Source organism: Hydrogenophaga sp. L310 (assembly GCF_055703065.1).
Window position 1 is genome coordinate 1 of record NZ_JBVPZA010000022.1, and the last position, 43,358, is coordinate 43,358.

The 43,358-nt window shown below is 66.0% G+C and carries 45 protein-coding genes; 19 read left to right on the top strand and 26 right to left on the bottom strand.

Annotation, left to right across the window (positions count from 1 at the left end):
* Positions 1-268 precede the first annotated feature (268 nt).
* The 5 genes from AC0GNO_RS22160 to AC0GNO_RS22180 all read right to left on the bottom strand — a co-directional run bounded on the left by AC0GNO_RS22160 (position 269) and on the right by AC0GNO_RS22180 (position 4,430).
* Positions 269-958 carry a DUF4136 domain-containing protein gene (locus AC0GNO_RS22160; protein WP_472905536.1) on the bottom strand — a complete coding sequence of 230 codons (690 nt, stop codon included), beginning with the start codon at positions 956-958 and terminating at the stop codon, positions 269-271.
* 57 nt (positions 959-1,015) lie between these two features.
* Positions 1,016-1,936 carry a tRNA 2-thiocytidine(32) synthetase TtcA gene (ttcA, locus tag AC0GNO_RS22165; RefSeq protein ID WP_472886990.1) on the bottom strand — a complete coding sequence of 307 codons (921 nt, stop codon included), beginning with the start codon at positions 1,934-1,936 and terminating at the stop codon, positions 1,016-1,018.
* Between the two features lie 14 nt (positions 1,937-1,950).
* Positions 1,951-3,138, bottom strand: a complete 1,188-nt coding sequence (locus AC0GNO_RS22170) for an AAA family ATPase (protein ID WP_472905537.1) — start codon at positions 3,136-3,138, stop codon at positions 1,951-1,953.
* 92 nt (positions 3,139-3,230) lie between these two features.
* Positions 3,231-3,614 (bottom strand): dihydroneopterin aldolase, encoded by a 384-nt coding sequence (locus tag AC0GNO_RS22175; RefSeq protein WP_472886992.1) that lies wholly within the window; start codon positions 3,612-3,614, stop codon positions 3,231-3,233.
* Between the two features lie 24 nt (positions 3,615-3,638).
* A complete protein-coding gene (locus tag AC0GNO_RS22180; protein WP_472905538.1) occupies positions 3,639-4,430 on the bottom strand; it encodes an SDR family oxidoreductase in 792 nt (263 codons plus the stop codon).
* A 26-nt stretch (positions 4,431-4,456) separates the two neighbouring features.
* On the opposite strand from AC0GNO_RS22180, the gene AC0GNO_RS22185 reads away from it, so the two are divergent.
* From AC0GNO_RS22185 to glk, 4 genes are all read left to right on the top strand, one after another.
* The gene (locus tag AC0GNO_RS22185) at positions 4,457-5,608 is read left to right on the top strand and encodes a class I SAM-dependent methyltransferase (protein ID WP_472905539.1); all 1,152 of its coding nucleotides are present in this window, start codon (positions 4,457-4,459) and stop codon (positions 5,606-5,608) included.
* A 10-nt stretch (positions 5,609-5,618) separates the two neighbouring features.
* The gene (locus tag AC0GNO_RS22190; RefSeq protein WP_472886995.1) at positions 5,619-5,813 is read left to right on the top strand and encodes a DUF2905 domain-containing protein; all 195 of its coding nucleotides are present in this window, start codon (positions 5,619-5,621) and stop codon (positions 5,811-5,813) included.
* An 80-nt stretch (positions 5,814-5,893) separates the two neighbouring features.
* Entirely contained in the window at positions 5,894-6,334 is a 441-nt protein-coding gene (gene trxC / locus AC0GNO_RS22195) for a thioredoxin TrxC (RefSeq protein ID WP_472905540.1), read from the top strand.
* Positions 6,335-6,490: 156 nt separating this feature from the next.
* On the top strand, positions 6,491-7,492 hold the full coding sequence (gene glk, locus AC0GNO_RS22200; RefSeq protein ID WP_472905541.1) for a glucokinase: 1,002 nt from the start codon (positions 6,491-6,493) through the stop codon (positions 7,490-7,492).
* An 82-nt stretch (positions 7,493-7,574) separates the two neighbouring features.
* Here glk and AC0GNO_RS22205 read toward each other — a convergent pair whose 3' ends face one another.
* The 7 genes from AC0GNO_RS22205 to AC0GNO_RS22235 form a co-directional block, all read right to left on the bottom strand.
* Positions 7,575-8,480 (bottom strand): mechanosensitive ion channel family protein, encoded by a 906-nt coding sequence (locus AC0GNO_RS22205; protein WP_472886998.1) that lies wholly within the window; start codon positions 8,478-8,480, stop codon positions 7,575-7,577.
* A 76-nt stretch (positions 8,481-8,556) separates the two neighbouring features.
* Positions 8,557-9,939 (bottom strand): alpha,alpha-trehalose-phosphate synthase (UDP-forming), encoded by a 1,383-nt coding sequence (gene otsA / locus AC0GNO_RS22210; RefSeq protein ID WP_472886999.1) that lies wholly within the window; start codon positions 9,937-9,939, stop codon positions 8,557-8,559.
* Positions 9,940-11,778: a glycoside hydrolase family 15 protein gene (locus AC0GNO_RS22215; RefSeq protein WP_472905542.1), complete on the bottom strand. Its 1,839-nt coding sequence runs from the start codon at positions 11,776-11,778 to the stop codon at positions 9,940-9,942.
* Entirely contained in the window at positions 11,775-12,527 is a 753-nt protein-coding gene (gene otsB / locus AC0GNO_RS22220; RefSeq protein WP_472905543.1) for a trehalose-phosphatase, read from the bottom strand. The genes AC0GNO_RS22215 and otsB overlap by 4 nt, the downstream gene beginning before the upstream one ends.
* A gap of 105 nt (positions 12,528-12,632) precedes the next feature.
* A complete protein-coding gene (locus AC0GNO_RS22225; RefSeq protein WP_472905544.1) occupies positions 12,633-13,922 on the bottom strand; it encodes a multifunctional CCA addition/repair protein in 1,290 nt (429 codons plus the stop codon).
* A gap of 23 nt (positions 13,923-13,945) precedes the next feature.
* Positions 13,946-14,653 (bottom strand): glutathione S-transferase family protein, encoded by a 708-nt coding sequence (locus AC0GNO_RS22230; RefSeq protein ID WP_472905545.1) that lies wholly within the window; start codon positions 14,651-14,653, stop codon positions 13,946-13,948.
* A gap of 118 nt (positions 14,654-14,771) precedes the next feature.
* The gene (locus AC0GNO_RS22235; RefSeq protein ID WP_305361258.1) at positions 14,772-15,098 is read right to left on the bottom strand and encodes a metal-sensitive transcriptional regulator; all 327 of its coding nucleotides are present in this window, start codon (positions 15,096-15,098) and stop codon (positions 14,772-14,774) included.
* 220 nt (positions 15,099-15,318) lie between these two features.
* On the opposite strand from AC0GNO_RS22235, the gene AC0GNO_RS22240 reads away from it, so the two are divergent.
* Positions 15,319-15,897, top strand: coding sequence for a DUF302 domain-containing protein (locus tag AC0GNO_RS22240; RefSeq protein WP_472887005.1), 579 nt, complete (start codon positions 15,319-15,321; stop codon positions 15,895-15,897).
* Positions 15,898-15,986: 89 nt separating this feature from the next.
* Here the strand turns inward: AC0GNO_RS22240 and AC0GNO_RS22245 are convergent, their stop codons facing one another.
* Together AC0GNO_RS22245 and AC0GNO_RS22250 are read right to left on the bottom strand one after the other, a co-directional pair.
* Positions 15,987-16,931, bottom strand: coding sequence for a complex I NDUFA9 subunit family protein (locus tag AC0GNO_RS22245; RefSeq protein ID WP_472905546.1), 945 nt, complete (start codon positions 16,929-16,931; stop codon positions 15,987-15,989).
* Positions 16,932-16,950: 19 nt separating this feature from the next.
* Complete coding sequence (locus tag AC0GNO_RS22250) at positions 16,951-18,924, bottom strand: lytic transglycosylase domain-containing protein (protein ID WP_472905547.1); 1,974 nt, start codon at positions 18,922-18,924, stop codon at positions 16,951-16,953.
* 24 nt (positions 18,925-18,948) lie between these two features.
* On the opposite strand from AC0GNO_RS22250, the gene AC0GNO_RS22255 reads away from it, so the two are divergent.
* Positions 18,949-19,590, top strand: a complete 642-nt coding sequence (locus AC0GNO_RS22255; RefSeq protein ID WP_472887008.1) for a 5-formyltetrahydrofolate cyclo-ligase — start codon at positions 18,949-18,951, stop codon at positions 19,588-19,590.
* A 131-nt stretch (positions 19,591-19,721) separates the two neighbouring features.
* On the opposite strand, the gene AC0GNO_RS22260 is transcribed toward AC0GNO_RS22255, so the two are convergent.
* Together AC0GNO_RS22260 and AC0GNO_RS22265 are read right to left on the bottom strand one after the other, a co-directional pair.
* Positions 19,722-20,639 (bottom strand): DMT family transporter, encoded by a 918-nt coding sequence (locus AC0GNO_RS22260; RefSeq protein WP_472905548.1) that lies wholly within the window; start codon positions 20,637-20,639, stop codon positions 19,722-19,724.
* Between the two features lie 240 nt (positions 20,640-20,879).
* On the bottom strand, positions 20,880-21,923 hold the full coding sequence (locus tag AC0GNO_RS22265; RefSeq protein WP_472887010.1) for a LysR substrate-binding domain-containing protein: 1,044 nt from the start codon (positions 21,921-21,923) through the stop codon (positions 20,880-20,882).
* Between the two features lie 116 nt (positions 21,924-22,039).
* Between AC0GNO_RS22265 and AC0GNO_RS22270 the strand changes: the two genes are divergently transcribed.
* Positions 22,040-22,519, top strand: coding sequence for a DUF2917 domain-containing protein (locus tag AC0GNO_RS22270; RefSeq protein ID WP_472905549.1), 480 nt, complete (start codon positions 22,040-22,042; stop codon positions 22,517-22,519).
* 34 nt (positions 22,520-22,553) lie between these two features.
* Here AC0GNO_RS22270 and AC0GNO_RS22275 read toward each other — a convergent pair whose 3' ends face one another.
* The gene (locus AC0GNO_RS22275) at positions 22,554-22,928 is read right to left on the bottom strand and encodes a TfoX/Sxy family protein (RefSeq protein ID WP_472905550.1); all 375 of its coding nucleotides are present in this window, start codon (positions 22,926-22,928) and stop codon (positions 22,554-22,556) included.
* A gap of 54 nt (positions 22,929-22,982) precedes the next feature.
* Between AC0GNO_RS22275 and AC0GNO_RS22280 the strand changes: the two genes are divergently transcribed.
* Positions 22,983-23,582 carry a TetR/AcrR family transcriptional regulator gene (locus AC0GNO_RS22280; protein ID WP_472905551.1) on the top strand — a complete coding sequence of 200 codons (600 nt, stop codon included), beginning with the start codon at positions 22,983-22,985 and terminating at the stop codon, positions 23,580-23,582.
* Positions 23,583-23,692: 110 nt separating this feature from the next.
* Positions 23,693-24,682: an MBL fold metallo-hydrolase gene (locus tag AC0GNO_RS22285; protein WP_472905552.1), complete on the top strand. Its 990-nt coding sequence runs from the start codon at positions 23,693-23,695 to the stop codon at positions 24,680-24,682.
* Positions 24,683-24,758: 76 nt separating this feature from the next.
* Here the strand turns inward: AC0GNO_RS22285 and AC0GNO_RS22290 are convergent, their stop codons facing one another.
* Positions 24,759-25,166: a PKD domain-containing protein gene (locus AC0GNO_RS22290; protein ID WP_472905553.1), complete on the bottom strand. Its 408-nt coding sequence runs from the start codon at positions 25,164-25,166 to the stop codon at positions 24,759-24,761.
* Between the two features lie 172 nt (positions 25,167-25,338).
* On the opposite strand from AC0GNO_RS22290, the gene AC0GNO_RS22295 reads away from it, so the two are divergent.
* Complete coding sequence (locus tag AC0GNO_RS22295; protein ID WP_472905554.1) at positions 25,339-26,178, top strand: DUF3047 domain-containing protein; 840 nt, start codon at positions 25,339-25,341, stop codon at positions 26,176-26,178.
* A 57-nt stretch (positions 26,179-26,235) separates the two neighbouring features.
* The gene (locus tag AC0GNO_RS22300) at positions 26,236-27,489 is read left to right on the top strand and encodes an anion transporter (RefSeq protein WP_472905555.1); all 1,254 of its coding nucleotides are present in this window, start codon (positions 26,236-26,238) and stop codon (positions 27,487-27,489) included.
* A gap of 84 nt (positions 27,490-27,573) precedes the next feature.
* On the opposite strand, the gene AC0GNO_RS22305 is transcribed toward AC0GNO_RS22300, so the two are convergent.
* From AC0GNO_RS22305 to AC0GNO_RS22330, 6 genes are all read right to left on the bottom strand, one after another.
* Positions 27,574-28,356: an amino acid ABC transporter ATP-binding protein gene (locus AC0GNO_RS22305; RefSeq protein ID WP_472905556.1), complete on the bottom strand. Its 783-nt coding sequence runs from the start codon at positions 28,354-28,356 to the stop codon at positions 27,574-27,576.
* Positions 28,343-28,993 (bottom strand): amino acid ABC transporter permease, encoded by a 651-nt coding sequence (locus AC0GNO_RS22310; RefSeq protein ID WP_472905557.1) that lies wholly within the window; start codon positions 28,991-28,993, stop codon positions 28,343-28,345. Before AC0GNO_RS22310 ends, AC0GNO_RS22305 begins: the two co-directional genes overlap by 14 nt.
* A complete protein-coding gene (locus AC0GNO_RS22315; protein WP_472905558.1) occupies positions 28,986-29,657 on the bottom strand; it encodes an amino acid ABC transporter permease in 672 nt (223 codons plus the stop codon). The genes AC0GNO_RS22310 and AC0GNO_RS22315 overlap by 8 nt, the downstream gene beginning before the upstream one ends.
* A 119-nt stretch (positions 29,658-29,776) precedes the next feature.
* The gene (locus AC0GNO_RS22320; RefSeq protein WP_472905559.1) at positions 29,777-30,571 is read right to left on the bottom strand and encodes a transporter substrate-binding domain-containing protein; all 795 of its coding nucleotides are present in this window, start codon (positions 30,569-30,571) and stop codon (positions 29,777-29,779) included.
* On the bottom strand, positions 30,568-31,320 hold the full coding sequence (locus tag AC0GNO_RS22325; RefSeq protein ID WP_472905560.1) for a GntR family transcriptional regulator: 753 nt from the start codon (positions 31,318-31,320) through the stop codon (positions 30,568-30,570). Before AC0GNO_RS22325 ends, AC0GNO_RS22320 begins: the two co-directional genes overlap by 4 nt.
* 180 nt (positions 31,321-31,500) lie before the next feature.
* Positions 31,501-32,421, bottom strand: coding sequence for a DUF6279 family lipoprotein (locus tag AC0GNO_RS22330; RefSeq protein WP_472905561.1), 921 nt, complete (start codon positions 32,419-32,421; stop codon positions 31,501-31,503).
* Between AC0GNO_RS22330 and glmU the strand changes: the two genes are divergently transcribed.
* Positions 32,420-33,817 carry a bifunctional UDP-N-acetylglucosamine diphosphorylase/glucosamine-1-phosphate N-acetyltransferase GlmU gene (gene glmU / locus AC0GNO_RS22335; RefSeq protein ID WP_472905562.1) on the top strand — a complete coding sequence of 466 codons (1,398 nt, stop codon included), beginning with the start codon at positions 32,420-32,422 and terminating at the stop codon, positions 33,815-33,817. The two genes, AC0GNO_RS22330 and glmU, sit on opposite strands and share 2 nt — an antisense overlap.
* A gap of 14 nt (positions 33,818-33,831) precedes the next feature.
* On the opposite strand, the gene AC0GNO_RS22340 is transcribed toward glmU, so the two are convergent.
* Entirely contained in the window at positions 33,832-34,527 is a 696-nt protein-coding gene (locus AC0GNO_RS22340; protein WP_472905563.1) for a DUF2726 domain-containing protein, read from the bottom strand.
* Positions 34,528-34,613: 86 nt separating this feature from the next.
* Complete coding sequence (locus AC0GNO_RS22345; RefSeq protein WP_472887020.1) at positions 34,614-35,123, bottom strand: Lrp/AsnC family transcriptional regulator; 510 nt, start codon at positions 35,121-35,123, stop codon at positions 34,614-34,616.
* Positions 35,124-35,259: 136 nt separating this feature from the next.
* Here AC0GNO_RS22345 and glmS point away from each other — a divergent pair, with 136 nt between their 5' ends.
* From glmS to tnpB, 7 genes are all read left to right on the top strand, one after another.
* Positions 35,260-37,122 carry a glutamine--fructose-6-phosphate transaminase (isomerizing) gene (gene glmS / locus AC0GNO_RS22350; protein ID WP_472905564.1) on the top strand — a complete coding sequence of 621 codons (1,863 nt, stop codon included), beginning with the start codon at positions 35,260-35,262 and terminating at the stop codon, positions 37,120-37,122.
* A 574-nt stretch (positions 37,123-37,696) separates the two neighbouring features.
* Positions 37,697-38,356 carry a vWA domain-containing protein gene (locus AC0GNO_RS22355; RefSeq protein WP_472905565.1) on the top strand — a complete coding sequence of 220 codons (660 nt, stop codon included), beginning with the start codon at positions 37,697-37,699 and terminating at the stop codon, positions 38,354-38,356.
* Positions 38,357-38,367: 11 nt separating this feature from the next.
* Positions 38,368-39,114, top strand: a complete 747-nt coding sequence (locus AC0GNO_RS22360; protein ID WP_472905570.1) for a PP2C family serine/threonine-protein phosphatase — start codon at positions 38,368-38,370, stop codon at positions 39,112-39,114.
* A gap of 8 nt (positions 39,115-39,122) precedes the next feature.
* Positions 39,123-41,063 (top strand): helix-hairpin-helix domain-containing protein, encoded by a 1,941-nt coding sequence (locus AC0GNO_RS22365; RefSeq protein WP_472905566.1) that lies wholly within the window; start codon positions 39,123-39,125, stop codon positions 41,061-41,063.
* Between the two features lie 241 nt (positions 41,064-41,304).
* Entirely contained in the window at positions 41,305-42,117 is an 813-nt protein-coding gene (locus AC0GNO_RS22370; RefSeq protein WP_472905567.1) for a hypothetical protein, read from the top strand.
* A 329-nt stretch (positions 42,118-42,446) separates the two neighbouring features.
* Positions 42,447-42,854, top strand: coding sequence for an IS66-like element accessory protein TnpA (tnpA, locus tag AC0GNO_RS22375; protein WP_472905568.1), 408 nt, complete (start codon positions 42,447-42,449; stop codon positions 42,852-42,854).
* A gap of 20 nt (positions 42,855-42,874) precedes the next feature.
* A complete protein-coding gene (tnpB, locus tag AC0GNO_RS22380) occupies positions 42,875-43,186 on the top strand; it encodes an IS66 family insertion sequence element accessory protein TnpB (protein WP_472905569.1) in 312 nt (103 codons plus the stop codon).
* The last annotated feature ends 172 nt before the right edge of the window (positions 43,187-43,358 follow it).

Genomic DNA, 43,358 nt, shown 5'->3' on the forward strand with positions numbered 1-43,358 from the left:
TCACTGATGAAGTACGCCAGGTGCCCTTCGGGCAGCCAGTCTTGCAGTGCGTCGGGCAGCAGTCGCTGCTGTTGGGGTTCGTAGGGGAGGTAACTTGCGGCCATGCCCACAATTTACCAAGCCTTCGCGACCTCAGTGCGCTTCTGCCGCGCAAGCTCCTAGCGTGCAACACCTCCACACCAGGGATTCCAGCGCCGGGCCGCGACCCGCGCAGCCGTGGAGCCCCGGATTCACCCCCGCAGGGTGAAGACGCGAGGGTCTTCGCTCTTCAGCGCGGCAGGTCGATGTTCACCTGCCGGGCTCCGGCGGGTGGTGTGGGGAAGCCCTGCAGGGCCGCATCCAGCATGGCGCCCCAGAGTTCGGGGCTGCTGTTCCAGCGGCCGTCGTGGGCGGCGTGGGTTTCATAAACCACCTGGCCACTGTCTGCGTGGCGGACCAGCAGCGAGACCTTGCGCTGGTAGTAGGGCCAGTCCATGGGCATGAACATGTGGGTCCAGATCACCTGGCCGCTGCCGGTGACCACGTAGTCGCGACCCGCGAATCCGAAGCCACCCCAGCGCCGGTCCCAGGGACTCTCCCAGGGCGCATGCGGCAGGCGCAGCGTGGCGGCGCCGACCTGTACCGTCCAGACAGCGGGTGCGCCGCTGTCGGCCAGGGTCCAGCCGACCTTGCCCAGGGACGCCTGTGCGAGCCGTTCCAGCGCATCCTGGTCGGCGGCGGCCTGGCCTTGTTTCTGGGACGGCAGGCGGTCGAAACGGTAGGTCTGGGGAGCCTGCGGTACCGCGGCCAGCGGCTGGCCGCTGCGGGGGGCATCGCTCCAGCGCGGAAAACTTTCCACCGCGTTGTCCACCCGGTAGACGCTGGCGCAGCCGCCCAGCGCCAGCAGGCTCAAGGTGGCCAGCAGGCCGTGCCAGCGTCGGGTGGCGCGCTGCGGGACAGAGCTGGTGTGGGTTGGCATGGGCACGTCTCCTGTGCGGGGGTTGCGTCGCGCCCACATGGGCCCGGTTCCCCGGTTTCAGTGCGCGGCGATCGGTATGACCGCGCGGGCCGGCACTTCGTTCCCGGCTTCGTCGTCGGCCACGGGCGGGGCGGTATCGGGCAAAGGTTCTTCGTCGAACGCCTTGTCGCCGTTTTCATCGGCCTCGCCGGTGACCTTGATGCTCTCGAAGGGGAACAGCTGGCGGTCCATCAGGTGGCTGGGCACCACGTTCTGCAGCGCGGTGAGCATGTTCTCCAGCCGGCCCGGAAACTTCTTGTCCCAGTCGCGCAGCAGGTTGCCGACCTGCTTGCGCTGCAGGTTCTCCTGGCTGCCGCAGAGCGTGCAGGGGATGATGGGGAACTGCTTGACCTCGGCCCAGCGGATCAGGTCTTTTTCGGGCACGTAGGCCAGCGGCCGGATCACCATGAACTCGCCGTTGTCGCTGACCAGCTTGGCCGGCATGCCCTTGAGCTTGCCGCCGAAGAACATGTTGAGGAACAGCGTCTGCAGCATGTCGTCGCGGTGGTGGCCGAGCGCGATCTTGGTCGCGCCCAGCTCTTTGGCCACCCGGTACAGGATGCCGCGGCGCAGCCGGCTGCACAGGCTGCACATGGTCTTGCCTTCGGGGATCACCTTCTTGACGATGGAGTAGGTGTCCTGCGTCTCGATGTGGTGCTTCACGCCGAGCTTGGCCAGGTACTCGGGCAGGATGTGGTCGGGGAAACCGGGCTGCTTCTGGTCGAGGTTGACCGCGATGATCTCGAAGTTGATCGGCGCACGCGCCTGCAGCTTCAGCAGGATGTCGAGCAGACCGTAGCTGTCCTTGCCGCCCGAGACGCAGACCATCACGCGGTCGCCCTCTTCGATCATGTTGAAGTCGACGATGGCGCGGCCGACTTCACGGCACAGCCGCTTTTCCAGCTTGTGGTTCTCGTGGGCGAGTTTTTCAGGATTCATGTTCAAGTCTCGTTTCATTTCCAGTCCGCGCCGGGGATGATGCGTTTCATGAACGCGTCAAACATCGGCACGGTGAAGGCCGTGTCGCCGTGGTTGGGGCTCCAGACCATGCCTTTGCCGATCAGCGCACTGCGCGTGGGGGCCAGCGACGACACCTTTTCGTTCAGGCAGTCGGCGATGTCGCCCGACCGGTGCGGGCCTTCGCCAAGTTCCGCCATGGCCCGCAGGTACTTTTTTTCCTTCGGCGTGCAGCGGTCGAAACGCACCCGGAAAAAGCCCTCATCCAGACCGGCGATGGCCGTGACGCTGGCCTTGCGGACGGCGTCGATGTCGATCGGGCTGGTGTCGGCCGCCAGCCAGGTGTGGCTGCCCCAGGCTTGCAGGAAGTAGGCGTAGCCCTGCGTCACGCGCAGGATCTCGGCCAGCGCTTCGGGCGTGATGGCGACGCCTTCGTCCAGCAGCGGTTTTTCAATGGCCTGCGCCGCGTCTTCCGGCGCCAGGGCGCCGATGAACGGGAAGTCGAACAGGCGCTCGGCGTAGGACTTGGAATTGCCCATGAGCCCGCGCAGCTGGGGCAGGCCGGCGCCGACCAGCACGACCGGCAACCGGCGCTGTTCGGTGCGGTGCATGGCGGTGATGAGGGCGGCGAGCTGCTCTTCGGGCACGTACTGCAGCTCGTCGATGAAGAGGGCCAGTGCCGTGCCCGCCGCCTTGGCGGCCAGCCCGGCCTGCTCCAGCAGCGCCTGCAGGTCGTGTTCGAGGTCGCCGTTGTCGGCCAGGCCGGGTTCGGGCTCATAGTCGATGCCGACCTCAATGTCGTTGTAGGTCACTTTGAGCCGCCTGGCGAAACCGGCCAGCGCCCGCAGGCCGCGGATGGCGAAGTCCTTGGCCGCGTCGAGCTGGCTCAGGCGCAACAAGGCCTGGCGCAGCTGCGGAGCCAGCAGGGCCGGCAGCGAGCGCCCTTCCGGCGCTTCCAGCCGCACGGTGTGGATGCCGGCGGCCTCGGCGTCGTCGCGCATGCGGTCGAGCAGCACGGTTTTTCCCACCCCGCGCAGCCCCACCAGCATCGCGCTCTTGGCGGGGCGCCCGATCCGGGCGCGCTCCAGGGCAATGTGGACGGATTCGATCAGCGTGCCCCGACCGGCCAGCTCCGGCGGCGGTGTGCCCGCGCCGGGGGCGAAGGGATTTCGGATCGGGTTCATGGGTGGATGATACTGAAGTTTGTCAAATTATAAAAAATCAGTAACTTTTCAAACTTCGCTTGATTTGAAGAGGTGGTGTGGTGTCCACCCCTTCACCACTGTCCGCTTTCCATGCGGATCGCCACTTCGCAGTCGTCAAAAATCTCCAGCTTGGCGATCTTCACGCGCACGCCGATCACGCCCGGCAGCAGCATCAGGCGGCGCGTGAGCTTGCCGATCAGGCTCTCCAGCAGGTTCACGTGATCGGCGGTGCACTCGTCGATGATGATCTGGCGCACCTTGCGGTAGTCGAGCACGTGGGAGATGTCGTCGTCGTGCGGCAGCAGCGGCTGGCTGCCCTGGTTGAGTTCGGCGTCCACCTGGATCGGTTGCGGGCTGGTCTTTTCGTGGTCCAGGATGCCGAGGTTGGCGTCGAAACGCAGGCCGGTGAGGGCCAGGATCTGGGTGCCGGCCTGCGGCGCGTGGGGTGTGGTCATGGGTCTGGGCCAGGGTGGCCTGGTTTACATCAGCGAAAAGTCGCGTTCGAAGCGCATCAGATGCTGGCCGCCGTCGACCAGCAGCGTGGTGCCTGTGATGGAGCGGTTGGCCAGCGCAAAGGCCACGGTCGCGGCCACATCCCCGGGCGTGGACGAGCGGCCGAGCGGCGACTGGCGGTGCAGCTCGGCGAACTTCTGGTCGCTCAGCAGGTGGCTGGTGAGCGTGAGCCCGGGCGCCACGCCGACCACGCGCACGCGCGGCGCCAGCGCCAGTGCCAGCATGGTGTTGGCGGCTTCGAGTGCGGCCTTGGACAGGGTGTAGCTGAAAAAATCGGGGTTCTGGTTCCAGAGCTTCTGGTCCAGCAGGTTGACCACGGCGCCGTCGCGGTCGCCGGTCATCAGGTGGGTGTGCAGCGCCTGCGCCAGCAGGATGGCCGAGCCGGTGTTGGCGCGCAGGTGCGTTTCCATCGCCGCGAAGCCGAAGTTTTGAGCGCTGTCATGCTCGAACAGCGAGGCGTTGTTGACCACCGCGTCGACCCGGCCGAAACGCGCCACCACGGCGGGCAGCAGTGCCCGCACACTGGACTCGTCACCGAGATCGGCGCAGAAGGACGCGGCGCTGCCGGTGCGGCCGCTGAGCGCATCGCAGTCGGCGGCGGTCTGCCGCGCTTCGTCCACCGACAGCCGGTGGTGCACCGCCACGTTCCAGCCAGCGCGCGCCAGTGTGAGCGCGATCTCGCGGCCCAGGCGCTTGCCCGCGCCGGTGACCAGCACGGTGCGCGCAGCGGAGGTTTCGGTGGGGGAGGTGCTGGGCATGTCGGACCGTCTCGGATAATGGGCGGGTGAACACCGAATCTGTGAGCGAACCGTCAAGTTTAACGAGGGCCCTGCTGGCGCGCCTGAGCGAGGCCATCCGCGCGGCGGGCGGCTGGCTGCCGTTTGACCGTTTCATGGCCATGGCGCTGTACGAGCCGGGGCTGGGTTATTACGCCAACCAGAATCCCAAATTCGGCCAGATGCCGGCGGGCGTGGCCGGGCAGGGCAGCGACTTCGTGACCGCACCCGAGCTCACCCCCTTGTTTGGGCACACGCTGGCGCGCCAGGTGGCGCAGGCGCTGGCTGCGACCGGCACGGATGAAGTGTGGGAGTTTGGCGCCGGCACCGGCGCGCTCGCGCTGCAGGTGCTGGACGCGCTGACCGCGCTGAGCCAGGCGCCGCGGCGCTACACCATCGTCGATCTCTCGGGCAGCCTGCGCGAACGCCAGCGCGCCACGCTGGCGAAACATGCGGACCGTGTGCGCTGGATCGATCAACTTCCCGAGCAACTGGAAGGCGTGGTGCTGGGCAACGAGGTGCTCGACGCGATGCCGGTGCAACTGCTGCGCCGCGTGGGCGGGCAGGCCGAGGGTGTCTGGCACGAGCGCGGCGTGGCGCTCGACGATGGCGGCGCGCTGGTCTGGGCCGAGCGCCCCACGCCGTTGCGCCCGCCGCTGGACATCGAGGGTCCGCACGACTACCTGACCGAGGTCCACCCGCAGGCCGAGGCCTTCATCCGCACGCTGGCCGACCGGCTGCAGCGCGGCGCGGCGTTTTTCATCGACTACGGTTTTCCCGAAACCGAGTACTACCACCCGCAGCGCCACATGGGCACGCTGATCTGCCACCGCGCGCACCAGAGCGACGACAACCCGCTGGCCGACGTGGGCGAAAAGGACATCACCGCGCACGTCAACTTCACCGGCACTGCGCTGGCCGCGCAGGACGCTGGCATGAGCGTGCTGGGCTACACCAGCCAGGGCCGCTTCCTGATCAACGCCGGCTTGCTGGAGGTGGCGAAAGACGCCGGCGCGCGCGAGAACGCCATGCTGGGCAAGCTCGTGAACGAACACGAGATGGGCGAGCTGTTCAAGGTGCTGGCGCTGGCGCCGGCCACCAGTGCAGAAGGCTGGTCGCCAGTGGGTTTTTCCACGGGTGACCGCACGCACAGGCTTTGATCGGACAACCATGATCCGCTGGATGATCGTCATCTTCCTGGCCCTGCTGCTGATCAGCTGGTTCACGCCGCTGCTGCACAAGCTGGGCTTCGGCAAGCTGCCGGGCGACATCCGCTTCAAGGCGTTTGGGCGCGAGTGGTTCCTGCCGATCACCACCACCATCCTGCTGAGCTTCGTGGCCAGCCTGATCGGCCAGCTCATCTGATCATCCTGATACCCCACAGGGTGTCTTGAAATCGGCCAATGGGCATCCATCTGCGGACCAACCCGTCTGGAGCCTGAAACATGTCCACCGATTCCCTGCACATCGTCTGCCCCCACTGCCACACCACCAACCGCATCGCCCGCGACGATCTGGCGGCCGCGCCCGACTGCGGCAAATGCCACCAGCCCCTGTTCACCGGCCACCCGGTGGCGCTGGACGAAGCGGCGTTCGAGAAACACATCGCGCGCTCGCAGGTGCCGGTGCTGGTGGATTTCTGGGCGCCCTGGTGCGGCCCCTGCCGCGCGATGGCGCCGGCGTTTGAGCAGGCGGCGCAGCAGCTGGAGCCCGGCATGCGCCTGGCCAAGGTGAACACCGAAGAAGCGCAGAGCCTGGCCGCACGCTTCAACATCCGCAGCATCCCCACGCTGGCGCTGTTCGTGAACGGCCGCGAGGTGGCGCGACAGCCCGGCGCCATGGGTGCGGCCGACATCGTGCGCTGGGCGCGTTCGCAGCGCGTCTGACCGCTGGCGCGACGGCCGTGGCGGCCCCGGTGGCAAAGCCGTTCCACCCACTCTGACAGCCGTGCAACTGAGTTACATGCCCGGTATGATCCGCCCCACTTCGCACCGGGGCCGTCATGGGGTACTGTTGCGGACCGACTTTGTGGACCTGATCAGATGCCGAATCCGACCAACGGACTCCTCCGCGCCCGACTGCTCGCCGACGTGGGCGGCACCAACGCCCGTTTCGCCTGGCAGGCCGGGCCGGGTGAGCCCATCACCGACGTGCGCGTGCTGCCCTGCGCGGACCACGCCACCCTGCAGGAAGCGATCCGCGTCTACCTGAACGACCTCGGGCGCGGCACGCCGGACGCGGTGGCGATCGCCATCGCCAACCCGATCACCGGCGACCAGATCCGCATGACCAACCACCACTGGTCGTTTTCGCAGTCGGCGCTGAAGGCCGAGTTCGGCTTCATCACGCTGCGCCTGCTCAACGACTTCACCGCACTGGCGCTGGCGCTGCCCGACCTGCCGGCGGCGGAGCTGCGACCGGTGGGTGGTGGCGTGGCACGGCCGGGCGCGGCGATCGGCCTGGTCGGCGCCGGCACCGGGCTGGGTGTGTCGGGCCTGCTGCCGAACGGATTTGGCGGCTGGGTGCCGCTGGAAGGCGAGGGCGGCCACGTCACGCTGCCGGCCGTGACCGCGCGCGAACGTCTGGTGATGGACGGCCTGGCGCGCCGCTACGGCCGTTGTTCGGCCGAGCGCGTGTGTTGCGGTCAAGGTCTGCTCGACACCTACGGCCTGTTCTGCCAGGCCGACGGCGTGGCGCCGGGCGGTGTGGCGAGTCCGGCCGGCGTGAGCGAGGCGGCCCTGCAGGCCGGTCACCCGCAGGCGCTGGAAGCGCTGCACATCTTCTGCGCCATGCTGGGCTCGGTGGCGGGCAACCTGGCGCTCACGCTGGGTGCGCGCGGCGGGGTCTACATCGGTGGCGGCATCGTGCCGCGGCTGGGCGCCTGGTTCGAGGGCTCGCCGTTCCGCGCGCGTTTCGAGGCCAAGGGCCGGTTCCGCGGCCTGCTGGCCGACATTCCCGTGTGGGTGATCACTTCCCGACAGTCTCCGGCGCTCATGGGCGCTGCGCGCGCGCTGGACGGCTTGAACCTGAAAAACGGCGCTTGACCGATCTTTGGCCTCCTCGGCCGGCGCGGGTCCGAATCACAGGCGTGGCAGCGTGCCCGCGCCCAGCATGGCGCGAGGCTGTTCAGGCCGTTTCGAGCGGGCGCACCTGGAACGCGGGTGCCTTGCCGGCGTGGTCCTGACCGGCGTACACGGTGAGGTGCGGGTAGGGGATCTCGATGCCGGCGGCATCGAAGGCGGCCTTCAGGCGGCGCAGGTATTCGCGTTTCACGTTCCACTGCTCCAGCGGCAGGCAACGAAAGCGGCAGCGGATCACCACCGCCGAGTCGGCCCAGCGCTCGACGCCGGCGATCTCCAGGTCGTCGGTGATGCTGGCGCCGAGGATCGGGTCGGTGCGCATGGCCCGGGCCACCTCAGCCATGACCCGCATCACCTCGTCCACGTTCTCGCGGTAGGCCACGCCGATGTCCATGACCGCGTTGCTGAAGCCGCGCGTCATGTTGATCACGGTGCTGATGTGGCCGTTGGGCACGTAGTGCACGTTGCCGTCGTAGTCGCGCAGCTGCACGTAGCGCAGCGTGATCACCTCCACCATGCCGGCGTGTTCCCCCAGCTTGACCACATCACCCTGCCGGATCTGGTTTTCCAGCAGGATGAAGAAGCCGGTGAAAAAATCCTTGACCAGACTCTGGGCACCAAAACCCACCGCCAGACCGACCACGCCAGCCGCCCCCAGGATGGGCGCCACCGACACCCCCAGCTCGGAGAGCACCAGCATGCCGGCGATCAGGCTCACCACCACCCCGACCAGGTAGCGGAACACACGGCCCAGGGTTTCGGCGCGTTTGGTGGACTCGCGGTCGTCCATGCGGCTGGCGATGCGTATGCGCAGCGTGCGTATGCCGCGCTGCAGGATGGCGACCAGCAGCCAGGCGGCGATGAGGATGAGGGTCACCCGCAGCAGCGTGGTGGCGGCGCTGCCCAGGCTGATCCACCAGCGGGTGGCGAGGTCCAGGATGTTGCCGTTCATGGTTTTTTCTCCAGAAGGGGCGTGAAAAAAAAGCAGGGCGGCGCCCGCCGCCCGGCGGGCACCGCCCTGGGTCGGATCAGGCTGCCGAAACGGCGTTGAGTGCGTTCAGGAAGCGCTGGCGCCACCAGTGCACGTCCTGTTCGCGGACGTTTTGCAGCAGCGCCTGGTGGCGCCGCTGGCGTTCTTCCAGCGGCATCTGCAGCGCGCGCTGCATGGTCTCGGCCGTGCGGGTGGTGTCGTAGGGGTTCACCAGCAGGGCGTCCCGCATCTGCTCCGCCGCCCCGGCGAAGCGTGACAGCACCAGCACGCCCGGGTCTTCGGGGTCCTGCGCGGCGATGAACTCCTTGGCCACCAGGTTCATGCCGTCGCGCAGGGGCGTCACCAGCGCCACGCTGGCCGCGCGGTACAGGCCGGGCAGGCGCTTGCGTGCCACGCTGCGGTGGATGTAACGCACCGGCATCCAGTCGAGTTCGCCGAAGTCACCATTGACCGAACCACACAGGCTCTCCAGCTCCTGGCGCAGAGCGGCGTAGGCATCGACCGACTCGCGGCTGGGTGCCGCGATCTGGATCAGCGTGGCGCTGCCGAGGTTTTCCGGGTAGTTCTGCAGCAACTGGCGAAAGGCCTTGATGCGCTGCGGCAGACCCTTGGAGTAGTCCATGCGCTCCACGCCCAGCAACAGGCGCCGGCGTGAGTATTCGTCGCGCATCTGCTCGTACATGTCGATCGCGTCCTGGCCCCGACCGAGGGCCGTGAACTCGTCCACGTCGATACCGATCGGGAAGGCCTGCACCTGCAGGGTTTTGCCAAAGGCCCGGAACTCGTGTTCGCCCAGGATGTCGGCCGAGGTTTCGGTGCCCACGTAGCGCGAAAAATGGGCCACGTCGGCCTCGCTCTGGAAACCCACCAGGTCGTAGGCGAACAGCGAGCGCATCAGCCACTCGTGCTCCGGAACGGCGGCCAGCATCAGGGGCGGCGGCAGGGGGATGTGCAGGAAGAAGCCCATGCGCTGCTGGCAGCCCATGTTGCGCAGCTCGGCGGCCAGCGGGATCATGTGGTAGTCGTGCACCCAGATCACGTCGTCGGGCCGCAGCATCGCCGCCAGCTTGTGCGCGAACATCTGGTTGACACGCCGGTAGCCGCCGATGAAACCGGCGTCGAAATCGGCCAGGTCGAGCCGGTAGTGGAACACCGGCCAGAGCACCCCGTTGCTGTAGCCCAGGTAGTAGCTGTCGTGGTCTTCGCGGCTCAGGTCCACCGTGGCCAGCTGCACCGGGCCGGCGGTCTGCAGGTGGACGTCGCCCTCGCCGGGCGTTCCACCTTCCACCACCTTGCCACTCCAGCCGAACCAGAGTCCGCCCGAGGCCTGCAGCGCCTGGCCGAGCGCCACGGCCAGTCCGCCCGAGGCGGTCTTGCGCGGGTCGGCGACCCGGTTGGAAACGACGACGAGTCTGCCCATTTAAATCACCGTGTCCCAGGCCGCCGAGAGGCGAACGGCCGCGTTGATGATGCCCACCATCGAATAGGTCTGGGGGTAGTTGCCCCACATCTCGCCCGTGGTGGCGTGGGTGTCTTCGGAGAGCATGCCCAGCGGGTTGCGCGCCTTGAGCATGGTCTCGAAGATGGCGCGGGCTTCTTCCACGCGGCCGATGCGCGCGAGCGCGTCGATGCGCCAGAAGGTACAGATGTTGAACGCGGTTTCGGGCGTGCCGAAGTCGTCGGCCGCTTCGTAGCGCCGCATGTAGGGGCCGTCGCACAGGTGTTTCTCCAGCGCGTCAAGGGTGGCGATGAAGCGCGGGTCCATCGGATCGATGAAACCGACTTCGGCCATCAGCAGCACGCTGGCGTCGAGGTCGCGCCCGCCGAAGCTCTCGGCAAAGGCCTGGCGTTCCTCGCTCCACGATTCGCGCAGGATGCGCGCGCGCATGCCTTCGGCGTGTTTCTGCCAGTAGGCGGCGCGCTCGGCCTGTTGCAGCGTCTGCGCGATCTTGGCCAGCCGGTCGCAGGCGGCCCAGCACATCAGCGCCGACGAGGTGTGCACGCGGGCCCGCGTGCGCAGTTCCCACATGCCGGCGTCGGGCTGGTCGAAGATGCGAACCGCCTTCTCGCCGACCGATTCGAGCCGCTCGAACTCGGCCAGGCCCGCCGGGTTGAGCAGACGCCGGTCGTGAAACGCCTGGGCCGCGCCGAGCACGATGTTGCCGTAGACGTCGTGCTGGAAATGCTCGAACGCCTGGTTGCCCACGCGCACCGGGCCCATGCCGCGGTACCCCGGGAGCCGTTCGCAGATGCGCTCGGTCAGTTCACGCTCCAGCCCGATGCCGAACAGCGGCTGCACATGGCCGCCGTTGGCGCCCACCACCACGTTGGACAACCAGCCCAGGTAGTCTTCCATGGTGCCGACCTCGGCCAGGCTGTTGAGCGCGCGCACCACGAAGAACGCGTCACGCAGCCAGCAGTAGCGGTAGTCCCAGTTGCGCTGCGTGCCCGGTGCTTCGGGGATGCTGGTGGTCATGGCCGCGACGATGGCGCCGGTGTCCTCGAACATCGAGAGCTTGAGCGTGATGGCGGCGCGGATGACCGCGTCCTGCCACTCCAGCGGCAGCGCCAGGCGCTGGCTCCAGCCGCGCCAGTAGGCCAGGGTTTCCTGTTCGAAATGCCGCGCCGTGTCGCCGATGCCGCCCTCCAGGGTCTCGTCGGGGCCGAACAGGAAGTTGAGTTCGCGCGTGAGCAGAAACGGCTGGTGGGCCAGCACGTGGGAGATGGAAGCGTCGGTGTGCAGCCGCAGCGTCTGCTGGTCACCGACGTAGCGGATGTGGTTGCTGCCCGAGGTGATGGTGGGTGTCTGGGCGCCCCAGTCGAAGCGGGGGGTGAGCCGCACACGGATGCGGGGTGCACCCTGGAGCGGACGCACGCGGCGCACCAGCATGGTGGGGCGGAAATAGCGCCCGCGCGAGGGAAAGCGGGGCGCAAAGTCGGTGATGAGCAGGCCTTGCCCCTTCGTGTCCCACAACTCGGTGTGCAGCACGGCGGTGTTGGGGTCGTAGTACTGCCGTGTCTTGTCCAGGTGTTCGATGTCGATGGCAAAAGCGCCCGCACCGTCTTCGCTACCGAGCAGCGCGTGAAACACCGGATCGCCATCAAAACGGGGCAGGCAACTCCAGACCACGCGCCCATGCGGATCGATCAGGGCGCTGAAGGCGCAATTGCCCACCACACCAAGGGACAGGGACGGGGCTGCGGGCGCCGCAAAACCGGTGTGGCCGGTGAGGTCGGTGGCGGCGGTCGGAGGGTTCATCGCAATGTTGTTGTTGTGTCGGGGATGTTCCGGGTGGCGTCCCTCAGCCACTGGTGCAGGGCCTGCGGGTGGGCGATGCGGTGGGTGGCGCAGCTCGGGCCTTCGCCCACCTTGATGCCCCAGCCGCCGAGCCGCTGTACCACGTCAAAGCCGGACTCGTCGGTCACGTCATCGCCGGCAAATACCGGCTGGCGCCCTTTGAAAGGAGGCTCGGCCATGAAGGCGGCAATGGCCAGGCCCTTGCCCACATGGGCGGACTTGACTTCCACCACGGCCTTGCCACGCAGCAGTTGCAGATCCGGGTCGTGCCGGATGGCGGCCGTCATGACCGCGGTGCATTCGGCATCCAGTTCGGGTGCGAGCCGGAAGTGCAGGGCGACGGCGGTCTTCTTGTGTTCCACGAGCAGGCCCGGATGGTGGGCCGCCAGCGCCTGCGCCGCGGCCAGCACGGGACCCAGTTCGGGGCGCCGATCCGATGAGGTGGTGCCCTGCAACGAACGGCGCATCGCGCCGTGTTCGAAAGCCGCCGGCAACACCAGGGGTGAGAGAAACGGGTCGATATCCCCCTGCGCGCGGCCGGTGATCAGCGCCAGCGCGCCGCCCAGCTGGGTGTGCAGCTGTTTCAGCAGGTCCACGAGTTCGCGCGGAACCACCACCTCGTCGGGCCGGGGCGCCAGTTCGGCCAGTGTGCCGTCGAAATCCAGAAACAGGGCGCATGGCCCAACCAGCAGGCTTGGTAATGTGCTCATCAACCGTTGACCGTAACAGACCCGGTGCCGCTTGTCACACGACGGGCATTTGTCCGACCTGCTGGGTGAGGGACTTCGTGCGGGCTTGACGAGCCGGGTTTTTATTCATGACGTGCCGTGCGGCGCGCTTTCGCCCAGGGCTCTCGACACTTCGGCGACGCGCGCGCGGTGGATCAGGGCCCCCACGTCAGGGCCGGTCAATCCCCGGGACTGCGCCTGCGCGGCAATGTCCGCGGTGACCACCGAACGGGCCGCCTGCAGCGCGGGGAGCAGGCGTTCACGCTGCAGGTAGGCGTCGTCTGCGTGGCCGAGCCGGCCCCGCGCATCGCACTCGCAGGCCAGCACGATGTCCAGAAAACGGGCCGGTTTGCGGAAGGCATCGCAGCGTTCGAGCAGGCGGACCAGGGCCGCCGCGCCGAGGCCGGCACTGCGGTGGAGGTTGCCGTGTTCGCGCGCAACCACGTCAGCGAGTTCGCGGCATTCCACGGGCACGCGCCAGCGATCGCACACACCCCGCAGCAGCCGCGCGCTGCGCTCCTCGTGGCCGATGTGGCGCGGCAGCACGTCGGCGGGCGTGGTGCCCTTGCCGAGGTCGTGGCACAGGCAGGCAAAGCGCACCGGCAGCGAAGCACCGAGCAACGCGCTCATGTCGAGCACCATCATCAGGTGCACGCCGGTGTCGATCTCGGGGTGGTGGTCGGCGCGCTGCGGCACGCCCCAGAGCCGGTCCACTTCGGGCAGCAGGCGCACCAGCGCGCCGCAATCGCGCAGCACTTCGAACATGCGGCTGGGCCGCTGTTCCATGAGGCCGCGCGAGAGCTCCTGCCAGACGCGCTCGGCCACCAGGTGGTCCACCTCGCCGTGCTCCACCATCTGGCGCATCAGCGCCCGGGTTTCGGGGGCCACCGAAAAGTCGGGGAAGCGGGCGGCGAAGCGCGCGAGCCGCAGGATGCGCACCGGGTCTTCGGCGAAGGAATGGGTCACGTGGCGCAACACGCGGTCCCGCAGGTCGCGCTGGCCACCATGGGGGTCGATCAACCGGGCGCTCAGCGGGTCATCGGCTTCGCTGGCGGCCACCGCCATGGCGTTGATGGTGAGGTCGCGCCGGGCCAGATCGTCTTCGAGCGTGACGCCCGGGTCGGTGTGGAAGTGAAAGCCGTGGTAGCCGGGTGCGGTCTTGCGCTCGGTGCGGGCGAGCGCGTATTCCTCGCGGGTCTGCGGGTGCAGGAACACGGGAAAGTCGCGTCCGACGGGCAGGAAACCCTGCGCGGCCATGGCTTCGGGCGTGGCCCCGACGACCACCCAGTCGCGGTCGACATGGGCCGAATCAGGGGCGCCAGCGTCGCGCGCCATCCAGGCGTCACGCACGGCACCGCCCACGAGGTAAATGTCCATGGGCGGAGTTTAGATGGGAGCGATCACCGCCCCAGCCGGTAGGGTTCCTCGAAATCCAGGAAATCGTGTTCCGCCAGCGCGCCCTGTATCCAGGCCATCACACCCGGCAGCGCGGTGACCCGGTCCACGTAGGCCTGCAGGTCGGCGGGCAGTGGCAGGCCGTAGGTGCGGATGCGCATGCAGATCGGGGCGAAGGTGGCGTCGGCGATGCTGAAGTGGCCGAACAGCAGGGGCGCGCTGCTGTCGGGCATCTTCCCGGGCTGGGCCGCCAGCAGTTCGCCCCACAGGCCGCACAGCCGCGCCATGTCGGCGCGCACGGCCGCCTGGTCGCGCCAGATCAGGCGGCCGGTGTCGTGCAGCGCCGCTTCGATGTTCATGGGGCAGTGGCTGCGCAGCGCGCCAAAGCCGCTGTGCATCTCGGCGCAGACGCTGCGCGCGCGGGCACGGGCCTTCGGGTCGGCGGGCCAGAGCTGTTTTTCAGGAAACCGCTCGGCCAGGTATTCGGCGATCGCCAGCGTGTCCCACACCGCAAAACCGTCGTCCACCAGCACCGGCACCTTGCCCACCGGGCTGATGCCGCGCAGGGATTTCTTGAAGGCCGAGTTGTTTTCGAACGAGTCGAAGCGGACCATGATTTCTTCGAACGGGATGCCCGCCTGCGTCATCAGCACCCAGGGGCGCATGGACCAGGACGAGTAGTTCTTGTTGCCGATGTACAGCTGCAGTGCCATGAAGATCTCCGTCAATGGGCACCCATGGTAAGGCCGGCCCGCGAGGGGCATTGATGAAAAAAGGCCGTCCGGTTGATTCGGACGGCCCTGGGAATGGCCGGCTGATTCCGGGTGGGAATCAGGCGTATTTTTCGAGAATGCGCGTCGAACGCTCGACCTCGCGGAAGGTGGCGTCTTCGGAATCGGAGACCGCCACCGCCTCCATGACCGAGCAGGCCATCATGCGGTAGAAGGCCTTGTCCATGGCCTTGCGCGCGGCCGACATCTGCTGTGCCACGTCTTCACAGGGGCGGCCTTTTTCCACCATGTCGATGAGACCACGCACCTGGCCCTCGATGCGCTTGAGGCGGTTGATCACGTCGCGCTGGTGCTCCGACCGGTAGGCCGAGGCGGTCTGCGCGGTGGGGGTCTTGCTGGTTGCGGACTTCGGGGTGGTGGCTGCCATGGGGGTTCCTCTGGGTGGGGGCGTTGGTGAGAGTTTGCCAAAAAAACACACGCAAGTACCGATGGTCATCCCTGAGGCTGTGTTTATCTGCCTGAATACCCTACTCCCTAGGGTAGTCACCAATGACGGAACGCGCTCAGACGGCTAACTTTCGTTTCGTGGTGTTTTGATAAATATCAAGCACCCTGCAATGAACCATTCAACACAAGAGGATCCTTACATGCAAGTCTGGAAGCGCATTTCCATCGCCCTGGCCATGGGCATCACCGTGCTCGCCACCACCGGCTGCGGCACCATCTCCACCATGGGAAAGCTTGAAGAAGGTGCGGGATCCGAGGCTTCGCGCATGTGGGACCGCTGGGTGGAAGCCGATGGCGACATTGCGGTGGCCACCACCTGGGAAGCCAAGGTCAAGGCCGGCGTGAGCGCAAAAGACGTCGAGGAAATCCTGAAGATCGTGGCCGTGGAACGCAACATGCGCGATGTGGGTGTCCTGCCCCTGTCCAAGGAGCTGGAAGCCCGCTCCGGCAAGAAAGAAAAGCTGCTGACGGTGTATTCGTACTGCAGCCCGGCCACCGCCCGCAAGATGGTGGACTTCAGCCCGCACATGTCGGCCTACCTGCCTTGCCGCGTCAGCGTGGTTGAACACGATGACGGCAGCCTCTGGCTCTACACCCTGAACATGGACATGATGGTCAAGATGGGCCGCAAGCTGCCCTCGCCGTTGAAGGAAGAAGCCCAGGCCGTGCGCGACACCATCTGGGAAATGATGCAGCGCGCCTCCAAGGGCGAATTCTGACAGGGCTCCAAGTTCTGATCCTGGTCTGAGAGGCCTGTCGATCGACCGCAAGGGTTGCAAGACCCTTGCGGTTTTTTTGTTGTGGCTGCTCAGCCGCGGCGCAGGGCCAGCAGCCGGCTCCGGCTGTTGTGACCGCCCAGGTAGGTGGGCGCCACCGCCGCCACGGCGGCGGGCCGGATGCCCAGGTCCATCAGGCCGGGCCACTGGCCGCTGGCCACGTTGTCGACCGACATGGCGTCCAGGTTGTCGCGGCTCATCAGCGGTTCGCCCGGGGCCAGTTCCATCATCAGCGCCTGCAACCGTCCGACCGCCATGGGCAGCGGCAGGATGGGGCGCTGGCGGCTGCCGAAACGGCCCGCCAGGCGAACCAGATCGGCCAGCGTGAGCACGGCGGGCCCGGCGCATTCATAGGTCTGACCCACGCTGCTGCGGGGCAGGCCGCTGTCCTTTGCGCAGGCCACCACAGCGCTGGCCACGTCTTCCACCCACACGGGCTGGAAGCGCGCCTGGGCGCCCGCCAGCGGCATCACGGGAAACACCGCCTGCAATTGCGCAAACAGGTTGAGGAAGCGGTCGCCGGCACCGAAGATCACGCTCGGGCGCAGGACGCTCAGGTCGAGCTCGGCGGCGCGCAACAAGGCTTCGCCGCGGGCTTTGCTGCGCTGGTACCGCGAAGGGCTTTCCGCGCTCACGCCCAGGGCGCTCACATGCACCACGCGGCGCACGCCGCTGGCAACACAGGCCCGGGCCAGCTTGGCGGGCAGCTCGACGTGGGTGCGCTCAAAGGCGGCTTCGCTGCCGTGCAGGATGGCCACGAGGTTGACCACCACGTCGTGGCCGGGCAGCAGCCGCGTGAGCGCGGCTTCGTCGTGCACATCCGCTTCGATCACGGTCAGACCCGGCAGGTGCTGGATGGCGCTGGCGTTGATCGCGCGCCGCGTGGGCACGGTGATGTGCCAGCCCTCGCGTTGCAGCTTTTCGCAGACGTGGCGACCGACAAAGCCGGTGCCTCCAAGGATGAGGGCGTTTTTCAAAAGGGGGATCTCGGTCGGGTCAGGGCAGGTCGGTGTTGACAGGGGCGGCGGTGGCGCGCGGACCGACGGTCCCCAGGCGCGAGCGCAGCGATTGGGGTTGACCGGTGAGGATCGCGGCGTAGGTCGTGGTGTTGGCGAGGACCTTCTGCACGTAGTCACGCGTTTCGTCGAACGGGATGTTTTCGGTCCAGATGTCGCCATCGAGCACGGGGCCTTCGCGCCAGGCGCGCGAGCGGCCGGGACCGGCGTTGTAGGCCGCGGCGGCCAGGGGCAGCGAGCCTTCAAAATCATCGAGCGCAAACTTCAGGTAGGCCGTTCCGATGGCGATGTTGGTGTCGCGGTCGGTGATGTGGTGCGGGCGGAAATCGGTCAGGCCGATCTTGCGGGCGGTCCAGCGCGCCGTGGCGGGCATCACCTGCATCAGGCCCGAGGCACCGACTCCGGAACGCGCGTCGGTCACGAAGCGGCTTTCCTGCCGGATCAGGCCGTAGACGTAGGCCGGGTCCAGCCCGATGCTGCTGGCCCGCTGCACCACCAAGCTCTGGAAGGGCATGGGAAAACGTTGGGCATGGTCCTCGGCCTGGGGGGTGCGCAGGCTGGTGTTGATGCAGCGGTCCCAGACACCGTTCTGGCAGGCGAGCCGGGCCGCGGCCAGCAGCTCGCGTTCGCCCATGCCGCCCGGTGTGTGCAGGCCCACGCTGTAGTTCCATTCGCGAACGCCTTCGCTGCGCAGGCCCAGGCGCATGGCGGTGAGCGCGCGCTGCAGGCCGGGGTGTTGTGTCGCTGCGGCCATTTCCGCTTCTGTCACAGGCGCGGGAGGTGGAGGCACCACCACGGCACGCCCCAGCGCTTCGAGCGCCAGCTGTTCGTGAAAGCCGCGCACCGAAGCGATGCTGCCCAGGAGTTCGCGTGCCTGCGCCGTGGCGACGATGGCGTCGGGCTCGCGCAGCGCCAGGATCGCCCGGGCCCGCCAGTACACCCAGGCCGGCTGCTGGCGCTGGGCCTCGCTCATGGCCCCGATGGCGTCGCGCACATGGCCCCAGGCGCCCGCGCGCAAGCCGGCGCGCGCCTTCCAGGCCAGGTGCTCGTCGTGCATGTGCTGGTCCTGCCCGTTGACAAAGTGCGCCAGCGCCTCGGGCTGCAGCTTCCTCGCCGCCCGCCGGCCGATCACGCCCCAGGCCCAGCTGCGCTCTTCCTGGGTGAGCTGCGCAACCCAGCGCTTGTTGTGCATCTCCTGCGCCGCAGTGGCAGGGTCGCTGGCCGCCAGCCGGATCGCGGCGAGGGTCACCAGCTCCTTGGTCCGCGGCCGGAAGGCGGTGAACTTGTCCTCCAGGTAGGCGGCCGGGTTCCGGATGATGGATTCCAGAATGGGCACCGACTCCGGATCGAGCAGGGCCACAGCCTGGGTCGCCGCGCGCGGCTTGTTGGCGTCGAGCGCCAGGCGGGCACGCTGCCAGGCCGTTTCGGGCGTGAGGTGACCGCTTGTCAGAAAGGCCTGCGCCGCTGTGGCACATCCGTCTTCGGCGTCGGGTTGAGCCAACCAGCGCTGAGCGGTCTGTCGCGCCGCCTCGTCGGCGGGCCGGCGCCGGGCCGCGGCATCGAGCAGGAGGGCATAACACTGGACCTGCGGGTCGTCGTTCATGCGGTAGCGTGGCAGCTCGGCTTCGAAGTTCGCCCAGTCGCGGGTTTTGCCGAGATGCAGCAGCCAGTCGTTGCGCAGGCGGTCTTCCCAGTAGGTGCCGGCCATCTGCGCCAGGGCGTTGCGGATATCTTGTGGGGCGCTGGTCTCCAGGCGGGCCTTGATGGCCCAGTAGCGGGCCAGCGGTTCGAGCGCATGGCCGCGGACTTCCGGCAGCAGCGTGTCGAGCGCGGTGGTGTTGTTGCGACGGAAGGCGTCGCGCATGGCCAGCAGGGCCGCGTCGGCAGGTGTCTGCGCCCAGGCCGCACCCTGCAGCAGCAGCGCGGCCATAATGGTCACAAGACCCTGTTTCATGCTTCCCAGTTTCATGCGTCGATTATGGACAACAAAGAACTTCCGAGTGCCTCTGAGAACCTTGTCCAGCCTGCGGAGGGCAGCAAAGCCGCGTGGCGAAAACGCCTGATCGACAAACGGCAGAATCTGGCCGATCGCGCCTGGCGCAACGACCTGCTGCAACGGGTCATGCGCGTCTGGTTGATCGAGCGGCCCGACGCCATCATCGGCGCCTACTGGCCGATCAAGGGTGAGTTCGATCCGCTGCCCGCGCTGTTCCGCTGGCAGGAAGCGGGTCTGGAAGAAGACGCGCAGGGCGCCCAGAAACACCGCCGCATCGGCCTGCCGGTGGTGAACAAGGTGGACAAGACGCTCACCTTCTACACCTGGTACCCCGGCTGCCCGATGGAAGAAGACGCCTACGGTATTCCCAAGCCGAAAGACACCGAGATCGTGGTGCCCACGCTGATCTTCGTGCCCTGTGTGGGCTATGGACCGGGTGGTTACAGATTGGGCTATGGCGGTGGCTTCTACGACCGCACGCTGGCTTCACTCGATCCCAAACCCTTCACTGTCGGGCTCGGTTACGACTTTGCCTACGTGCACGACCTGAAACCCGAGATCCACGACGTGCCGCTGGACGCCATCCTGTCCGATACGGGAGTGGCACACCCCCTGCGCGGCTGACGCCGCTTCCCCCTCTGTGGCACGCCTTCGGCGCTTCGAGGGGGACGCACCTTGTGGCCGGGCGAAGCCCGCTCCACGGGTGCCCTGGATGCGGGCACGTGCTCCGGAGAAGTCGCGCTGGCCTTTCGTTGTCAGGGGTGCTCGGCGTTGGCGTGCACTTCGCTGATGCGCTTTTCGCGCCGCACCAGATACAGGCCGCTGCCCACGATGATGGCCGCGCCCAGCCAGGTGTGCGAGGCCGGCAGCGTCTGCCACACCAGCCAGTCCAGTCCCACGCCCCAGGCCAGGGCGGTGTATTCGAACGGCGCCACCGCGGAGGCCTGGCCGTGGCGGAAGGCCTCGTTGATGGCCAGCTGGCCCAGGAAACCGGTGACGGCCAGCGCCAGCAGCAGGCCGGCGTGTTCGAGCGACACCGGCACCCAGTGCGGCGCGGCGAGCAGGCCACCGCCCACCGACATGAACACCATCATGGTGAGGATCATGCTTTCGCTGCTGTCGGTGCGGCTCACCAGCCGGCCCGCCACCGCCGCCACGGCGTAACACAGCGCGGCGGCGAGCACGGCCAGGCCGCCCACGGTCACGAAGCCGGCCTGCAGCGTTTCACCGCTGGGCCGCAGGGCGACCAGCACACCGCCGAAGCCGGCGGCAATCGCCCACCAGTGCGCCTGGGGCACGCGCTCCTTCAGCACCGGCACCGACAGCGCGGTGATCAGCATCGGCGCGATGAAGAACAGCGTGTAGGTGGCCGACAGCGGCAGTTCGCTCACGCCGCGTGTGAACAGCGCCAGCATGGTGATGCCGAGGCAGCCGCGCAGGATGTGCAGCGACCAGCGCAGCCGGCGCAGCGTGTGCCAGCCGCGGCGCCACTGGATCCAGGCCAGCACCAGGGGCAGGGCGGTCGCCCCGCGCAGGCAGGCGATCTGCAGCGGCGGGTAGTGGCCCGAGAGCGTCTTGAGCACCGCGTCCATGAGCGCAAAAAACATCACCGCCAGCAGCATGTTGACGATGCTGCGCAGGTTGCCGGCGGCGTGGAGGGCTTGGGTGCTCATGAAGATGAAGAAAAAGGCACGAAGTCTGCCTGAAAGAGAGGGGTCATCAAGGCACCACACATGGCCCAGCCGAAGGGGCCGCTACCCAGCAAACGCCGAAGATCCGGCTCCGCCGGTCCCCGGGCGTGGTCCCCTGGGGGCCGAGGCTCGGAGCCTGCCTGCGCAGGCCTGGACAGCCCGAGGAAGCATCGGCTCTGACGATGCTGCGGCCTGCAAGGCGCGCGCAGCGGCGCAGGGGGGTCAGTCGATGTGATCCACCGTGTCCGGATCGGGCACGTCGCCGATTGCCTGGCGCGTCTGCTCGGCCTGGGCCAGCAGCCAGTCGCAGAAGGCTTTCACCTCCGGGCGCTGCACGCTGCGCGGCGCCACCACCAGCCAGTAGACCAGGGGCGAGTCCATGCGCATCTGCGGCAGCGGCTCCACCAGGTCGCCACTGGCCAGGCTCTCGGCCACCAGCGGCAGCCGCGCCAGTGCCACACCCTGACCGGTGAGCGCGGCCTGCACGATCTGGTGGGCGTAGTTGAAGTACAGCCAGCGTTGGGGCGTGAACTTGGCCTTGGTCGCGCGCGGTCCGCCAGCCGTTTTGGGCCTGGCCGATGGGGCCGGAGCGGCGGCGTTGGCAAAAGTGTCCAGCCAGCGCTGCCAGGTCAGCCATTCGAGGTGGCGCGTGCGGTGCGCGTCGCCGGCTTCGATCAGCGTGACCTGGGCCAGGTCCTCCAGCCGTTTGATGCGGTGTTCCTTGAGCAGCCAGGGGCTGGCCACGGGCGTGAGTTGTTCGCCAAACAGTCGGACCGCTCCGGCCGGCATGGCTTGGGGCACCGCATAACGCAGCGCCAGGTCCACATCGGCGGTGCTCAGGTCGACCGCCACGTCGGACGCGTCGATGCGGATGTCGATGTCCGGGTGATCGCGCTGGAAGGCCTCGAGCCGCGGGATCAGCCACATGGAAGCGAACGAGGCCCAGGTGGTGATGGCCACGCTCTTGCGCCCGGCGCTCTGGCGGATCTGCCTCACCGCCGCATCAATGCGTTCCAGCGCCATGCCCGCCGCGCGCAGCAGTTGCGAGCCCGCGCTGGTGAGCTCCACCGCCCGCGTGTGGCGCAGGAAGAGCGCGGTGCCGACCTCGTCTTCCAGCGCCTGGATCTGCCGGCTGACCGCACTCTGCGTGAGGGAAAGCTCCTCGGCGGCGGCGCGGAAATTCAGGTGGCGCGCCACGGCGTCAAAGGCGCGCAGGTGGCCGGCCGAGATCGGGCGGGTGCGGGGATGGCTGGCGGGAAGCGACATGGCCGGGTCCTTGGGATTGATGCGATAACCGAATCAATAGCTTATCCCCATTTCATTGGACGGCTGGACGCCGCGGCGGGAAGATGGCACCCGTGTTGATGCCACTGGAGAACCGTATGTCACACCCCGCTGCTTCCCTTTCCGCCCGCTGCGCCGCCATCGGCAGCTGGCGACTGCACCCCGGCCACGCCATGAGCCTGAGCCCGAAGAACACCGCCGTGCTGCGCATCTTCTGCGGCCAGGTCTGGGTGACGCTGGGTGGCCCCTACCAGGGCGCCCTGAACGAGCAGGGCGACAGGTTCCTCGGTCCCGGCGACGTGCTGGCCGTGCCGGCCGGTGCGAGTTTGGTCATGGAGCCGGTCGCGACCCCCGGCGACACCGGGCCGGTGCATTTCGACTGGTCCGACGCCGCGGCGTCGGCGTCCCCCAGCCGCTTCGCCCGCGAGGTGGTGTCGCCCACCCGCGAGCTCGGTGCGGCACTGGGGCAGGCCGGTGTGGCCACGGCGCGCGTGCTGCGGGGCCTGCTCGGCTACAGCGAGTACCTGACGGCCGGACGGGGACGGGTGCTGGGCCCGTACGAAGCCGGGCACTGGTGAGCCGGGGGCGGCCAGTGCCAGCCCAAGCCGGCCGCTAGCGTGCGGAGGACTTTTTGCGCTGCGGTGCCGGCTTGCGAGCCGCCACCGCAGCGCCCAGCGCCAGCCGGGCCCAGGGCGCCATCAGCGCGGGCGATTCCAGCGCGTCCTCGGGTGGCGTGTGGTAGTGCAGGCGCATGGTCTTGCCCTTCGCCTCGTACTGAAAAGGCCGTCCGCCCGCCGCCAGCCACTGGGGTCCGGTCTCGGCGTTGGTCTTGAGGAACAGGGTGTCCCAGGCAATGATCGCCACGTTCATGCCATCCACCGACAGCCCATAACCCCCGAACATGCGCGTGGCCTTGCACGGGCCCAGGCAGGACAGCAGCTCGCAGGCGTGCAGCACGAAGGGATCGGTGATGGGTCTGGTGGCCATGGGTGCATCGTACTCAGTGATGCCAGCCTGGGGCACGGGTGGGACAATGTCCGAATGGCGAGACCGAAATCAGCTTCCCACGACCTCAAGCGCGAAGAAATCCTCGACGTGGCGGCGCAGTGCTTCGCCCAGCAGAGTTTTCCCGCCGCGAGCATGAATCACATCGCCACCGCCTGCGGCACCAGCAAGGCGCGGCTCTACCACTACTACGAGAGCAAGGAAGCGATCCTGTTCGACCTGCTCGACCGCTACACCCAGCGGCTGCTGGCGCTGATCGGCGAAGGGGAGGCCCGCGCGCAGCGCAAGAACCTGAGCGAGCGCGACGCCCTGAGCGAGCTGGTGCGCGCCTTTCTCTCGGAATACGAAAGCTCGGCCACGCGCCACGTGGCACTGGTGTCCGACACCAAGTTCCTCGGCGAGACCCAGCGCGAACTCATCCTCAACCGCCAGCGCGACGTCGTGGCCGCCTTCACGCGCTTTCTCAAACGCGCCTACCCCGAGCGCGTGACGCCCGCGAACCAGACCGCGCTCACCATGATGCTGTTCGGCATGATCAACTGGACCTTCACCTGGCTGCGCCCGGGCGGGGCCATGAGTTACGCCGCTTTTGCCGACGAGGTGGTGGCCGTTCTGGAGAAGGGTTTGGCCGGATGAGTCCCAGTGTTTCACAGGGATATTTGTTTACTTATTCGTAATTGATTTCGTTTAGTTAAAATCTGTCTGTTTGCCGATCTGCGCAGCCGACACCCCACAGGAGACTCCTTATGAGCAAAGCCTTCGCCTCCCAGGCCGACCTGGAAGACAAAAAGATCACCTTTGAACAGCTCAGCCCGCATTGCTGGGCCTACACCGCCGAGGGCGACCCGAACTCGGGCGTCATCATCGGTGACGACTTCATCATGGTCAGCGACGCCACCGCCACCCCCGCCATGGCGCGCGACCTGATCAAGCAGATCCGCACCGTGTCCGACAAGCCGATCAAGTACGTGCTGCTCACGCACTACCACGCGGTGCGCGTGCTGGGCGCCAGCGCCTACTTTGCCGAAGGGGCAACCGAAATCATCGCCAGCCAGGGCACGCTGGAGCTGATCCGCGAGCGCGGCGCGCAGGACATGCAGAGCGAGATGGAGCGCTTCCCGCGCCTGTTCCGCGGTGCCGATTCGGTGCCCGGCCTGACCTGGCCAAGCATGGTGATCGGCGGCGGTGACCCCACCAAGGGCGAGAAGCCGGGCAAGCTGTCGATCAACCTCGGCGGTGTCGTGGTGCAGATCTGGAGCCCGGGCCACGGCCATACCCGCGGCGACACCATCGCCTGGGTGGAAGAAGAAAAAGTGCTGTTCAGCGGCGACCTGGTGGAATACGAAGCCGGCGTCTACACCGGCGACGCCCAGCTCGAAGAGTGGCCCGCCACGCTCGAAGCCCTGCGCGCGCTCCAGGCCGAGTACATCGTGCCCGGCCGCGGCGAAGCCATGAAGGGCAACGCCGACGTGAACAAGGCGCTGGACTACACCAAGCGCTGGGTCACCACCCTGTTCCAGGCCGGCAAGGAAGCCGCCGCCGCCGGCATGGACCTGAAGGCCGCCATGGCCCACACCCGCAAGAGCATGGACCCGGTGTTCGGCCAGGTGTTCATCTACGAACACTGCCTGCCGTTTGATGTGAGCCGCGCCTACGACGAAGCCAGCGGCATCAAGAACCCGCGCATCTGGACCGCCGAGCGCGACATGGACATGTGGAAGGCGCTGCAGGGCTGAGCCGCATACAACGCATGCCAACAAAAAAACCCGCCTTGGCGGGTTTTTTGTTGCGGAGGCCAGTGCAGCGGCGCTGTTACTGGGCTGTGGTCGTGGTGGTTGCCGTCCCGGTGGTGGGTGTGGTGGAGGTCTCCGTTGCCACCGGGCTCGCCGGCTTCACCGTCACCGGCTGTTCCGCCTCGGCCACGCGGCCGGCACTGTCGGTCACGGTCAGGGTGATGGTGTATTCGCCCGGCTCGTCGTAGACGTGATCCACCTGCGCGCCCTGGCCCTTTTCGCCATCGCCGAAGTCCCATGCGTAGGACGCCACGACCGTGTCCTCGGGCACGTTGGAGACGACCGTGCCCGAGCCGTCCACCGTGAAGCTCTCGCCCGCTTCCGGTGTGGTCGGATCGATGTCGATCACCGGAATGGGCAGGCAGCCGGCCAGTGCCACGGCCAGCAAGCCGGCCAGGAACAGCTTGAAGGTGCGATGGTGTTTCATGGGCTGAACTGGGGTTGGGTGAATGCTTTCAGCGATGCCTGGACGCTATTGGGTTCCCGATGCGTTCCGCTTGTCAAGTGGGTGGATCGCCGGGCCTGTGCGCTGTTTGGCGGCGGTGTCTGCCTTGGCTCGCTGCTACCATGCGGCAGCTTCACATTCCCGAGTTCTCACGATGACGCAGGCACCCTGTCCGTTCCAGTCTGTTGGTGCCCGCTCTGCAGCCTGCGCCGTGGCGGTGTGTCTGACCCTGGCGGGGTTCCTGTCGGGCTGTGCATCGAAGGGTCCGCCGCCTGCCTTCGAGGCTGACGTGGTCGATCCGACCGCGCTGTCCGCGCCGCTGTCGGACAGCGCCGCGCTGCAGCGGGCGGCTCAACGGCTGCTGAAAACCCCCTCGACCCAATCCGGTTGGACGGTGTTTCCCATGCCCGGCAAAACCTTCTCTCCGTTTGAGCCGGTGCACCACGCGGGCCGGGAGGCGCTGCGCGTGCAGGCGAGCAGCTCCGTGAGCGTCCTGCGCCAGCGCATGGAGCCGGCCCTGCCCTCGGTGGGTCGCCTGTCGTTCGCCTGGACGGCCGATGCTTTGCCGATCACCGTGGATGCGGAGCATGGGAGGCGGGACGATGCGGCGGTTAGGGTGTTGCTCAGCTTTGATGGCGACCGCAGCCAACTTTCGCCGCGCGTGCACCGCTTGTCGGAGATGAGCCGCCTGCTCACCGGTGAGGACTTGCCTTACGCCACGCTCGTGTACGTGTGGAGCGATGCGTATCCCCCGGGCACGGTGCTGAAGAACTCGCGCACCGACCGCGTGCGCAAGCTGGTGCTCGACTCCGGCCGCCAGCACCTGGGACAGTGGAGGGATCACGAACGCGATGTGCGGGCCGATTTTGTCCACGTGTTTGGCGAGGAACCCGGGCCGTTGCTGTCGGTGGGGCTGATGACCGACACCGACAACACCCGCAGCCGGGCGCAGGCCTGGTATGGCGCGCTGCGGTTGCAGTCGGCCGCCCCCTGAGTGCCTGGCCCTGGTCAGGCGCGCGCGTATGCACCCCTCTTTCGTCCCCCGATCGCCATGAACCACAGCGCCACCGACTGGGGCATCGTTGCCGTCTTTGCCACGGTCTACCTGGGCATGTTCCTGGGCGGCCTGCCGCGCCTGAAGCTGGACCGCTCGGGCGTGGCCCTGCTGGGCGCCATCGCGGTGATCGCGCTCACCGGTCTGCCGGTGGAAGACGCGGCGCGCGCGGTGGACCTGCCCACCATCGTGCTGCTGTTCGCCTTCATGGTGGTGTCGGCCCAGATGCGGCTGGGCGGCTTCTACACCGAAGTGACGCGCCGCGTGGGTGCCATGCCGCTGTCGCGCGCCGGGCTGCTTGCGGCGCTGATCTTTGTGGCGGGCGCGCTCTCGGCCGTCTTCTCGAACGACATCGTCTGCCTCGCCATGACGCCGGTGGTGGCGCGCCTGTGCCTGCAGCGCGGGCTGAATCCGTTGCCGTTCCTGATCGGCCTGGCTTGCGCGGCCAACATCGGCTCGGCCGCCACGCTGATCGGCAACCCGCAGAACATGCTGATCGGCTCGGTGCTGCAGCTGCACTTTGGTGACTACCTGCGGCAGGCGCTGGCGCCGGTGGGCATCAGCCTCGCGCTGTTGTGGCTGTGGCTGGCGTTTGGCCCGGGGGCTCGGGTCGGCGCGGCCGAACTGAACCGCCCGCTGGGCGTGGACGTGCCGCTGGAAGACGCGCCCCCGTTTGACCGCTGGCAGACCGCCAAAGGGCTGGCCGTGGCCACCGCGCTGATGGGCATCTTTCTCTTCACCGACTGGCCGCGCGATGTGGCCGCGCTGGTGGGCGCGGGCGTGCTGCTGCTCAGCCGCCGGCTGCATTCTTCGCACGTGATGGGCTTCGTGGACTGGCAGTTGCTTCTGCTGTTCATCGGCCTGTTTGTGGTGAACCACGCGTTCGAGACCACGGGCCTGGCGGCCGAGGCCGTGGCCTGGCTGGCGGCGCAGGGCCTGCACCTCACCGACCCCGATGCCCTGCTGGTGCTGGGCGTGGCCTTGTCCAACCTGGTGTCCAACGTGCCGGCCGTGATGCTGCTGCTGCCACACCTGGGCGCCAACGCCAGCGAGGCGGGCGTGATGCTCGCGCTGGTGAGCACCTTTGCCGGCAACCTGCTGCTGGTGGGCTCGATCGCCAACCTGATCGTGGCCGACCTGGCCGCCAAACAGGGCATCACCCTCGACTGGAAGCAGCATGCGCTCACCGGGATTCCGGTGACCTTGGCCACGCTGGCGGTGGTGTGGGGCTGGATGCGCTGGGGTAGCTGACCCCCCACGCTCCGCCGCTGCGCGGGTCGCTGCCCCCCGTGGGGGCTGGCCTTGCTTGGGGCGGCCCTGCGCTGCGGCCGGTGTCTAGTGGATCGACGACAGGAACTGCTGCAGTTCCGGCGTTTCCGGGGACCCGAACAGCTTGGCCGGCGGACCCATCTCGTGCACGCGCCCCTGGTGCATGAAGATCACGCGGTCGCTCACCTTGCGGGCAAAGCCCATCTCGTGCGTGACCATCAGCAGGGTCATGCCCTCGTCGGCCAGCGACTCCACCACACGCAGCACCTCGCCCACGAGTTCGGGGTCGAGGGCGGAGGTGATCTCGTCGCAGAGCAGCACGCTGGGCTCCATCGCCAGCGCGCGCGCGATCGCCACGCGCTGCTGCTGGCCGCCGGAGAGCTGGTCGGGGAAGGCGTCGAACTTCTCGCCCAGGCCCACGCGGTCCAATAGCTGACGCGCCTTGGTTTCACCGGCGGCGCTGTCGGTCTTCTTCACCAGACCGGGCGCGAGCATCACGTTCTTGCCCACGCTCAGGTGCGGGAACAGGTTGAAGTTCTGGAAGATCATGCCCACGTGCTGGCGCAACTCGCGCATGGCCGCCGCGTTGCCGTGCAGCAGCGGCTGGCCGTCCACGCTCAGGCTGCCGGACTGGAACACCTCCAGCCCGTTGATGCAACGCAGCAGCGTGCTCTTGCCCGAGCCACTCTTGCCGATGATGGCGATCACCTCGCCGGGCTTGACCTGCAGATCGATGCCCTTGAGCACCTCGTTGCTGCCGTAGGACTTGCGCAGCTGGTGGATGTCGACGATGGGGCTGGCGGCGGTTTTCACGGCGGCTGATTCCGCGATGGCTTCAACGGTTGACATTCATCTTCCTTTCCAGGGAACGCGCACAGAGGCTCACAGGGAAGCACAGCGCAAAGTACAGAAGGGCCACGCAGCTGTAGACCAGGAAGGGCTGGAAGGTGGCGTTGGTGATCATGGTGCCGGCCTTGGTGAGTTCAACGAAGCCGATCACCGAGGCCAGCGCCGTGCCCTTGACGACCTGCACCAGGAAGCCGACGGTGGGCGCGATGGCGATGCGCGTGGCCTGCGGCAGGATCACGTGGCGCAGTTGTTCGCCAAAGCTCAGCGCCAGGCTCTGCGCCGCTTCCCACTGGCCCTTGGGCACGGCGGCCACGCAGCCGCGCCAGATCTCGACCAGGAAAGCGCTGGTGTAGAGCGTGAGCGCCACGGCAGCGGCCATCCAGGCCGAGGTGTCCACACCAAACAGCGCCAGGCCGAAGTAGGCCAGGAACAGCTGCATCAGCAGTGGCGTGCCCTGGAACAGCTGCACGTAGCCGGCTGTGAGGCGCTCGGCGCCGGGCCAGCGCGCGGTGCGCGCCACCAGCAGGGCCAGGCCCACCAGGCCACCGCCGATGAAGGCGATCAGCGAGAGGCCCACGGTCCAGCGCGCGGCCAGCAGCAGGTTGCGGAAGATGTCCCACAAAGAAAAGTCAACCACGGCGTCCTCCGAACAGGTATCGCGGGCCGGCCCAGTTGAGCAGCGCGCGCACTCCCACCGACAGCAGCAGGTAGATGCCGGTGGCGATGATGAAGGCCTCGAAGGCGCGGAAGTTGCGGCTCTGGATCAGGTTGGCTGCGAAGCTGAGTTCTTCGGTGGAGATCTGGCCGCAGACCGCCGAGCCCAGCATCACGATGATGATCTGGCTGGTGAGCGCGGGCCACACCTTCTGCAGCGCTGGCGGCAGCACCACGTAGCGGAAGGTCTGCAGTTTGGAGAGCGCCAGACTGGCGGCGGCTTCGAACTGGCCCTTGGGCGTGGCCTCGATGCCGGCGCGGATGATCTCGGCCGCGTAGGCGCCGAGGTTGATCACCATCGCGATCACCGACGCGGTCTCGGGCGTCAGCTTCACGCCCGCGGCGGGCAGGCCGAAGAAGACGAAGAACAGCTGCACGATGAAGGGCGTGTTGCGGATCAGTTCCACATAACTGCCCACCACCCAGCGCAGCCACAGCGGGCCGCTGCTGCGCGCCCAGGCGCAGAGCGTGCCCACCAGCAGGCCGATCACGGCCGAGATGGCGGTCAGGCCCAGCGTCCAGAGCACGCCTTTGGCGAGCAGCGGCCACTGCAGCAGCACGGCGATGAAGTCGAATTCGATGCGCATGTGTGTGCCCTCAATGCGTCAGGGGGTGCGAAGGTCGATTCGCCGCCGGGCCGCCCCAAGGCGAATCAGCCCCCCTGGGGGGCAGCGACCCGCGCAGCGGTGGAGCGTGGGGGCTTGTTTCATTCGGGCAAGGTGCCAGCGGGACGGCCCAGCCACTTCTTCGCCAGCGCATCGATCTCGCCCGATTTCTTGGCCGCGATGATGATCTCGTTCACCTTCAGGCGCAGCGCATCTTCACCCTTGGCCACGCCGATGAAGTTGGGGCTGTCCTTGAGCAGCAGCTTGTACTCGGCGCCCAGCTGCGGGTTGCGCGCCATCATGTTGCCGGCTACCGAAGCGCCGGTGGCGATGAGCTGGGTCTGGCCCGAGACGAAGGCGGAGACGGTGGCGTTGTTGTCTTCGAAACGCTTCACGTCGGCGGTGGCGGGTGCGAGCTTGGTGAGTTCCTGGTCTTCGATGGCGCCGCGGGTCACGCCGATGGTTTTGCCCGCGAGGTCGGCAAAGCCGGTGACCGTGAGCGACTTGGGCGCGAACACGGCCTGGAAGAAGGGCGAGTAGGCGGCGGTGAAGTCGATCACCGCCAGACGCTCGGCGTTCTTGCCCAGGGTCGAAATGACGAGGTCGGCCTTCCGGGTCTGCAGGTAGGGGATGCGGTTGGCGCTGGTCACGGGCACCAGTTCGACCTTCACGCCGAGCTTGCTGGCGATCAGTTTGGCGGTGTCGACGTCCAGGCCCTGGGGCTGCAGGTCGGTGCCGACGAAGCCGTAGGGCGGGAAGTCGGTCGGAATGGCGATCTTGATGGTCTTGGCCTTCATCACGTCGTCGAGCGCGGTCTGGGCGTGGGCAGCGCCCAGGCTGGCGAATGCGCCGAACGCAACGGCAGTGGCAAGAAACAGGCGTTTGGTGGTCTTCATAACAAGCTTCCTAGGTAGGTTTCGGGGGCGGGGTGGGAGGGAACTTTGGCGGCCGCGCGACCCTTGGGGGCGCGTGGTGCCGGGGAGAGCGGAGCCAGCGCTTCGCGCAAGCTGGCCAGCGGGTCGTTGGTCGGGGCCAGGCGCAAGGCGGCCTGCACCTGGCCGATGTGTTCTTCCATCAGGCGCTCGGCCTCGGCGGTGTCGCCGCGCGCCAGCGCTTCGACGATGGCCACGTGGTCCTGGCAGGACTGCACCGCGTCGTGCGTGCTCTGGTAGAGCATGGCGATCAGCGTGGTGCGCGCGGTGTAGTCGCGCAGCGTGTCGGCCAGCAGCTGGTTGCCCAGGCATTCGGCCAGGCAGACATGGAAGTCGCCCAGCAGGTAGCTGCGCTGGCCCACGTCGTCGCCCTTGAGCGCGTCCTGCTCGCGCTTGAGGTGTTGCTTCAGCCGTTTGACCGCGGCCTTGTCCACCGGGCCGGTGCGGCGGATCAGGCCGGTCTCGATGACGCGCCGTGCCTCGAAAGCCTCACGCGCTTCGTCGTGCGAAGGCTGCACCACGTACCAGCCGCGGCGCGAGCTGACGGTGACGATGCCGCGCGTGGCCAGGCGCACCAGCGCCTCGCGCACCAGGGTGCGGCTGCAGTCGAACAGCATCGAGAGGCTCTGCTCGCCCAGGCGGGTGCCGGGAGCGAGGCGCTGCGCCAGGATGGCTTCGATGATGCGTTGGGCGATGTCGGTGGAGCTGACCATGGAAAAAACCTTTGTGGGTTGCTTCCGTGCGAATTCCGTGCCATGGCCATACCAGTCTTGTATGCAAGTTTGGCGCTCCAGACTTGTGCGCCGGGCGGTCAAAAACCGGCTAGGCGCACCACAAGTGCTCAGCAGGTGGCGCCGCGGTTCCTGTTCTGGTGCCTGGCCGGCCGGCGGGCCTCAGAGCGCTCCAGCCAGTGCGCGCAGGTCGTCCTGATAGGACTGCAGCGTCTGCACCGCGCGGGCGCGCTGTGCGGGCGTGGTGCTGTTGTGCAGGGTGGCGAACTGGGCGCAGCCGCTCTGCACCAGTTGCTGGCTGTAGGCGTGGTAACCCGGCGTGGGCGAGGTGGTGATGCGGGCCATGAGGTCGCGCACCGACTGGGCGGCCTTCGACGGATTGGCCTGGGCCTGGCGCACGGTCTGCAACTGGTCGGCCTGCCGGCGCTCGCGCTCGGCCTGGGTGCGCAGCGGGTCCCAGGGGGAGCGTTGCAGCTGCTCGCGCACCAGCGATTGCTGGGCCGGGGTCAAGGGGCCATACAGGCGTTCATAGCGTTCGATGGCACGTTCCAGACGGCGATCCAGCCGCTGCTCGGGGCTGCCCTGCAAAAAGTCTTTCTCGAAGGTCTGGTTGCTCTTGCGGTGGTGGCGCTCCAGGTGGTCGAGCTGCGCGGGGCTGAGCTGCAGCGCCAGTCGGGCCAGGGGCTCGACGCTGCGCTCCAGCACGGTGTTGAAGCGCGCGCGCACGGTGTCGAACTCGCCACAGGCCTGGCTCGCGTCGAGGTCCTGCGGGGCCATGCGCTGCCAGCGGCGCAGCAGATCGGCGTAGTCGGGCAGCTCGCTGCTGCGGTGCCACTGGAACAGTCCGTCGATGTCTTCGCGCACGCGGGCCGACTGGCTGTTGTCGAAATCCACGTGGCTGTCGAGCCACCAGTAGGTGAGGTTGGGGCCCTGGCTGTAACCCAGGCGCAGCGTGCTGCAGGCGGCCAGGCCGATCACCAGGGTCAGAGCCACCGCCAGCCGACCGACCCGCACGGCGATAATGCCCGGCTGACAAGCGCCCGCCAGCAGGCTGCGCAATCTTTCCCCAGCAGAGGTGTTCATGTCGTTCCCAGTGGATGTGGTGGTGATGGCGGCCGGCAAAGGCACGCGCATGAAGAGCCAGTTGCCCAAAGTGTTGCACCGATTGGGCGGGCGTGCACTGGCCCAGCACGTGATCGACACGGCGGCGCGGCTATCGGCGCGTTCGGTGGTGGTGATCACCGGCCACGGCGCCGGGCAGGTCGAGGCCGGTCTGCATGCGCCAGCGGGCGCCACGCAGCTGAAATACGTGCGCCAGGAGCCACAGCTCGGCACCGGCCACGCGGTGCAGCAGGCCGCCCCCGCGTTGCCGGACGACGGCGTGACGCTGGTGCTGTCGGGCGACGTGCCGCTGACCCGGTCCGAGACCTTGCAGGCGCTGCTCGACCTGTGCGCGGGCGAGCGGATGGCCTTGCTCACGCTGGACATGCCCGACCCCACCGGCTATGGCCGCATCGTACGATCGGCCGACGGCTCGGTGCAGGCCATCGTGGAGCACAAGGACGCCAGCGAAGCCCAGCGCGCCATCACCGAGATCTACAGCGGCATCATGGCCGTGCCGACGCGGCTGCTCAAAGGCTGGCTGGCGCGGCTGGACAACCAGAACGCCCAGGGCGAGTACTACCTGACCGACGTGGTGAAGTTCGCCGTGGGCGATGGCCTGGGCGTGCAGGCGCACCGCATCACCGACGCGGTGCAGGTGGCGGGCGTGAACAGCCCGCTGCAGCTGGCCGAACTGGAGCGCGCCCACCAGGGGCGGGTGGCCGAGGCGCTGATGGAGCAGGGCGTGCGCCTGGCCGACCCGGCACGGCTGGACGTGCGTGGCGCGCTGGTGTGCGGTCAGGATGTGGAGATCGACGTCAACTGCGTGTTCGATGGCCAGGTCTCGCTCGGTGACGGCGTGCGCATCGGGGCGAACTGCGTGATCGCCAACGCGGTGATCGAAGCCGGTGCGGTGATCCATCCCTTCACCCACATCGACGGCGAGAAGCTCGGTGTGCGCGTGGGGCCGGGTTCGCTGATCGGGCCGTTTGCGCGCCTGCGCCCGGGTGCGCAACTGGGCGCCGAGGTGCACATCGGCAACTTCGTGGAGGTGAAGAACAGCACGCTGGCCGCGGGCGCCAAGGCCAACCACCTGGCTTACCTGGGCGACGCCACGGTGGGCGAGCGCGTGAACTACGGCGCGGGCAGCATCACCGCCAACTACGACGGCGCCAACAAGCACCGCACCGTGATCGAAGCCGACGTGCACGTGGGCAGCAACTGCGTGCTGGTGGCGCCGGTCACCATCGGCGCCGGGGGCACGGTGGGTGGTGGATCGACCATCACCAAGGACACGCCGCCGGGCGGCCTGGCGGTGGCACGCGGCAAGCAGGTGACGGTGCCCAACTGGCAGCGCCCGGCGAAGACAAAATCCTGAGCGCCTGAGCCCGATCAGGCGCGATGGCGCTGGGTGGAGGGGCGCTGCCGGGCTTGCCGGTCGCTGTCTTCATCACCCAGCTCCATCAGGCCGCTCAAGCCCATGACCTCCGAATCGCGAAAACCGGTTGCAGGGTAGAGCTGGTCAAATTCCGAAAACTTCGACTCCAGCTGCTGGCGCACACTCTCGGACTCGTTCGCTTCCTTCGGTATGGGTTGGGGCAGCATGGCAAAGTCCAGCTGCTTGCGGAACTCGCTGGGCGAAGGCATGCGGTGGATGCCGTTCTTGAGGAAGAGGAAACGGACCCCCGCGGTCTTGAGGATGCGGTTCTTCATCTTCACCTGGTGGGCCTTGGCCTTGGCGTTGCTCAGGTGGTATTGCTCGATGTCGAACGCGAACATGGGTCGGCCGTCCTGGCCGCAGACCACGAAGTCCACCCGCTGCTGGGCCAGCCGCTCCATGGCGCGCTGGCGGTCGGTGGCACGCCGGATGGAGAGCATGTCCTTGAGCTTCACCTGGGGCAACACGACCTGCCCGGGGAAGGTGTCGTGAAGGTAGTCCAGCATGGCGACCTGCTCGGGCGTGAGGATGCGTTCTGGCGTGTACCGGTCCTCCCGACCCGAGGACTTGCGCGCGAAGCGCCGATAAGCCCAGACACCCAGTCCCACCAGGGCCAGGGCAATCATGAATGCGATCCAGAGTGGGAACATGCAACCTCCAATGTGACAGCCGATTGTTTTTTTTGAGCCGTCATTTTAGGATTCTGTAGTCACAAATTGCTACATAGAACGCCTTGTTACTTATTGTCGGCGTGATTGCTTCGCAAGGGAAGTGGCAGGCGGGGATCGAACTTGGCGCGCTTGACGCTGAAGAAGGCCTTCACGTTGCGCACGTTGGCGTCGCTGGTGAACAGGCGCTGGGCGAGCGCCAGATAGCCCGGCATGTCGGGCGTGTGCACGACCAGCATGAAGTCCGGCCCCGGGCTCACGCGGTAACACTGCTGCACGGCGGCTTCGGCCACGGCGCGGCCTTCGAACGCGTCCAGGTGTTCAGCGCCCTGGCGTTCCAGCGTGATCTCCAGCAGCGCTGTCAGGCCGTGACCCGTCGAAGCGGCCAGGCGGTCGGGGCTGAGCAGGGCCACCTGCCGTTCGATCAGCCCGAGCTGCTTCAGCCGCTTGATGCGCCGCAGGCTGGTCGGGGGTGACACATGGGCCAGCCCCGCCAGGGTCTGGTTGCTCAGAGAGGCGTCGGTCTGCAGCAGATCCAGCAGGCGCCAGTCGGCTTCATCCATGAAATCAGATTCCATAGTTTATGTATGTATGGTCGAAATAACGATGATTGTTGTCGAATGAAATTTTAGGTTATCTTAGTCAAATTATTGGTCATTAATTTCTTGCATGACTCGGTAGCATCGCATCTTCTTGGTGTGTCTGGAGACCGATATGTGTGGCATCGTGGCGGGGGTTTCGGGGCGTGATGTGATCCCCGTGCTGGTTCAGGGTTTGCAGCGGCTGGAATACCGCGGTTACGACTCCTGCGGTGTGGCGGTGCACACGGGGGGCTTGCAGCGCGCGCGCAGCACCGCGCGCGTGGCCGAACTGATCGAGCAGGTGAAGCTGGAGGCCATCGCCAGCGGTACCGGCATCGCCCACACGCGCTGGGCCACCCATGGCGCGCCCGCCGTGCACAACGCCCACCCGCATTTCAGCCACGGCCCCGGGAACAGCTCCACCAACGGCACGGCCGGCCGCGTTGCGCTGGTGCACAACGGCATCATCGAAAACCACGACGAACTGCGAGCCGCCCTGCAGGCCAGGGGTTATGTGTTCGAGAGCCAGACCGACACCGAGGTCATCGCCCACCTGATCGACTCACTGTACGAAGGCGACGTCTTCGCGGCCTTGCAGGCCGCGGTGGCGCAATTGCACGGTGCCTTTGCGCTGGCGGTGTTCCACAAGGACGAGCCGCACCGCGTGGTGGGCGCACGCGCCGGTTCGCCGCTGATCCTGGGTGTGGGCGATGGCGGTCAGGAGCACTTCCTGGCCAGCGACGCCATGGCCCTGGCCGGCGTGACCGACCAGATCGTCTACCTCGAAGAGGGCGATCTGGTGGACCTGCAACTGGGGCGCTACTGGGTGACCGATGCCCAGGGCCGCAGTTTCGACACCACCCAGCGCCCGGTGAAGACCGTGCACGCGCACAGCGGCGCGGCCGAGCTCGGCCCTTACCGCCACTACATGCAGAAGGAAATCTTCGAGCAGCCGCGCGCCATCGGCGACACGCTCGAAGGCGTCGCCGGCATCACGCCCGAGCTGTTCGGCGACGGCGCCTGGCGCGTGTTCAAGGACATCGACAACGTGCTCATCCTCGCCTGCGGCACCAGCTACTACAGCGGCTGCACGGCGAAATACTGGCTGGAGAGCATTGCGAAGATCCCCACGCAAGTGGAAGTGGCGAGCGAATACCGCTACCGCACCAGCGTGCCCAACCTGCGCACCCTGGTGGTCACCATCACGCAAAGCGGCGAGACCGCCGACACCCTGGCCGCGCTGCGCCACGCGCAGAGCCTGGGCATGAAACACACGCTGACCATCTGCAACGTGGCCACCAGCGCCATGGTGCGCGAATGTGAACTGGCCTACATCACCCGCGCGGGGGTCGAGATCGGCGTGGCCTCCACCAAGGCGTTCACCACCCAGCTCGCCGGCCTGTTTTTGCTCACGCTGGCGCTGGCCCAGGTGCGCGGTCACCTGAGCGAGGAGGCCGAGACCGAACACCTCAAGGCCATGCGCCACCTGCCCGTGGCGTTGCAGGCCGTGCTGGCGCTGGAGCCGCAGGTGATCAGCTGGGCCGAAGACTTCGCGCGCATGGACAACGCGCTGTTCCTCGGCCGCGGCCTGCACTACCCGATCGCGCTGGAAGGGGCTCTCAAACTGAAAGAGATCAGCTACATCCACGCCGAGGCCTACCCGGCCGGCGAACTCAAACACGGCCCGCTGGCCCTGGTCACCAGCGCCATGCCGGTGGTCACCGTGGCGCCCAACGACACCCTGCTGGAAAAGCTCAAGAGCAACATGCAGGAGGTGCGCGCGCGCGGCGGCGTGCTGTATGTGCTGGCCGACGCCGACACCCGCATCGGCAGCAGCGAAGGCATCCACGTGATCCGCATGCCCGAGCACTACGGCGCGCTCAGCCCCATCCTGCATGTGGTGCCGCTGCAGCTGCTGGCGTACCACACGGCGCTGGCGAAGGGGACGGATGTGGACAAACCCAGAAACCTCGCAAAGTCGGTCACTGTCGAGTGATGAGCTTGGAGGGTTCGCACCGCATGTTCTTGACAATTAAAGTCGAAAACACGTTATTAAAGTCGTAAACATCTTTGGGTGCATTTCTTCGTCGTAGTCGAAGTCCTTCAAGACGGCGAACTCCGCGAACAAGTCGGAACGGATCTCGCCAAGGACACGCAGACTAGGTCGGTGACATCTTCGATGGACGTAGCCAACTGCCGGTTCCATTTCCTCCTCGTCCACCTCGACGACAAGAGCCTTGTTCTCCGAGACCGGATCGCCGCAAACGACGCACCGGAGCAAGTGTTGGTTGCGCTGAATCAGTCCGTCTAACAGTTCTCGATGAGCCTTGGCCCAACAGCTCAGCGCCTGAGCAGTCCGCGGCAATACATGGAGTCCATGTAGGGGCAGTCACCAACTGGACTTCAACTGAGTACATTTGTGAAGTCATCAAGGTTGGCGATGTTGCTCGCAAGGCAGGATACTGGTCCGCATCACGCCGGGGTTCGGACGGTTTCTCTAGAGGGGGTAGGCTGGCCGAGTGCAGCCCATACAATTGCTCACAACCCGCAACGCATTTATGGGAGGCCTTGTGAGCGAACAAATCTCTTTTGGTACCGACAGTTTCGCGGACAACCCGGAGCCACGTTGCCCCTGCGTACTACTCCTGGATGTCTCCGGTTCTATGAATGGGAGACCATTGGATGAACTGAATGCCGGGCTCCAGACCTTTCGTGAAGAACTGGCCTCCGATGCCCTGGCGATGAAGCGCGTCGAAGTGGGCATCGTCACCTTCGGCCCCGTCAAGGTCGAAATGCCGTTTACCGGCGCCTCGATGTTTTATCCCCCTTCCTTGCAGTCGCAGGGGGACACACCAATGGGCGCAGCTATCACGCAAGCTCTCAACATGGTGGAAGACCGCAAGCGAGACTACCGGGCCAATGGCATCTCTTACTACAGGCCGTGGGTATTCCTCATCACGGATGGTGCCCCCACTGATGCGTGGCAAACGGCCGCAGAGGCAGTCCGCGAGGGCGAGGCCTCCAAGAAGTTCGCCTTCTTTGCCGTTGGGGTCAAGGGCGCGGACATGAGCACCCTGAAGCAAATCAGTTCACGAGAGCCGCTGACGCTTGACGGGCTGAAGTTTCGAGAACTGTTCAGCTGGCTTTCAAGCTCGCTGCGGTCGGTCTCACGTTCGACGCCCAACACCGAAGTGCCTCTGGAACCACCAAAGGGCTGGGCAGCGGTGTGACCTGGCGCCTGGTGTACGCATCCGAGGTAGGAACCTCTCACACGCACTCAGGCACGCCGTGCCAGGACAGCTGCCTGGCTCAGGTAGACCTACTTCCAAATCACCAACCACTGCTTTCAATCTTTGTCGCTGATGGCGCGGGAAGTGCCGACAGGGGCGGAGAAGGCGCGGAGCTGGCCATAGAAGCAGCAGCCAGCTTTGTGGCAAAGAAGGTCGCGCAGGGCGAGTTTGGGCTCAGCGACTCCCTGGCGGCGGAGTTGGTCATGGCCGTTCGACAGCACATTTTTTCCAGAGCCGAGGCGGAGAACCTTACGGCCCGGGACTTCGCTTGCACGTTCCTGGGAGTACTGTCAACCGAAGGGGGAACGCTGGTGCTCCAAGTCGGCGACGGGGGCGTTGTGCTCGATGTGGGCCAGGGGTTGGAAGTCGCGGTCGTGCCGATGACAGGCGAGTACGCAAACATGACCCACTTCGTGACCGATGAGGACGCGGTGATCGTGCTTGAAACGAAACCGTATCCAGAGCGAGCGCTGAAGGTCGCCGCGTTTTCTGACGGGGTACAGCGCCTCGCACTGAATATGGCCACGTCAACTCCACACGAGCCCTTTTTTGCGCCCTTCTTTGGCGGAATGGCACAGGCCACAGCTGAGCAAGAAGAGCTGCTCCATGGGCTCTTGGTGAAGTTTTTGGGGAGTTCGCCTGTCAATGAGCGAACTGACGACGACAAGACGCTGGCACTGGCAGTCTGGACTCTCTGAATGAGCCGATGAGCAAGACGCTGTACACCTCCAAGGGCAATCCGGTAGGTATCGGCCGCGAGATTGGCAAGGGTGGTGAAGGCTCGGTCTTTGAGGTTCCCTCATTGGCGAACCAAGTCGCCAAGATTTATCACAAGGCCCCCGACTCGAAAAAGCAGGCCAAGCTCTCGTTCATGTCGTCGACGGCGGACGCAGCTCTGCTCAAGTACGTGGCCTGGCCGCAAGAGACGCTTCATCTTGTACCCGGGGGGCCGGTGCTGGGGTTCCTCATGCCGAAGGTTTCTAGCAGGGACCCAGTGCACATGGTCTACAGCCCCGCCCACCGTAGGCAGGGGTACCCGAAGGCTGCTTGGGACTTCTTGCTCCACGTGGCGCGCAACATAGCCTCGTCCTTCGAAACAGTGCACGGCCACGGCCACATCATTGGGGACGTCAACCAGAACAGCTTCATGGTGGGGCGGGACAGCACTGTTGTGTTGATTGACAGCGATTCGTTCCAGGTCAACGCGAAGGGAACTCTCCATCTGTGCGAAGTAGGGGTTCCGCACTTCACGCCTCCAGAACTGCAATCCTTGTCGTCATTCAATGGGTTCACCCGAACTACGAACCACGACAATTTCGGCCTGGCGCTACTTCTTTTCCACGTGTTGTTCGGCGGGCGCCACCCCTATTCGGGGGTACCCCTGCGCAGCGGAGTGGGGGACGCGCTCGAAAACGACATCAAGAACTTCCGATACGCCTACGCCAGGGACAACCAGGCGCGGGGGGTCGGCCCCCCTCCTCGCTCCATCCCGATTTCAGCTCTGCCCGCGCCGCTGGAGTCTATGTTTCACCAAGCGTTCACTGAGAAGGGGGCCACGGGGGCAAGACCGAGCGCGCAGCAATGGGTTGCATCGCTGGATGCCATGCGCACTCACTTGAGGAAATGCAGCGCATCGAGCATGCACGTCTACCCCGACCACCTGAGTACGTGTCCCTGGTGTGCCCTTGAGCGCCAAGGTGTCGTCTACTTTGTCGACCTGGGGGCGACGTACACCCCAACGCCCTCCGGCTTCGTCCTCACCCGGGCGTGGGCGCTGATAGAGGCAGTACCTGCGCCCAAGCAGTACAACATTCCACAACCAGCCGGCATCTCAGTTACGCCAAAGCGCTTGCCCAATGACATTCCAGGTGACGGGACCGTTGTGTTTTACCGAATAATTGTGGTTGCAGTTGCTATTGCTGTTCTCGCGACTGTTCCGGCGCTTGCGTTGTTTGCGCTTATCGGTGGCCTTTTTGGGTGGGCGATGGCCGGTAATGCTGGTTCTGCAGAACGGGAAGTTGAACGAGAGGCTCGCCGCAAATCCCTTGAGACGGCCCGTCAGAAGTACGAGAGCCTCGTTGCCACCGCCAAGCGAGATGCCGGCCCCGATGGGTTCCAAGCACGTAGAGCTCAGCTCATGAAGCTAAAAGAAGAGTATGAGCGGCTTCCCGCCGAAGAGAAGAAAGAAATCGACAAGCTTCAATTGACTGCCCATCAACGACAGATGCAGAGCTTTTTGGAAAAATTCTTCATTGACAGCGCAAATGTCTCCGGAATTGGGCCCACTAGAAGGGCAGCTCTTACTTCGTTTGGTATCGAAACCGCAGCGGACGTGAATAGAAATCGTGTGATGCAGGTACGCGGGTTCGGTGAGGCGCTGACCTCCACGTTGCTAGATTGGAGAGCTAGCTGTGAGAGACGCTTTCAGTTCAACCCGGCTGCAGCGGCTTCACCGCTCGACAAAAACGCAATCCACATTAAATTCGCTGCGAAGCGGGCAACGCTAGAGAGTTCGCTTTCAGCCGGTCCCGTGGAATTGCAAAAGTTCTGCCAAAGTGCGATGGCACAGCAGACAACGCTTAAGCCCCTGCTTGAGGCCGCAGCGCGAGAAGTCGCTCAAGCGGAAGCTGATTTCCAGTTTGTGTAGGCGTTGACTGGGCGTTGGCGCAACCTGCTCAGTCACCTCAAGGAATACTGCGCATCCTTAGCTCGGAAGTCCCGCACGTGTGACAGGGTAACTTTTGGTTCCGGTATGTCCGTGAGTTCTGTCTATAAGCGTAGTACACCTTGTACTGCAATGGTGCTTGTTGCAAGCCTAAACAAACACGGTGGAATCCTGAGAAATTAATCAGAATTCGCCTTTCACTTTTACTTAATCTGACTAAAAAATGCGACTCCTGTTCACACTACTGCTGATTGCTCTATTGGCTTCATGCGCCGGAACTGCGAAATCACCTTTGCTGAGCTACCTACAAAAATCTGAGGCAGCAATAGCTGAAGAGAAATGGCAGGTGGCCTATCGATTCCTAGAAGATAGTCTGATTTCCCCTATCGCCGAAACCAAAGCCAAAGCGATCACGTTGTATACGAGTCACCCTAAAGTGGGGATCGCTGCTGCGCAAACATTTGAGGATGAACCACTGCAAAAAACCTTGAAAGATCATGGGGTCACCACAGGTACAGCCATTGAGCGAAATCGGCTACGTATGTATGCGGTGGTCGCAAACGACGATGAACTAAAAGTCGCCGCTGACAACCTTCAACAGCTCATTGATCGGATCGCGGAGGCGAAGGCAAGAGCAGATGCTGAGGCTGCAGCGAAGAAGGCAAAGGAAGAGGCGGAAGCCGCCGCCTTGGATCTGGAATTTGAGAGGGCAAAAGCCAGTGCATTCTATCGTTGCAAAGACAAGCTCGAGTGCGAAAAAGCATTTTCTCTGACCCAGATTTTTATCGCAACCAATACAGATATGAAAATTCAGATGGCCAACGATACGATCATCGAAACGTACAACCCAAACAAACTTGCATCGATGGGGGCAGCAGCTTTCAAAATTCCCAAGGAAGGAGCATCTGCGGAAATACGGTTGGTTGTTTCATGTCAAGCAGAAGACGATGAAAGGGCTGAAAAGCTCTGTAAGCGTAAGTCTATTCGGATAAACACCGATTATCCACGATTTCTAAAGGAGCGTCTTGTTAATTGACGCAGAAATCTGTTGTTGATGCCAGTCCCGATTTGAGCTATGCGCCGTTTTTTTGTTGAAACACCGAAGTGAGGGGTAAGTCGTTAAGTCGCTGATATTTCGCGTCCCCTGCCTGGCTCACTCACGGTTCGGCATGTGGATCGAATTGGAGCCGGCGCCCACACATGCTGACCGATACTCCCCTGGGGCTGGTTTGGTAGTCCAGAGAGTTTTCGACTTTATTGAATGAAGCATGCTGCGGCTGGATGTCTGTATCCGTCCGGTGACCCCATATTGAAAGCGCCGTGAGAAGCGGGCATCGTGTCCACGATTGGAGGATCGTGGAGACGATGGAACAGTTTTCAAGCGAAGGCCGGCCGCGCCGGCGTGAATACAGCAAAGCGTTCAAGGCACAGTTGGTGGCAGCGTGCGCGCAGCCTGGGGCCAGTGTCGGTGGTGTGGCCTTGTCGCACGGGCTGCACGCGAACATGGTGCACCGATGGATTCGGGAGGCGGGCCCTGTGCGCGCTCAACCGGGCGTCTGTGCGGATGCTGAGCCCGGCTTCATCTCGCTGCCGCTCACGGCAATGGCGGCCAGCACCCATGACGAGCAGGCGCTGGCTGCATTACCGCCATCCCCGCCTTTACCGCCGCCATCTGCGCCAGTCCAGGTGCGCCTGCAACGCGGCGAACTGGTGGTCAGCCTGCAGTGCCCACTGGGCCAGTGCGGGGCGCTCTTGCGCGAGGTGTTGCGGTGATCCGGGTCGATGCGGTCTGGATGTCCACGCAACCGCTGGACATGCGCGCCGGCCCCGAGACGGCCCTGGCGCGGGTGGTCCAGGTCTTTGGCGCGGCCCGACCGCACCACGCTTACCTGTTTGCCAATGCGCGCGCCACCCGCCTGAAGGTGCTGGTGCACGATGGCTTTGGGGTCTGGCTGGCCGCACGGCGCCTGAACCAGGGCAAGTTTGTCTGGGGCGATGAGCGCCTGGGTCCCCGACTGACGCTGAGCGCCGAGCAACTGCAGGCACTGGTCACAGGCTTGCCCTGGCAACGCCTGGGGGAAGGCGCTGTGATCACGGTGCTGTGATCTTGAACGCCCGCTGGGTACCGTTCAATTCGTGAATATGCCGATAGTCAGCGCCACCACCCATCGGGGATGATGGCGACCATGAACGAAACGGTGGATCTGCAGAGCATGGACGAGGCGCAAATGCGCCAGATGCTGCAGCGCCTCATGAGCGAGCTCAAACACAAGCAGA

Coding starts and splice junctions, on each gene's coding strand:
- AC0GNO_RS22275 (WP_472905550.1), bottom strand. CDS start 22,928: ATGGCCACCAGACCCATCACCGATCCCTTCGTGCTGCACGCCTGCGAG.
- otsA (WP_472886999.1), bottom strand. CDS start 9,939: ATGGGCAGACTCGTCGTCGTTTCCAACCGGGTCGCCGACCCGCGCAAG.
- glmS (WP_472905564.1), top strand. CDS start 35,260: ATGTGTGGCATCGTGGCGGGGGTTTCGGGGCGTGATGTGATCCCCGTG.
- AC0GNO_RS22255 (WP_472887008.1), top strand. CDS start 18,949: ATGGACAACAAAGAACTTCCGAGTGCCTCTGAGAACCTTGTCCAGCCT.
- AC0GNO_RS22340 (WP_472905563.1), bottom strand. CDS start 34,527: ATGTTCCCACTCTGGATCGCATTCATGATTGCCCTGGCCCTGGTGGGA.
- AC0GNO_RS22285 (WP_472905552.1), top strand. CDS start 23,693: ATGAGCAAAGCCTTCGCCTCCCAGGCCGACCTGGAAGACAAAAAGATC.
- AC0GNO_RS22365 (WP_472905566.1), top strand. CDS start 39,123: ATGAGCAAGACGCTGTACACCTCCAAGGGCAATCCGGTAGGTATCGGC.
- AC0GNO_RS22320 (WP_472905559.1), bottom strand. CDS start 30,571: ATGAAGACCACCAAACGCCTGTTTCTTGCCACTGCCGTTGCGTTCGGC.
- AC0GNO_RS22325 (WP_472905560.1), bottom strand. CDS start 31,320: ATGGTCAGCTCCACCGACATCGCCCAACGCATCATCGAAGCCATCCTG.
- AC0GNO_RS22160 (WP_472905536.1), bottom strand. CDS start 958: ATGCCAACCCACACCAGCTCTGTCCCGCAGCGCGCCACCCGACGCTGG.
- AC0GNO_RS22290 (WP_472905553.1), bottom strand. CDS start 25,166: ATGAAACACCATCGCACCTTCAAGCTGTTCCTGGCCGGCTTGCTGGCC.
- AC0GNO_RS22345 (WP_472887020.1), bottom strand. CDS start 35,123: ATGGAATCTGATTTCATGGATGAAGCCGACTGGCGCCTGCTGGATCTG.
- AC0GNO_RS22315 (WP_472905558.1), bottom strand. CDS start 29,657: ATGCGCATCGAATTCGACTTCATCGCCGTGCTGCTGCAGTGGCCGCTG.
- AC0GNO_RS22270 (WP_472905549.1), top strand. CDS start 22,040: ATGTCACACCCCGCTGCTTCCCTTTCCGCCCGCTGCGCCGCCATCGGC.
- AC0GNO_RS22280 (WP_472905551.1), top strand. CDS start 22,983: ATGGCGAGACCGAAATCAGCTTCCCACGACCTCAAGCGCGAAGAAATC.
- AC0GNO_RS22240 (WP_472887005.1), top strand. CDS start 15,319: ATGCAAGTCTGGAAGCGCATTTCCATCGCCCTGGCCATGGGCATCACC.
- AC0GNO_RS22305 (WP_472905556.1), bottom strand. CDS start 28,356: ATGTCAACCGTTGAAGCCATCGCGGAATCAGCCGCCGTGAAAACCGCC.
- AC0GNO_RS22215 (WP_472905542.1), bottom strand. CDS start 11,778: ATGAACCCTCCGACCGCCGCCACCGACCTCACCGGCCACACCGGTTTT.
- AC0GNO_RS22180 (WP_472905538.1), bottom strand. CDS start 4,430: ATGCCCAGCACCTCCCCCACCGAAACCTCCGCTGCGCGCACCGTGCTG.
- trxC (WP_472905540.1), top strand. CDS start 5,894: ATGTCCACCGATTCCCTGCACATCGTCTGCCCCCACTGCCACACCACC.
- otsB (WP_472905543.1), bottom strand. CDS start 12,527: ATGAGCACATTACCAAGCCTGCTGGTTGGGCCATGCGCCCTGTTTCTG.
- AC0GNO_RS22175 (WP_472886992.1), bottom strand. CDS start 3,614: ATGACCACACCCCACGCGCCGCAGGCCGGCACCCAGATCCTGGCCCTC.
- AC0GNO_RS22225 (WP_472905544.1), bottom strand. CDS start 13,922: ATGGACATTTACCTCGTGGGCGGTGCCGTGCGTGACGCCTGGATGGCG.
- tnpB (WP_472905569.1), top strand. CDS start 42,875: ATGTCCACGCAACCGCTGGACATGCGCGCCGGCCCCGAGACGGCCCTG.
- AC0GNO_RS22170 (WP_472905537.1), bottom strand. CDS start 3,138: ATGAACCCGATCCGAAATCCCTTCGCCCCCGGCGCGGGCACACCGCCG.
- AC0GNO_RS22370 (WP_472905567.1), top strand. CDS start 41,305: ATGCGACTCCTGTTCACACTACTGCTGATTGCTCTATTGGCTTCATGC.
- AC0GNO_RS22295 (WP_472905554.1), top strand. CDS start 25,339: ATGACGCAGGCACCCTGTCCGTTCCAGTCTGTTGGTGCCCGCTCTGCA.
- AC0GNO_RS22260 (WP_472905548.1), bottom strand. CDS start 20,639: ATGAGCACCCAAGCCCTCCACGCCGCCGGCAACCTGCGCAGCATCGTC.
- glmU (WP_472905562.1), top strand. CDS start 32,420: ATGTCGTTCCCAGTGGATGTGGTGGTGATGGCGGCCGGCAAAGGCACG.
- AC0GNO_RS22230 (WP_472905545.1), bottom strand. CDS start 14,653: ATGGCACTGCAGCTGTACATCGGCAACAAGAACTACTCGTCCTGGTCC.
- AC0GNO_RS22235 (WP_305361258.1), bottom strand. CDS start 15,098: ATGGCAGCCACCACCCCGAAGTCCGCAACCAGCAAGACCCCCACCGCG.
- AC0GNO_RS22250 (WP_472905547.1), bottom strand. CDS start 18,924: ATGAAACAGGGTCTTGTGACCATTATGGCCGCGCTGCTGCTGCAGGGT.
- ttcA (WP_472886990.1), bottom strand. CDS start 1,936: ATGAATCCTGAAAAACTCGCCCACGAGAACCACAAGCTGGAAAAGCGG.
- AC0GNO_RS22300 (WP_472905555.1), top strand. CDS start 26,236: ATGAACCACAGCGCCACCGACTGGGGCATCGTTGCCGTCTTTGCCACG.
- AC0GNO_RS22190 (WP_472886995.1), top strand. CDS start 5,619: ATGATCCGCTGGATGATCGTCATCTTCCTGGCCCTGCTGCTGATCAGC.
- AC0GNO_RS22205 (WP_472886998.1), bottom strand. CDS start 8,480: ATGAACGGCAACATCCTGGACCTCGCCACCCGCTGGTGGATCAGCCTG.
- AC0GNO_RS22265 (WP_472887010.1), bottom strand. CDS start 21,923: ATGTCGCTTCCCGCCAGCCATCCCCGCACCCGCCCGATCTCGGCCGGC.
- glk (WP_472905541.1), top strand. CDS start 6,491: ATGCCGAATCCGACCAACGGACTCCTCCGCGCCCGACTGCTCGCCGAC.
- tnpA (WP_472905568.1), top strand. CDS start 42,447: ATGGAACAGTTTTCAAGCGAAGGCCGGCCGCGCCGGCGTGAATACAGC.
- AC0GNO_RS22330 (WP_472905561.1), bottom strand. CDS start 32,421: ATGAACACCTCTGCTGGGGAAAGATTGCGCAGCCTGCTGGCGGGCGCT.